Source organism: Halanaerobium congolense, assembly GCF_004366375.1.
In the GTDB taxonomy this organism is placed as follows: domain Bacteria; phylum Bacillota; class Halanaerobiia; order Halanaerobiales; family Halanaerobiaceae; genus Halanaerobium; species Halanaerobium congolense.
The window spans coordinates 57,672-115,342 of sequence record NZ_SOEF01000003.1 but is presented as its reverse complement, the minus strand read 5'-3'; the positions used below and the strand labels follow the sequence as shown (position 1 = coordinate 115,342).

Genomic DNA, 57,671 nt, shown 5'->3' with positions numbered 1-57,671 from the left:
ACTGGAATGAAATGTCAGAGCTGATCCGAGAAAATTCGGAACAGAAAATCTTCATTCGTTATCAGCGTAATAATCAAATAAAAGAAATTACAGTAACCCCTATGTACAGTAAAGAAAGCGAACGGGGAGTCATTGGTGTTTATCCCAAATTAATTCGAGAAGATGTTTCTCTATTCAGTGCTTTGACCTTAGGTTTAGAACAAAGTTATCGGGTTTTTAAAATGACTATTTTAGGTTTTATTCAGATGTTTAGGGAGAGTTCTGCCGAAGATGTTGGGGGACCAATTATGATTGCTTCAATCATAGGTCAGGCTGCCAGAGTTGGGATCTTAAATGTTTTAAACTGGATGGCGATTATTAGCATTAACTTAGGTATTATTAATTTGCTGCCATTTCCTGCTTTAGATGGGGGAAGAATTTTATTTATTGTGGTAGAATTAATTAGAGGTCAGCCTGTTGATCCCCGCAAAGAAAGTTATGTCCATATGCTGGGCTTTGCAATTTTAATGCTCTTAATGGTTTTTATAATTTACAATGATGTAATGCGAACTTTTTTTAACTAAAAATATTAATTTTAATCGATTATTTTAGGCAATAATTGATAGAGGTGAATTATGTATAATAGAAGGCAAACTAAGCTTGTTCATTTTGCTGAGCAGCCGGTTGGAGGAAACACCTCAATTTCTGTTCAGTCAATGTGTAATACTAAAACAGAAAATATAGAAGCAACTGTTGAGCAGATTAAGGAGCTTGAAGCTGTAGGTTGTGAGATTATTAGGGTTGCAGTGCCGGATAAAAAAGCCGCTCAGGCTCTTTCACAAATTAAAAAGAGAATAAATATTCCTCTGGTTGCAGATGTTCACTTTGATTATCAGCTTGCTCTAATGGCAGTTGAAAATGGAGTGGATGCTCTCAGAATTAACCCTGGGAATATTGGCAGTAATCAGCGGATAAAAGAGGTAGCATTAGCCTGCAAAAATAATAAGATTCCAATCCGAGTTGGCAGCAATTCGGGTTCAATTGAAAAGGAATTATTAGCTAAACATGGTGGGCCAACTGCAGCAGCAATGGTCGAAAGTGCTCTCCGTAATGTAAGAGTTTTAGAAGAAAATAATTTTTATGATATTGTTATTTCCTTAAAATCAAGCCATATTTCAACAACTCTCAAGGCCTATCGGTTAATGGCTGAAAAAGTAGATTATCCTTTTCATATTGGGATCACCGAATCTGGAACTCCCTGGAGGGGTACAATTAAATCTGCTGCCGGAATTGCTTCGCTTTTAACTCAAGGATTTGGAGATACTCTTAGAGTTTCTTTGACCGGTGATCCGGTTGAAGAAGTTAGAGTTGGTTGGCAGATTCTGAAATCTCTGGAACTCAGAAAAAAGGGAGTAGAAATTATATCCTGCCCCACCTGTGGAAGAACAAATATCGATTTAATAGCTTTAGCTGAAAAAATAGAAAAAGAACTGATGAAAATTGATAAGGACATTACAGTTGCAGTAATGGGATGTGCTGTTAATGGCCCTGGAGAAGCTAAGGAAGCTGATATTGGAGTTGCTGGTGGGATGGAAGAAGGATTAATATTTAAATCTGGTGAAATCATTAAAAAAGTAAAAGAGGATCAGCTGCTGGAAGAATTATTGAAGGAAATTAAAAAACTTTAAGTTTAACTGAGAAATATTTTAAGCAGCAGCAACTAAAAATATTAATAAGATATCTGAACAGAAATAGGAGTGGTGTGAAATGCGCATGTCAAAATTATATTTACCAACATTAAAAGAAGATCCAGCAGAAGCTGAGGTAACAAGTCATAAATTGATGCTGAGAGCGGGATTGATGAGAAAACATTCTTCCGGAATTTATTCTTATCTTCCTTTAGGTTATAGAATTATTAAAAAGATCGAAAAAATCACCAGAAAGCATATGGATAATAGTGGAGCTCAGGAAGTTTTACTACCAGTTATGCAGACATCTGAAATCTGGAAGGATTCTAAACGTTGGGATAAATTTGGTCCTTTAATGATTAAATTTTTAGACCGTAAAAATCGAGAATATTGTTTGGGACCAACTCACGAGGAAGTTGTAACTGATTTAGTTCGAGATGAAGTTCGTTCTTATAAAGATTTACCTTTAAATTTGTATCAGATTCAGACTAAGGTTAGAGATGAAATCAGACCCCGTTTTGGTGTAATGCGCGGCCGTGAATTTATTATGAAAGATGCTTACAGTCTGGATGTTGACTATCAGGGATTAGATAAGAGTTATCAAGCAATGTACGATGCTTATGAGCGTATTTTTGCTGAATGTGGTCTAGAAGCGGTTGCAGTTGAAGCAGATACAGGTGCCATGGGCGGAAAAGATTCGCACGAATTTATGGTTTTAGCTGATTCCGGAGAAGACGAAATTGCATTCTGCAGTCACTGTGATTATGCTGCTAATGTGGAGAGAGCAACTTCAGATAAAGTTGAAATTGACTTTGAGGTAGATTCAAATTTTGAAAAAATACATACACCTGAGATTAAAACTATTGACCAATTAGTAGAATATTTAGAGGTTCCAGCTGCTAAGATGATTAAAGCAGTAGCACTGGTTGCTGATGGAGAGGCTGTTTTAGCTTTAGTTTCTGGTGAAGATGAGTTAAATGAAATTAAATTAATAAACTATCTGCAGGCAAATGAGCTGAGAGCGGCGGAAGAGGAAGAATTTGAAGAATTATTTAATAGTGTTCCCGGTTTTATTGGTCCTGTTAATTTAGATGAGGTCAGGGTTGTGGCTGATAAAAGGCTTCAAAATATGTCAGGAGCCGTAGTTGGGGCTAATGAAATAGACTATCATTTTAAAGATGTTAAAGCAGGTAGAGACTTTGAAGTTGAAGCTTTTACAGATTTACGCTCGGTTAAAGAGGGTGAAAACTGTTCTAAATGTGAAAGTGGAAAACTGAATATCAAAGATGGTATAGAAGTCGGCCATATTTTTAAATTAGGAACTAAATACAGTGAAAATATGGGAGCAAATTATTTAGATGAAAATGGAAAAGCACAGCCAATTGTAATGGGAAGTTACGGAATTGGAATTACCCGTTTAGTGGCTGCTGCAATTGAACAAAATAATGATCAATATGGAATTAAATGGCCTAAAGCTATTGCTCCTTATCAGGTTATTATCCTTCCTTTAGGTAATGATAGACTAGTCCAGGAAAAATCTGAAGAAATTTATCAAAGCTTAAAAGATCAGGGCTGGGAAGTCCTTATTGATGATCGTCAGGAAAGAGCAGGAGTTAAATTTAATGATTCCGAACTGATCGGAATCCCACTCCGTTTAACTATTGGTTCTCGTTCACTTGAAAATGGTGTTGTTGAAGCAATGATTAGATCAACAAATGAAAAACTGGAAATAAAATTAGATAATTTAGAAGCAAAAGTTAAAGAATTATTTGCAGAGATTTCTTAGGGTTTAAAGGGTTTAAAAAACTCTCTGGAAGGAGTAATTAATGATAAAGGCACTAAGTTCAATTAAATCAAACAACTTATATAAATATTTAATCTGTGATCAGCAGAAAAAAATCGTTTATTGTATCACAGATTCTAATAATAAAGCGGAAATAAGAAATGATTTGAATAAAAGACTATCGTTAACAGAACAGAAATTTCAATTAGAAATAATTTCTGACTTGAGCTTAAAAGAGGAATTGTTTTTAATTTGGCCTCAAATAATTAAAAACTTCGAATCATACTTTTCCTTCAGCACCAACTGGTTGAAAAGAGCTCAGCTTTTTTTGAAAGGGCAGGAACTGAACATAAAGTTGGAAACAAAAATGGCTCAAAAAAAATTAGGTCAGCCAAAGGTAATTAATTTTTTAGAAAATAATATTGGTAAATATTTAAAAGAGATAAAAAAAGTTTCAGTTCATAATGGTGATTTTTTACCAGAAATTAAAGAGAATTCTGATCCTAATAAATTCAAACAGCGTTCGGAAAGAACAGCTCCACTTTCTCAAAATTATTCAAATGGGAAATCTAATTCTTCTCAAAATAAAAGCAGAGTTAAAAAGAACAAAGACCGCTATGGAAGGGTGATCAGAGGTCAGAAAACCCACAGTTTAAGAGAACTGGATACTGAAATTCCTTCAGTAATTGTAGAAGCTGATTTATTTGATATTGATGTTCGTCAAACCAGAAAAGGAAGCTATTTATATATCTTAAAGATTACCGATTATGACAGCTCCATTTCTGCAAAATGCTTCACTGATGAAAAAGATAATTTTTTAGATAGCTTAAGCAAAGGGCAGCATCTTAAAATTAGAGGTAAGGTAGCTTTTGATCCCTACAGCAAGGAATGGGGAATTATTTTTAATGATTTAATGCCTTTAAAAAAAGAAAGAAGAATGGATCAAGCTGAAGAAAAAAGAGTTGAACTTCATTTGCATACTCAAATGAGTGCGATGGACTCTGTAATTAATGTAAAAGATGTTGTTAAAAGAGCCGGTGATTGGGGGCATAAGGCAATAGCAATTACTGATCATGGTGTTGTTCAGGCCTTCCCCGATGCTTATGCTGCCGGTCAAAAGCATAATGTACAGATTATTTATGGAGTTGAAGCCTATCTAGTAGATGATGGAGAACCAATCATCAACAATCCTTATTCTGCTGCAGTTAACGAAACAGAGTTTGTAGTTTTTGATTTAGAGACCACCGGTCTTAATCCCTCACAACATGAAATAATAGAAATTGGTGCAGTGAAAATTAAAGCTGGCGAAAAAATTGATGAGTTCAAATCTTTTATTAACCCGGGAGTAAAAATCCCCGCTAAAATAACTGAAATTACAGGAATCAATGATCGAATGGTCAAAGATGCACCTGGATTAGCAGAGGTTATTAATGATTTTATTGAATTTGCTGGTGATGGAGTTTTAGTAGCTCATAATGCAGACTTTGATTATGGTTTTATTAGAACTGCTTTAGAAAAATTAGAAATTAAAAAAGATGATTACACAGTTTTAGATACTTTGGGGCTGGCTAGAGCAGTAGTTAAGGATACTAAAAATTATAAATTAAATACATTGGCTAAATACTTTAATGTTGATTTAGAAAATCATCACCGAGCTTTAGATGATGCTGGAGCAACAGCTGAGGTGCTCAACAATTTATTGGCACTTATTCAAACTGATGGGACAGATAACCTAAACCAGATCAACAATTATATCTCTAAGATTGACTGGAAAGATTTAAGACCATTCCATGCTGTTATTTTAGCTAAAAACAAAAAAGGTCTTAAAAATTTATATAAGTTAATTTCAATTTCTCATTTAAATAATTTTTACAAAAAACCAAGAATTTTAAAAAGCATCTTATTACAGCACCGAGAAGGCCTGCTAATTGGTTCTGCCTGTGAAGCAGGTCAGATTTATAAAGCATTTGTCAATAATAGACCAAGAAATGAAATAAAAAAAATAGCTAAATTATATGACTATCTTGAGCTTCAGCCGCTGGGTAATAATCAATTTTTGATTCCGGATAAAGTTAATTCCAGAGAGGATCTAAAAGATATTAATAAAAAGATATACCAGCTGGGTCAGGAACTAAATAAACCAGTTGTTGCTACTTCAGATGCTCATTTTTTAGACCCGAAAGACAGCATTTTTAGAGAAATTCTCCAGACCGGTCAGGGCTTCAATGATGCAGATCAGCAGCCTCCAATTTATTATAGAACTACAGAAGAGATGCTGACAGAATTTGCTTATTTTGGTGAGGAGACAGCAGAAAAAATTGTAATTGATAATCCAAATCAAATTTTAGAACAAATTGAAAATATTAAACCGATTCCGGATGGGCTTTTTACACCTGAAATCGAAGGGGCAGAAGAAGAAATCAGAGAGATGTCTTATCAGCGTGCACATGAGTTTTATGGTGAAAACCTGCCAAAACAGGTAGTTGATCGCCTGGAAAAAGAACTTTCTTCAATTATTGAAAATGGTTTTGCTGTTATTTATTTAATTGCACATAAACTTGTAAAAAAATCATTGGAAGATGGATATCTAGTAGGTTCGAGGGGATCAGTAGGATCTTCTTTTGTGGCAACAATGACTGAAATAACTGAAGTTAACCCCTTACCACCACATTACCGCTGTCCTGAATGTTCAAAATATGAATTTATAACTGATGGTTCAATTGGGACTGGAGTTGATTTGCCGGATAAAGTTTGTCCAGATTGTGGCTGTGAATTTATTAAAGATGGATTTGATATTCCTTTCGAAGTTTTTATGGGTTTTAAAGGTGATAAAGTTCCTGATATTGATCTTAACTTTTCCGGAGAATACCAAGGGAAAATCCATAAATATACTGAAGAATTTTTCGGTAGAGACTATGTTTATAAAGCAGGTACGATTTCTACAATTGCTGATCGAACAGCCTTTGGCTTTGTAAAAAATTATCTCGATGATAAAGGGATGGATGTTAAAAGGGCAGAAATTGATCGTTTGGTGGCTGGCTGTACTGGTGTGCGTAGAACGACCGGGCAGCATCCAGGTGGTTTAATGATTGTTCCAAAAGTTAATGAAATATTTGATTTTAGTCCGATTCAGCATCCGGCAAATGATCAGGATACAGATATTAGAACTACTCATTTTGATTACCACTCAATTAGTGGTAGGATTTTAAAGCTTGATTTACTCGGTCACGATGATCCTACATCACTCAAACTGCTGCAGGACATGACCGGAATTAAGCCTAAAGATATTCCGCTTGATGATCAGGATACAATGAGTATATTTTCTGGAACTGAGATATTAGGAGTTGATCCTGACTTACTTGGTACTGATATTGGAACCCTGGGAATACCTGAATTTGGTACTTCTTTTGTTCAGCAGATGCTTAGGGATACCAGACCGACAACATTTGCCGAACTGGTTCGAATAAGTGGTCTTTCCCACGGTACAGATGTTTGGTTAAACAATGCTCAGAATTTAATTAAAAAAGGAAAAGCCGAGCTGGCAGAGGTGATTTCAGTGCGTGATGATATTATGAATTATCTCCTCCAGCGTGGAGTTGAGCCTTCTACTGCCTTTTGGATTATGGAACATGTACGAAAAGGTAAAGGTTTGACTGAAGAAGAAGAAAAGATAATGCAGGAAAACAATGTACCTGAGTGGTATATTGATTCCTGTAAAAAGATAAAATATATGTTTCCTAAAGCTCATGCTGCTGCTTATGTAACAATGGCTTACAGAATTGCTTATTTCAAAGTTCATCATCCTGCAGCATTTTATACTTCTTATTTTTCAATTAAAGCTGATGACTTTGATGCTCAGCTGGCCTGTAATGGTAAAGAAACTGTAATTAATAAAATTGAAGAACTGGAAGCATTAGGTAATGATATGACTGCTAAAGAAAGTGGAACTCTAACAGTGTTGAGAATTGTACTGGAGGCAATGATGAGGGGGATTGAATTTTTGCCAGTCGATATTTATGAATCGGCAGCTGATAGATTTATCAAAAAAGAGGATAATAAACTTTTGGCACCATTAATCAGCCTTCAGGGATTAGGAGGTAGTGCTGCTGAAAGTGTAGTCCTTGAAAGACAAAAATCAGATTTTACTTCAATTGAAGAATTATCAAACCGAACCTCCCTTACTTCCACAGTAATTGAAATTTTAAGAGAACACGGCTCTTTAAATGGAATGCCCGAACGAAATCAGCTGTCATTGTTTTAAAACGATAGGTACCAGGTACAAAAACACGTTTTTGTACCTGGTACCGTTCGGTTGATACCGTTCGGTTCTATCAAAAAACTTGCAAGTCTAAAAAAGCTGTGATAGAATTATAAAGGAAAGAGTTCTGATAAATACTAATGTCGATTTTTAGGAGTGGGGATGTCTTCCCACTCTTTTATTATAGTTTAAGCAAAATTTTAAAAATAAAATTAAATATTTAAGAAAGTGGGGTGTTTTATTTGGGAAAAGTTGCTGATACAGTAACCGATTTTGTGCTTCCAATTGCCCATAACGAAAATTTAACATTGATTGACGTTGAGTTTCTTAAAGAAGGAAGTGATTGGGTTCTTCGTATTTTTTTAGAAAATAAAAATGGTGATTTAACTATTGAAGAATGCGAAAAAGTAAGTAGATCTTTAAGCATTATTCTAGATGAGGAAGATCCAATTGATAAGAGCTATATATTAGAAGTTTCTTCTCCAGGGATTGAAAGGCCGCTTAAAACAGAAGAGGATTTCGAACGTTTTCAGGGAGAATTAATCGCAGTCAAAACTTTTAAGAAAATAGATGGTGAAAAAGAATTCATCGGTTCTCTAAAAGAGTTTAAAAATGAAAAAATAACTTTGATTCTTAAAAGTAATGAAGAAATAACTATTGATTATAATTTAGTAGCAAGAGCTAATTTAACTTTTGAAATTTAATATTAAGGGGGGGAAAGTATGAATTTAGAATTCATTCAGGCCCTGGATGATATAGAAAAAGATAAAGGTATATCTAAAGATGTATTATTAGAGGCCATTGAAACCGCTTTAGTTTCGGCTTATAAAAAAGATTTTGGTTCTAAAGATAATGTAAGAATTGAAATTTCAGCTGAAGCTGGAGAGGTTAAAGTCTATTCTCGCAAGGAAGTTGTAGAAGATGTTGAAAATAAAAATAGTGAAATATCTTTAACTGAAGCTGAAAGAATAGACAGCAAATATAAAATTGGTGATATTGTAGAGATTGAGGTAACACCTGCTAAATTTGGACGGATTGCAGCCCAGACTGCTAAACAGGTTGTGATGCAGAGAATTAGAGAGGCAGAAAGAGATGTTATTTTTGACCAGTATAAAGAAAAAGAAGATGAGCTGATTACAGGAACAATTCAACGTTTTCATAATGATAATATCTTAATTGATATGGGAAAAACTGAAGCACTGCTGCCGCCTTCTGAACAGATTGCTGGTGAGAAGTATGAAATTGGTGAAAGAATTAAACTTTATGTAGTTGAGGTTAGTACAACTAATAAAGGTCCCCGAATTTTAGTCTCTAGAACTCATCCTGGATTATTAAAAAGACTTTTTGAAATTGAAGTTCCAGAAATTTTTCAGGGGTTAGTTGAAATTAAAGCAGTTGCTAGAGAAGCCGGTCAGAGATCTAAAATGGCAGTTAGCAGTTCTGAAAGCAAGGTTGATCCGGTAGGAGCCTGTGTTGGTCCTAAAGGTATGAGAGTTCAGGCTGTTGTTGAACAATTAAACAATGAAAAAATTGATATTGTCAAGTGGGATGATGATCCAGAAATCTTTGTGGCAAATGCTTTAAATCCTGCTGAAGTCATTGGCGTGGATATTAATAAATCTGATAAGATTGCTGAAGTTGTTGTACCAGACTTTCAATTATCTTTAGCTATTGGTAAAGAAGGTCAAAATGCCAGACTTGCAGCCAAGCTAACCGGCTGGAAAGTAGATATCAAAAAAGAATCTGAAGTTGAAGTTAAACCAGATAATATTGAAGAAATTAAAGCAGATGCCTCTGAACTTACAGCCAGTTTGGAAGATTTCGAAGAAAAAGAAAGTAAAGTTGAGACTGATATTGAAAAAGAAGCTTCTGCAGCAGAATTAGATCCAGATGCTGATGCTGAAGAGGCTAATGAGGATTTAATTGATGAAATCTCTGATGAAGTAGAAAAGTTAGAAAAAAGCAAAGATGAATTGTAAAATTTGAAGGAATTTATTGTGATAACTAAAAAAATCTTAAGGAGGATTGAGATTGCAGAGCAGAAGTCCTATTCGTAAATGCGTAGGTTGTGGTGCCAGAAGAGACAAGATTGAACTTTTAAGAGTGGTGAATAATAAAGGAGAAATTTTAGTTGATCCAGGAGGTAGAATCCCTGGTAGAGGTGCTTATCTCTGTCCTAATATGGATTGCTTAGATAAAGCAGTAGAAAAAAATTCATTAAAAAAAGCATTAAAGATCGAAATTTCTGATGAAATTTATGAACAAATTTCGGAGGAGATTAAACATGATTAACTAACAGCAGAATATTTTGGAGGTGCAAGTATGGCAAAAATTAGAGTATATAATCTAGCTCATGAGCTGGATATGGATAGTAAAGAAGTAATTGAAATATTAAATGATCTTGATATTGAAGTATCAAGTCATATGAGTACAATAACTGACGAAACAGCAGAACTTGTAAAAGGTATGTATACAGGTGATAATACTGCAGTAGAAAATGAAGAAGCTCATAAAGAAGCTGTTAAAGCTGAGGCGGACAACAGTAAAGAAGAGGAAGAAAACAAAGCAGAGGATGCTGTGTTGATAGAAACACCAATTACAGTTAAAGAATTTGCCGAAGAGATTGGTGAAGCTCCTAATAATTTAATTGTAGAATTAATGAATATGGGAGTTATGGCTAATGTCAATCAGAGTCTTGATGAGGACACTCTTGAATTATTAGCTGAAGAAATTGGAGTTAAGATTAAGTTTAAATCAGAAGAGGAAGAAACTGTTCAATTGAGGGTTGGACCTGAGATTGAAGATAAAGAAGAAGATCTTAAAGCTCGTCCACCAATTGTAACAGTAATGGGTCATGTTGATCACGGTAAAACTACTCTGCTGGATGTAATTAGAAAAAGTAAAGTTGCCGGAAGTGAAGCTGGGGGGATTACTCAGCATATAGGTGCATATCAGGCAGAAGTTAATGGAAAATTAATAACTTTTATTGATACACCAGGTCACGAAGCTTTTACAGCAATGAGAGCACGTGGTGCCCAATTAACTGATATAGCAATTTTAGTTGTAGCTGCAGATGATGGAATTATGCCTCAAACTGAAGAGGCAATTAACCATGCTAAAGCTGCAGGTATTCCTATTATTGTTGCTATTAATAAAATCGATAAAGCTAATGCCCAGCCGGAAAGAGTAAAACAGGAATTAACCGAATATGGTTTAGTTCCAGAAGACTGGGGTGGAAATACTATTTGTGTTAATGTTTCTGCACTGCAGGAGCAAAATATTGATGAACTTTTAGAAATGATTATCTTGGTTTCCGAAATGGAAGAATTAAAGGCAAATCCTGACCGTTTGGCAGAAGGTATTGTAATTGAGGCTGAGCTCGATAAAGGTAGAGGTCCAGTTGCAACTATCTTAGTTAAGAACGGAACTTTAAAAATAGGCGACCCAGTCTTAGCTGGACTTACTTCTGGTCGAGTTAGAGCTATGTTTAACGAATACGGTGATTCACTAGATGAAGCTGGACCAGCAGCAGCTGTTGAGGTGCTTGGTTTTAATAATGTTCCAGCTGCTGGAGATTTTGTGCAGGTTTTAGAAGATGAAAGACAGGCGAGAGATGTAGCTTCTGATCGTCAGGCAGAAAGAAGACAGTCTGAACTGCAGTCAGATGCAAAGGTTTCTTTAGATGACCTTTATAAGCAGATTCAGGAAGGTGAAGTTAAGGAACTCAATATTATTATTAAAGCTGATGTTCAAGGTTCTATTGAGGCTTTAAAAGCTTCACTATTAAGGTTAGGTACAGATGAGGTCACAGTTAATGTTATTCACACTGGTGTTGGTGGAGTAAATGAAACTGATGTTAATCTGGCAAGTGCTTCAAATGCAATTATTATTGGTTTTAATGTACGTCCTGATAATAATGCAATTAAAGCTGCGGAAAAAGAAAAAGTAGATATTAGAACTTATAGGGTTATTTATAAAGCTATTGAAGACATCAAAGATGCGATGGCAGGTCTCTTGGATCCTGAATTAAGAGAGCAGGTAACAGGGAGAGCTGAAGTTAGAGATACATTTAAGGTTCCTGAGGTAGGAATTATTGCTGGTGCCTATATTACTGACGGTCATGTCAATCGTAATTATGATGCCCGTTTAATTAGAGATGGAGTTGTGATTCATGAAGGAACAATCTCTTCTCTAAAAAGATTCGAAAATGATGTAAGAGAAGTAAAATCTGGTTATGAATGTGGAATTGGAATTGAAAATTATAATGATATCAAAGTTGGAGATATCATCGAATTCTATACTTATAAGGAGATTAAAAGGTCCTTATAGAGGTGAGGTAAAATGTCAAACAAACGTGCAATAAGAGTTGGAGAATTATTGAAAGAAGAAATAAGCCAAATCGTATTAAGAGAAATGAAAGATCCTAGAATTGGTTTTGTTTCTGTAACTGATGTGGAAGTCAGTGGAGACTTAAGACACGCTAAGGTGTTTATCAGTGTTTATGGAACTGATAAAGAAAAAGAAGAAACTATGGAAGGTTTACAGCAGGCTCAGGGATTTGTTCGCAAGCTTGTTGGAGAAAGAGTAAAAATTCATCATACACCGGAGATTATTTTCCGTTATGATGATTCTATAGAAAATGGAGTTCATATTTCCGAAATAATAAAAGATCTAAAAGAATCAGGAGAGATAAAGGAGTCTGACTCTGATGCAGAAAAAAATTAAAGAAATCATTAAATTAATAAATAAAAATGACAATTTTTTAATTGTTGGCCATGTTGGTTCAGATGGTGACAGCATTGGATCAGTAACTGCTTTTACTCGTCTGTTAAGAATTAAAAACAAAAAGGTCAGAGCCTATCTTAATCGAGATACTCTGGCTCCTTTTTCTTTTTTAGAGACCGAGGGTGAGGAGTTTTATACGGATTCTAAAAAGTTGAAGAAAGATCTTGCAGCAGAAAATTATATTTTAATAACTCTTGATTCAGGGAATTTAGAACGGGTTGATTTAGAGGCGGAAATAACAGCAGGGGCAGAGTTTATAATTAATATTGATCATCATGCCGATAATAGTCATTTTGGTAAAATTAATTTAGTTGGATCTGATCGAGCAGCTGTTGGTGAAATAATTTATAATTTTGCTGTAGAAATGATTGGCATAGACATTCCCATGCAGGTAGCTGAACCTCTGGCAACAGCTATTATTACAGATACTGGTGCTCTGCGTTATGAAAATACTACTTCTCGAGTGCTCAGAATTTTGGCTGATTTGATGGATGTTGGAGTGGATATCTACAAAATTAACAAGAAGATTTTTGGCAGCATTAGTTATAAAGCATTAATCTTAAAGGGGCTGGCCCTGGCTACTCTTGAAAGAAGTGCAAATGGTAAAATAGCCTGGCTATATGTCAGCCGTCAGATGATGCACGAAGCAGAGACTGATTATACTGAAGGTTTAGTTAGTATGGCCAGAGATATTGAAGATGTTGAGATTGGAATTCTTTTTACAGAAGAGGAAGAAGCCGAAATTAAGGTCAGTCTGCGCTCTAATTTTTACGCAGAAGTTAATGAGCTGGCTGCAGAATTTAATGGTGGTGGACACCCTAGAGCAGCGGGTGCTACTGTTGAAAAGACTCTGGAGGAAACAATTAATTTAGTTGTGGAGGCTGCAAAAAAATATGTTTAATGGAACAGCAAATATTTTAAAACCACCTGGAATTTCTTCTTTTGCTCTAATCAAGAAATTAAGAGGGATTTTAGGTGAAAAAAAAGCAGGTCATACAGGTACTCTAGATCCAGCAGCAGCAGGAGTTTTGGGAGTTTGCTTTGGTAAAGCAACTAAGATTATTCCCTTTTTAGATGACAGCCGCAAAGAATATATTTGTGAAATGAAATTAGGTTTTAAAACAGACACTTTGGATTTAGAAGGCGAAACCATAAAAGAAGATCTAAACTGGAACAGTTTAACAGCAGCAGAGGTTGAAAGTGTTATTCATAAATTTCAGGGTAAACAGCAGCAGATCCCCCCAATGTATTCTGCTCTGCATTATCAAGGATCACGTCTCTATCAGTTAGCCCGACGGGGAATTGAAGTTGAGCGTCAGAACAGAAATATAGAAATTTTTGAGATTGAAGTTTTAGATATTAACCTCCCTTTAATTCGTTTTCGAGCTGAAGTTTCCAGAGGTACTTATATTCGATCTCTGGTTAGAGATATTGGAAAAAATCTAAATACAAATGCAGTTATGACTTTTCTACTGCGGACTAAATCAGGCCCTTTTAAACTTGAAGAAGCTATTAGTTTTGAAGAGGTTGAAAAACATGGTGGAACCATTCTACAGGAAAGTCATGAAATTTTAGATCTACCACATTACACTATTAAAACTGAAGAATATCAGAGGGCAGCAAATGGTAATTATTTAATCAAAGATAATCTTGTAGAATCTGAAATTGATTTAGAAGTTAATGATTATTTTCTTCTCTTTTCAGAATCGGGAGAATTTTTAGCTATTAGTCAACATCAAATTGTAGATGATTATCCAATCTATCAACCACATAAGGTTTTTATTTAATGCTGGAGGAAATGATATGCAGATTATAACAAGCAAAGAATATAATAAATATAGAAAAAGCAATACCTGTCTTGCAATAGGGGCTTTTGATGGCCTACATAAAGGTCATCAATTAATTATTAATGAGGCAATAAAAGAAGCTAGCGAAAATAATTATCCAGCTGCAGTTTTATCTTTTCATCCTCACCCCTTAGAAATCATTCCTGGAAACCCCCCCCCACCTTCAATTGTTTCCCGCAGACAAAAAATTTCCATTCTGCAGGAAATGGGAGTAGATTATTATTTTGAACAGGAATTTAATCAAGAATTTGCAGCTTTAAGAGCTGAAGAATTTATTAACGAAATTTTAATAGGAAAGATCAGAATAAATACAGTTGTAGTGGGTGATGATTTTCGTTTTGCCCATAAAAATGAAGGTAATGTCGAAATATTAAAAGAAATGGGAAGCCTCCACGGCTATCAAACTAAAATCATTTCCCAACTTCATGCTAGTGATGATCGGATTTCTAGTACCCGAATCAGAAATCTTTTAAAACACGGCAAAATAAAAAAAGCTAAAAAATTGCTGGGCAGGCCATACCAAATGTGTGGAAAAGTCGTACATGGGAAGAAAATTGGAAGAAAGCTAGGTTTTCCAACCGCAAATTTGAAGTTGGAAACTAATTATGCTCTGCCACCAGAAGGGGTTTATGCAGCTCAAGTAAAATTTGATGGCAGAGAATATATAGCTGCGGCAAATTTAGGTTATAACCCAACTTTTAATAATCAAGATATTTCTTTTGAAGTCTATATTCTAGATTTTGAGGATGATCTTTATGATAAAAGAGTATGTGTAGATATTATCGAATTTATTCGAGATGAAAAAGATTTCAATACTAAAGAAGAATTAATTGCCCAGATGGAGCAAGATGTTCTTTACACACGTAAGCTTTTGTGTTAAAATTATAAGGAAAGTTTTAAATTACCATTTGCTAGGATTACGAAACTCCGACGTTATCTTGGCTTATGGCGAATTAGTTTTACAGGAGGTGAATTTAATATGTTAAGTAAAGAGAAAAAGCAAGAAATTATAAAAGAATATCAGTTAGAAGAAGGCGATACTGGCTCAACTGAAGTACAGGTAGCACTTTTAACAGCAAGAATTGCTGAATTAACTGAACATTTAAAAGATCATAAGAATGATCATCATTCAAGAAGAGGTCTTTTAAAAATGGTTGGTACTAGAAGAAAGTTATTAAGATATTTACAAAATAATGATGTTCTGCGTTATCGTGAACTTATTTCTAAATTAGGACTTCGCGGTTAATAATGCACACTAAAAGAGCGGGGCAATCCCCGCTCTTTATTTGAATGAGGAGGAAAAAACATGAATGAATGGACAATTGATTATGCCGGAGATGAATTTAATTTTTCGACCGGCAAAGTGGCTAAACAGGCCAATGGTTCTGTAGTAGTCCGCTGTGGAGATACTCAGGTTTTAGTTACAGCAACTATGGATGAACCAAGACCAGGAATGAACTATTTCCCACTGATGGTTAATTATGAGGAAAGAGTTTATGCGATCGGACAAATTCCTGGTGGTGTTTTAAGAAGAGAAGGTAGGCCCAGAGATGAAGCAACACTTGCTGCTAGAGTAATTGACAGATCAATAAGACCACTGTTTCCAGATGGCTACAGACAGGATGTACAAATTGTAGCTACAATTTTATCTGTTGATGATGATCACGACCCTGAAGTAGCTGCCTTAAATGGTGCTTCTGCAGCCTTAACTCTATCTGACATTCCTTTTGCCGGTCCAATCGGTGGTGTCAAGGTAGGAATAGTAGAGGAAGAAATCATTATTAATCCAAATGAAGAAGAAAGAGAAAATAGTGATCTTGATCTTGTAGTAGCTGGAAGTAAAGATGCAATCATGATGGTAGAAGCCAGTGCTAATGAGGTAAGTGAAGCTAAAATCCTAGAGGCAATGAAAATTGCCCATGCTGAGATTAAAAAAATTATTGCTCTTCAGGAAGAAATGAGAGCAGAAGCTGGAATAGAAAAAGTTCCTTTTGAATCTCCAACTGTAGATCAGGAAATTCAGAAACAGGTAGACGAAATTTTGGAAGGTGCAATGAAAGAGGCAATTCAAATTCAGAATAAGCAGTCTCGTAATGAAAGATTGGACGAACTTAAGGCTGAGTTGAAAGAAAAAATAAATCCAGAAGAAGACGAAGATATTCAGGGACAGCTTGGACTGGCATTTGAAAAAATGCTCAAAAAATCTGTTAAGAGTTTAATTATTGAAGATGGTACTCGTCCTGATGGCAGAAATTATGATGAGGTTAGACCTATCTGGGCAGAGGTTGATTTTGTGCCTAGAGCTCATGGGTCAGGAATTTTTACCAGAGGTGAAACTCAGGCTCTAAGTGTTTTAACTTTAGGATCAGCCAGAGATGAGCAGATCTTATTTGGTCTGGGAGAAAAAGAAACTAAGCGTTATATGCACCACTATAATTTCCCATCTTTCTGTGTTGGTGAAACTTCTCCAATGCGTTCACCGGGTAGAAGAGAAATTGGACATGGTACCCTGGGTGAAAAAGCCTTATTACCTGTTATTCCATCTGAAGAAGATTTTCCCTATACAATTAGAATTGTATCTGAGGTCTTAGAATCAAATGGATCTTCTTCTCAGGCAAGTATCTGTGGTAGTACCTTAGCCCTAATGGCTGCTGGAGTACCAATTAAAGCACCTGTGGCTGGTATTGCAATGGGCTTAATGAAAAAAGATGATGAGATAGTTGTTTTATCTGATATTCAGGGTTTTGAAGATTTCCATGGTGATATGGACTTTAAAGTTGCTGGTACCAAAGATGGTATTACAGCCCTACAGATGGATATGAAGCTTAAAGGTCTATCATATGATGTTTTAGAAGAGGCTTTAAATAAAGCTAAAAAAGGTAGAATGCATATTATGGATAAAATGCTGGATGTTATTCCTGAACCTCGTCCAGAATTATCGGCAAATGCACCTGCAATCATTACCATGAATATTGATCCCGAAAAAATCAGATTTGTTATTGGACCTGGTGGTAAGATGATCAATAAGATTATTGATGAAACTGGAGCCGATATTGATATCGAAGATGACGGTCTGGTTAAGATCTTGACTGATGATCAAGAAGGTGGACAGAGAGCAAAAGAAATGATTGAGCGCTTGACTGAAGAGGTAGAAGTTGGCAAAATCTATCAGGGTAAGGTAAAGAGAATCATGAACTTTGGTGCCTTTGTAGAAATTCTACCAAATAAAGAAGGTCTTGTTCATATTTCTAAATTAGCTGATCATCATGTTAAAGAAGTTGGTGACGTTGTTTCTGTAGGAGATGAAATTCCTGTAAAAGTAATTGAAATAGATAACCAGGACAGAATTAATTTATCCTTGAAAGATGCAAAAAAAGAATTAGAAGATAAAGAATAATTTAAGATTTGATCGGTTTGAATAATCCTCAAACTGATCGAGAATATAGTTAACTGGAGATGGATTCTAAAATGATTTTGGGTAAACATGTTTCTATAGCTGGCGGCCTTGATAAGTCCTTTAAAAGAGCAGCTGATATTGGCTGTAATTCAATGCAGATCTTTGTCAAAAATCCACGCGGCTGGAAAATGCGTGAGGTTAAAGCAGAAGAAGCAGAAAAATTCAGGGCAGCAAGAAAAAAATATGAGATTGATCCAGTTGTAGTACATGCTGCTTACCTGATTAATCTGGCGTCTCCTAAAGATGAATTGTGGGGGAAATCAATTTCAGCTCTTAAGTCTGAATACCAGCGCTGTGACAGGCTCGGAGCTGAATACCTGATTTTTCATCCAGGCAGCCATACTGGTTCTGGTTTAGAAAGTGGTATTCGAAGAATAGCAGAGGCTTTAAATGAAATTTTAGCTGAAGTTGACAGTGAGACTATGATTCTTTTAGAAAACACTGCTGGTGCTGGTACAAGTATTGGGGAAGAATTTTCACAGCTTAAATCTATTTTGGAAGCTGTAGACCTTCCTGAACGACTTGGTATCTGTATTGACAGCTGTCATGCTTTTGCTGCTAAATACAATCTAGCAGAAGCAGAAGGTTTAGAAAAATTAATAACTGATTTTGATGAAATTATTGGTCTAGAACATTTAAAAGTTATTCACCTTAATGATTCGAAATATGACTGTTGTACAAATAAAGATGAACATGCTCATCTAGGAGAAGGGAAAATTGGGAGTCAGGCTTTTAAAAGGGTGATTAATCATCCTCAGTTAAAGGATAAAATTTTTATTTTAGAAACACCTCAATTTGAAAAACAAAAAGATGATGATGTTATATTATTAAAAAAGTTAAGGGAGGACTAAAGTTGTCTGCTAGTGCTGAAATGTTATTAGAAGTTGGAAATATAATAGAAAATGAAATTGAAGCAGCTTCTGGTAATGAAATATTTATGAGAGCTCAATTAAATAATAAAAATATCATTGAAGATATTGAAGTACTGGCAAGAGGTAATAGTTATTCTGCACCAGCTGTAATCAATAATTTAATGGCTGGCGAAATGATTATTCACAACCATCCTTCTGGTGACTTAACACCATCGGCTGCTGATATTAGACTGGCTGCTAAAATGGCAGAAAGAGGAATTGGTTTTGCCATAGTAAATAATCAGGCTGATCAAATTTATGTAGTAGTTGAGGCCGGCAGCAAAAAAGAAAATAAAAAATTGGATAAAGAAGAAATTTTAAGTTATTTTAAAAAAGAGGGTAAACTAGCTCAAGAAATTGATAATTTTTCAGAAAGAAAAGAACAGCTTTTAACAGCCGAAAAAATTATTAACTCCTTTAATCAACATCAATTTGATTTTATTGAGGCGGGTACAGGTACTGGTAAATCATTTGCTTATTTAATACCAGCTCTTTTTTATAATAATTTAAATCAGGCAAGAATTGTAGTGTCAACAAATACGATAAATTTACAGGAACAGCTGATAAATAAAGATCTAGTGACTTTAAAGCGGGTTTTAGATTTTGATTTTAATGCTGTCTTAGTTAAAGGCAGAAATAATTATCTCTGTCTGCGTAAATTCAAAAATTTTAAAAAGAATTTTGAGAACGATGATTTAAAAATAAAAGCAGAGCTTTTCCATGAATTAAATGATTGGAAAAAACAGACTGAAGCTGGAGAAAAATCCGAAATAAATTTTCAGTTAAAAAAATTAATTTGGAATCAAATTGCAGCTGAAAGTGATCTCTGTTTAAAAACTTCCTGTCCCTTTTATTCAAATTGTTATTTCATGCAGGCCAGGAAAGCAATCTATAAAGCTGATATTTTGATAGTTAATCATCATCTTCTTTTATCTGATGCTAGAGTTAAAGATGATGCTGGTTCTGCTGATCGCGGTATTTTACCTAACTTTAATCATTTAATTATCGATGAAGCTCATAATATTGGAGAAATTGCAACAGATCATTTAGGTCACCCCTTATATCAGCCTCTGCTTGATAACTGGTTGAAAAGATTAAGTGGTGATAAAAACTCTCTTTTATCGGAAATTAGAGAGGATATAGCCTTGGCTGTTGATAGTGATCAGAAAAGATTGAGAGATATTTTAGATAAAAAAATAATTCCAACAACTCAAAAAATAAGAGACTTAATTCCTCAGTATTTTAATGAATTAAAAGATTTAATTGCAGATTATCGAGATAAAAAGATTACGGTTAATCAAAAACTGCAGTCAGAGATGAAGTGGCAGGAGTTTTATCAAACCGCCCAAGATTTAGCTGCTTATTTAAAAAATAATTTTTCTTTTCTGCAGATTATATATGAAAATTTATATCTCGGCTTAGAAGCTGAGACTGATGAAAGTGAAATGAAAATCAAATCAAGCATTAACCGCTGTCATGATTTGATTAAAAGAATAGAATTTAATTTAGAAGCAGCAGATGATGATTATGTTTTTTGGCTGGAATCAAGTTATTATCGAGGCTCTGAACAGATAGTTCAAAAATCTGCTCCGATAGATGCCGGTAAATTTTTGCCAGATATGCTCTGGTCAAAATTAACAAATATAATCTTTACTTCTGCTACCATAACTGCTGCTAACTCGTTTGATTATTTTTATCGAGAAACAGGTATAAAAACTGCTGAAGAATTAAAGGTTGAGTCACCTTTTGACTATTCTAAACAGGCAGAATTGTTGATTCCACTTGATTTTCCTGATCCGGGTAATAAAAACTTTTTAAAAGAACTTGTAATCAATTTGAAAAAGATAATTTCTAAAAGCCGAGGCTCAACAATGGTTTTATTTACCTCTTATCGAATGCTGAGTTATTGCTATAATAATCTGAAGGATGAATTAGAAGAATTAGGAATCAGAATTTTATCTCAGTCTAGATTGTCACGTAATTATATTATGCAGGAATTTAGAGCTGAGTATAATACAGTTATTTTTGGGACCTCAAGTTTTTGGGAGGGGGTAGATTTACCTGGAGATATTTTAAAGTATTTAGTAATGGTTAAACTACCTTTTCCGGTGCCTGGCGAGCCATTATATCAGGCAAAAGAGGATTTGTTAAAAGCAGAGGGTCTAAACCCCTTCTATAATCTTGCCTTACCACAGGCGGTAATTAAATTCCGCCAGGGTTTTGGTCGTTTAATTCGATCAAAAAAAGATAAGGGCCTTATAATTTTATTTGACCGCAGGGTTAAAAGCAGATCTTATGGTCATAAATTTTTAGATTCTCTGCCGGAAGGCTGCCCTGTTGTAGAACTTAATTGTAATAAGTTGGTTGAAAAAATCGATGAAAATGGAGCTTGAATATGATAAACAAAAAATTATTCTTACCGACAATTCTTATATTTTCAGTGCTGCTTCTGTTTTCTACAGCTATTTATGCCGCTCCCAGTCTGAGCTTGATCTATGTGATTCAGCAGGGAGATACACTTTCTGAAATAGCAGCTGATTATGGTATCGGTTTAGAGCGGCTGAAGGCAGAAAATAAAATAATAAATGAAGCCAGTATAAAAATGGGAGATGAATTAGTAATTCCACAGCCAAAAACTGCAGTAAAAGATTCCAATCAGCAGGATAGAAAAATTTTTAGTAATTTTAAATCTGAAAAAGAAACGGTTTCTTTTTCAATAAATACCCATTATGCTGCCAGAATTAATCCGGATCATCAGGCACCTAACATTGATAAAATACCAAAGAATAAAATTATTGATTATTATGTAGGTCCAGGGGACACACTTTATGATTTAGCCCGCGATTTCAGCACTACAATTGGTACTATTTTAGCATTAAATGATAAGAAAAATAGTTTTTTAAGAAGCGGTGAAAAAATTCGTTTACCGGTCCATAATTTAACTTCACATCAAATTTTAAATAAAAGAGTCAGCAAACAGGAGCTTAATCTTTTAGCAAGAGCAATCTACGGTGAATCCAGAGGTGAGCCTTATTTAGGTCAGGTAGCTGTAGCTGCAGTTATTATAAATCGTGTTCTTAGTCGTAAGTTCCCCAACACATTTGCTCAGGTTATTTATCAGGGAGGACAGTTTTCTGCTGTCAGTGATGGGCAGATTAATTTAACCCCAAATCAGACAGCATATAGAGCGGCAAGGGACGCCTTAAATGGCAGTGATCCAACAAATGGAGCTCTTTATTTTTATAATCCTAAAACTGCAACTAGAGTTAGTTTCTTTAGAGGAAGAAGAGTTATTACAAAGATCGGTGATCATGTCTTTATAGAATAGAGGTGAAGTGCTTGGATAATAGAACAAATTAAACTTCCCAGCTTTTAATTTAAAGCTGGCTTCTTTTTTTATTCTAATATTTATCTGTATTTTTAGTTCTATAATTTTTGTTCCTTAAGATATTCAGGTTTCTTTTTTCCTTGCCGGAATCTGGCTGAAAAAAATGTGAATTTGTCAAAATTGAAGATCTATTTTATAATAATAACTATCAGATTAATTCTCTAACTGGTCTGCAAATTAAAATAAAGGATGATGGTAATGGAAATTAAGGTAGAAAGACTGAATAAAAAGATAGAATTACCTCAATATCAACATTATGGTGAAGACGCCGGGCTGGATCTTCATGCAGCAGAAGAACTAACTATTAAAAGCGGTGAATATAAATTAATAAAAACTGGTTTAAAAATAGCTGTTCCCAAAGGTTATGCGGCCTTTGTTTATCCCCGCAGCGGACTGGCTTTGAAAAAAGGGGTAACTGTCTTAAATGCAGATGGAGTCATAGACTCTGGTTACAGAGGTGAGGTTGGGGTAATTTTAATCAACCACGGTCCAGAAGACTTTAAGATTAATTTTAATGATCGTATTGCTCAATTAATAATTCAAAAAATTAATATTATTGAGTGGAATGAAGTGGAAAGTTTAAGCAAAAGTCAGCGTGGAGAAGGCGGCTTTGGTCACACAGGAGTAAAAAAACTAAGAAAGGAAAATCTAAATGACTGAAATTAAAGTTCCTGCAACATCAGCAAATCTTGGTCCGGGTTATGATACTTTAGGTTTGGCTTTGACTTTATTTAATAATTTTAAAATAAAAAAAAGAGCTGACCAAAAGCTTAAAATTAAGGTTATTGATCAAAATAAAGAGCAAGAAATTAAAATAGCTGCCTCAGATAATCTAATTGCACAGGCTTACCAGAGATATTTCAAGTTTTTAAAAAAAGATATTATTGGGGCTGAAATTGTCGAAGAGATGAACAGCCCGCTGGCTCGAGGTTTAGGAAGTAGTGCTTCGGCTATCATTGGGGGACTTGCAGCTGCTGCAGTAGTTTCTGGACAATTAATAACGGAAAAAGATTTTATTCAGCTTGCAGTTGAGCTGGAAAAACATCCAGATAATGTTGTGCCTGCTTTAGTTGGAGGTTTAACAGTAAATTTTAATTGCAGTGATAACTATGATTATTATAAAATAGATGTGGATCAAAATTTAAACTGCATTTTATTAGTGCCTGATTATGAGCTAAAAACAGAAAAATTGCGTCAGGTTTTACCTGATCAGATAAACTATCCTGCTGTTATTTCAAATTTAAGTCGAATTAGTCTTTTAACTGCAGCTTTTATCAACCGCGATTATCAATTATTAAAAATTGCGATGGATGATCAGCTCCATCAGCCATACCGCAAGCAGTTAATAAAAGGTTTTGATAAGATTATAGAGACAGCCTATATTAATGGTGCTGTCGGTGCAGCTTTAAGTGGAGCCGGGCCAACAATTTTAGCGTTGGCAGTTGAAAATGAAAAAATAATTGCAGCAGAAATGAAAAAAAATTACGATTCACTTGCAATTGATTCAAGTTTTTATATAATTAAAGCCTATAATAAAAGTTTATATCAGAGTCTAAAAGAGGAGATATTAAAAAATGGCTAAAGCAGCTTTAATGGCTAAGCAGGAATCTTTTAATTCATTTATGCGATTTTTTGCTAAAAATAAAAATAAAATAGAAAAATTAGCAGGAGAAAAAATAGAATTAGAATTTATCTATAATTATTCTTCAGAAAAAGATATTAATTTTGAAAAGCTGGACTTAAACACCATGAATTCAATAAAAGTAGTAAATAAGTTTAAGGATCTGCTTTCGAATTCTAAAATCGATATAATTATAGACTTAAGTCAGAATGAAGATGTAAAAGATTATATTATTCAAAGTTTAAAAAATAAAAAAAATGTTATAACTTCAAATAAAAAAATGCTGGCTGAAAACTTTAGTAAATTTAAAAGACTTGAAGAAAAGCATCAGGCTAAAATATATTATTCTGCCGCTTTTTCTCCACTGCCTTTAAAGACTTTAACTGATAATTTTTTTGCCTTAGATGAAATTACAGAAATGAATGCTATTTTAAATGCAACAACCAATTTCATTTTAACTGAAATGGAAAAAAACACTATTTCTATGAAAGAAACACTGGAGCAGGCTAAAGAATCAAGTTACATTGAAGAAAATCCAGAATTAGATTTGGGAGGCTTAGATAGTTTATATGAAATTGTTTTATTAGCAAATTTATTTTATAATGTAAATGTAGATCCTGAACTGGTTAAAGTAAAAGGCATTAAAGGGATTACCAGTTATGATTTAATTTATGCTGCAGAACTTGGTTATAAAATAAAACTATTAACATCAATAAAAAAAGAAAATGAAAATCTTTACATAGGAGTTAGACCAAATTTAATTAGAAAAAATAACTTTTTAGCTTCAGTTAATGAAAACAGTAATGCTGTTGAATTTGTTTCAAGTTATAATTCCAAAACTAATTTCAAAGCAAAAAATACTGATTTAGCACTTGAAAATCTGCTGATTTTAGATTTGATTAATGCAGTTAAAAATAATAATAAGAATAAAATTAATTTTGATTTAGAAACAGAGATTGAAAATATCTTTGATTTGTATCATAATCAAAAAAGAGTATTTTATATTAGACTGCAGCTGGAAAAGGATGAAAAAATTATTGAAGAAATAAAAAATATCTTTTCAGAAAAAAATCTGGCAGATTTGATTTTACAGGATAATTTAACTGAAACACCACTGCTGCCGGTAATAATCATAACTAAGAAAATCACAGAAAAAGATTTGGAAATAATACTGCAAGAAGTCGAGAAACTTAAAGGAGTATTAACTGTTAATAATATTATACCAGTTAAAGCAGAATAATAACTTTATAACAACAGGAAGGTGAAACAATTGTCATTAATTGTACAAAAATATGGAGGAAGTTCAGTAGCAAATGCAGACCTGATTAAGAATGTTGCCAAAAGAGTAATTGAGGGATATGAGGAAGGCAATCAAATGATTGTAGTAGTCTCTGCAATGGGAGATACCACAGACCATCTAATTGAATTAATGGAGGATATTACTGATGATCCAGATCCAAGAGAAGTAGATATGCTTTTAACAACCGGGGAACAGGTTTCAATAGCACTTTTAACTATGGCAATTCATGCTTTGGGGTATCCAGCAATTTCATTAACCGGAAGTCAAATGAAAATCAAAACAAATGAAAAACATAATCAGGCGATGATTACTGACATTGATACTACCCGTTTAAAAAAAGAATTAGCGGAGAATAAAATAGTTATAGTTGCTGGTTTCCAGGGGGTTAATGAAAATCAGGATTTCACAACCTTAGGTAGAGGTGGCTCTGACACAACTACAGTTGCTGTTGCAGCTGCCATAAATGCAGATCGCTGTGAAATTTATTCTGATGTTGATGGTGTTTATACGGCAGACCCAAGGGTTGTAAGAAGTGCAAGCAAATTAGATCATATTTCATATGAAGAAATGTTAGAGCTGGCTAATTTAGGAGCTAATGTTTTACATCCACGAGCAGTAGAGCTGGCAAAAACCTATGATTTAAAATTATATATAGCATCTAGTTTTAATAAGACTACTGGTACAATTGTTAGGGGAGATGAAAAAATGGAAGGTAAAAAAAATGTAGTTGGAGTAGCAAGTGATTTAGGAGAAATCAAAATTACTGTAGAAAGGGTACCTGATGAACCAGGGATAGCTGGTAAAATGTTTAGATCTCTGGCTGATAATGCAGTTAATGTTGATATGATTATTCAGAACCTGCAGCGGGATGAGCTTAATGATATTACCTTTACCATAAATCAGGATCAGGAAAGATTAGCACTTAAAGTACTGGAAAATATTAAATCTGAAATTAGATTTAATAATTATAGTATTGATCGCGATGTAGCTAAAATTTCAATTGTTGGTGCTGGAATGCAGTCTACACCTGGTATAGCAGCTAGAATGTTTACCTCTTTAGGTGAAAATAATATTAATATTGGGATGATTACTACCTCTGAAATTAAAATTTCCTGTTTAATCAAAAAAAATGATGCTAATAAAGCTCTTAATGTTCTGCATCAAGAATTTAAATTAGATAAAATTAATGAGTAAATATTGCAAACTCTTTATTTTTAACATATAATTGATTTAGGTAATTTTAGCAGTTAAAGCAGCTGCTGTAATTTTTAAAATTATAATTAGAGGAGGCTAAAGTATGAATGTAAAGAAAAAAGGAGAAGTTTATCGCTGTGAAATTTGTGGTAATGTAGTTGAGGTAAAAGAAGTTGGTGGGGGAGAATTGGTTTGCTGTGGTGAGCCAATGAAGTTAGAAGAATAAACTTTAAAAAATCTATTACAACCCGGGGTTTACGCTCCGGGCTTTTAAATGCTTAAAGCAAAATAAATAAATAATTTGTATGTATTTCTTAAAGGATTTTTCTCTGCTTGCGAGAAGTTATTATAATAGAAAAAGTTCTAAATTTGATTTTCGAATTTGATTTATCTAAAATTAAATTAAATAAAGCTCTGGGAGGAAATTTATAAAATGAATTATTTTGAAAAGAAAAAAATAAAGGATATTTTAGAAGATAAAATTGATAACTATAAAGACGTTATTGTTATGGGATGGGTAAGAACAAAAAGAGTCTCAAAAAATATTGCCTTTATAGAGATTAATGATGGCAGTACTCTTAAAAACCTGCAGCTGGTTATTTTAAGTCCGGATGAGCATCCACTAGCAGAAATTAATAGGGGAGCCAGTATTAAAGTAAAAGGTTATCTGGATAAGGTTGAAGGTAGGGAACAGGATGTAGAAATGAAAGCTGAAGAAATAGAAATTATCGGAGAAGCACCGGAAGATTTTATTCTACAGAAAAAAAGACACAGCTTTGAATTTTTAAGAGAAATTGCTCACCTAAGAGCTAGAACAAATACCTTTGGTGTAGTTAACCGCTTCCGCAGTAAAATGTCGTATGCTGTTCATGAATATTTTTATAACAAAGATTTCAAATATATTCACACACCAATTATTACCTCAGGTGATGCCGAAGGTGCAGGAGAAGTATTTAAAGTTACCACACTTGATTTTGACAATCTTCCCCTAACAGATGCAGGCCAAATTGACTACAATCAGGATTTTTTTGCTGAAGAAACAGGTCTTACTGTTAGTGGTCAGTTGGAAGCCGAACTGCTGGCAACAGCTCTTGGAGATGTTTATACCTTTGGCCCAACTTTTAGAGCCGAAAACTCTAACACATCTCGCCACGCTTCAGAATTTTGGATGATTGAACCTGAAATGGCTTTTTGCAATTTAGAAGAGATGATGACCCTTATGGAAGATTTTATTAAAAATTTATTTAAATTTGCTGTTGAAGAAGCAGAAGAAGAAATGGACTTCTTTAATAAGTGGATTGATGAGGGACGTAGAGATATGATCAAAAACATTATTGAGTCAGATTTTGGCCGCGTGACTTATACAGAAGCTATAGAAATTCTGGAAAATAGTGACCACGATTTTGAATTCCCTGTAAAATGGGGTATTGATCTTCAGTCTGAACATGAGAGATATTTAACAGAAAAACATTTCCAAAAACCAATAATGGTTTATAATTATCCAAAGGAGATTAAGGCTTTTTATATGCGCCAAAATGATGACAGGAAAACTGTAGCGGCGGTAGATTGTCTGGTTCCTGGAGTTGGAGAAATCATTGGTGGTAGTCAGCGTGAGGAAAGATATGAAGAGCTAAAAAATAGGATGGAAGAGTTAAATATGGATTTAGAAAAATATGAGTGGTTTTTAGATATTAGAAAATATGGTTCTGTACCTCATTCTGGTTTTGGTCTAGGATTTGAAAGATTATTAATGTATTTATCAGGAATGCAGAATATTAGAGATGTTATCTCTTTCCCTCGTACTCCTGGTAGTGCTAAATTTTAATAAAAATATATTTAAGAGGAGAAAATAGATGCTGAATAGAGAGACCTTAGTTTCAATCATGGTATTAACAATAATCTTAATCTGCAGTTTGACCTCAAACACTTTAGCTGTAGAAGAAATAAACAGTGATTTAATTGTATTTTCTGGTGAACCTGAAGGAGTTACCGCTGCGGTCGCTGCAGCTCGGGAAGGTAAAAATGTAATACTTTTAATGTCCAGGGAAAAACCAGGTGGCTTAATGACTTATGCTGCTTTAAACTTTTTAGATTTAAATTATGATAATAAATCCAGAAATATTAATCATGGTATTTTTTCAGAGTGGCACCAGAAACTAGGTTCCTCTATTTCTTTTTCTCCTAAAAAAGCAGAAACTGTTTTTGAGGAAATGCTTGCTGCAGAAGAAAATATAACAATTATTAATTTGGCTGAACTTAAATCAGTAAAAGTTAAAGCTGGTAAAATTTATTATTTAGAAGCTGAAAAAAATAATAAAAGCTATAGATTAACTGCTGATTTTTATCTTGATGCTTCACAGGATGGTGATTTAGCTGCAGCAGCTGGAGAAGATTATTTTATTGGTACAGCCGATATAAATTTAAAAAATAGCTGGATGGCTTCTACTCAAATTTTAAAATTTTCTAATGTTAATCCGCAAAAATTAAAAAAAGCAGTGAGAAATAATAAATATTATGGCAGTCATTTTAGAAATGATCACGCCTGGGGATTTTCTAATTTTGGAAAAAGTTATCAGTCTCAAAATGACAATCTTCGCTTAAGGGGGCTAAATATAGTTTTTATTGAAAATAACGGTGGTTATGATGCATATATTAATGCCCTACTGTTATTTAATGTAGATCCTTTATCTGAAAAATCTGCTGCAGAAGCTAAAAAAAGTGCAGCTGTAGAAGCTGAATTAATATTAAAATATCTACAGGCTAATTTAGAGGGCTTTGAAAAGGCAGAGTTAAATGATCTGCCACAAGAGCTATACCGCAGAGAAAGCAGACACTTTCTGACAGAGTATCAATTAAAAACCCAGGATTTATTTAGGCAAAAAATATTTAAAGATACAATAACTTTAGCTTCCTATCCTTTAGATTATCAAGCGGCAGCTCAAGATTATCCAGGCTTTGTTTTATTTAATCCTGAGTATTACGGCATACCCTTAAGAACTTTAATTGCCAGAAAAAATGATAATTTACTGATTGTTGGCCGCAGCAGTGGTTATAGTTCTTTAGCAGCTGCAAGTGCAAGAGTTTTGCCACCAGCAATGAATACTGCTGAAGCAGCAGGTATTGCTGTTTCAGAAGCAGTAAATAAAAATAAAAGTCTGCTTGAAATCGTCGAAGATGAAGAAAGTCTTAAAAAAATTCGTTCAGCTTTGAAGATTAATCTTAATAATTATCCTGCAGAAGCACCAATCATTGATGATCCTCAGCTTTTAGGAAGTCTGGAAAGATTACTTTCCTGGGGAATCACAATCGGAGGTTATAATAATAATTTTAAGTTAGATACAGTACCTAATGAAAAAGAATTTACAGCAATAATTTTAAAAATTATGCAGAAAAAAGAAGCTGATAATCTTTACGAATGGGTTCCAGGTAGTTTGGAGACTCTCAGTTCAAATAAAAAACTAACTACTACAAATGCTTTAAAATTGCTGCTGGCAGCGGAAAGCCAGCGGGTCTTAGAAATGAATGAAGATCAATATTTTAACAAAGCTCTGGAAATGGATTTGGTTCCCGATAAATTGATAGTAGTTCTGACAAAAAAGAGAGTAATGAACCGGAAAGAGATGATTATTTTAGCAGCTCATTATTTGGACCGTTTTGAAACTCCATCTGACTTAAAAGCTATTAGGGGTGAATATTTTGACTAATCAAAACAGCTATTATACATATTATCCCTCACCGATAGGTATTTTAAAGATTGAGTTTAATAAAGAAGCTTTATTGAAAATTGAATTTGATGATCATCTGCGGGAAGTGAAAAATAACTGTCAAAAAAACTTTTATGAAGATAAAAAAATATTAAAAATATATAATCTGATTTTTGATCAGCTGAATCAGTATTTTTTAGGAAAAAGAAATTCTTTTGGAATCCCTCTACAGTTAGAAGGTAGTTCATTTGAATTGAAAGTCTGGAATCAGCTAAAAAATATTCCTTATGGCAAAACATATTCTTATGCTGAATTAGCTGCTGATATTGGAAAATCTGGTGCCGCTCGAGCTGTAGGACAGGCTAATTCTCGTAATCCAATCTCAATAATTATTCCCTGTCATCGAGTAATCTCAGCTGATGGCAGCATTAATGGCTATTCAGGTGGCATCTGGAGAAAAAGATGGCTTTTAAATCATGAAAATAATAAAAGTAAAAACATAGAAAGGAAGATATCTTTTGTCTAAAGAATTAAAAACTAGAGAAGAAATTAAAGAGAAATATAAATGGAATTTAAATGATATTTATCCTGATGATCAGAGTTTTGAATCAGAATTAGAAAAAGTTTTAAAAGAAGTTAAAAATATTAGCAAATTAAAAGATGATTTTACCGCAGGTGCTGATAATTTATTAGCTGCTTTAAATAAGATTATTACGATTGAAGAACAGACTTCTAAATTGTATGCTTATGCCCATATGAAGTATGACCAGAACACTCAAAATGAAAAATATCAAAATTATAAAAACAAGGCTGTGATGTGTTATAACAAGCTTTCAAATTCCACTTCATTTATGGTGCCGGCAATTATACAGCTGGGTGAGAAAAAATTAAATAAATTTAAAGAAGTCGAGGTAGAACTTGAGTTTTATAATCATTTTTTTGATGATATATTACGCCAAAAAGATCATTACTTATCTGCTGAAGAAGAAAAAATTCTGGCTTTGGCAGGTGAAGTTACCCAGAGTTCTGAAAATATTTTTAGTATGTTAAATAATGCTGATCTTGAATTTCCATTAATTAAAGATGAAAAAGAAGAAGAAATTCGTCTAACTCACGGTAGGTATATTGACTTATTAAAAAATGAGGACCGTCGGGTTAGACAGGATGCCTTTGAGGGGATGCACGGTGAATATCAAAAATTAGAAAATACTTTTGCAGCTGTACTTGACAGTTCTGTTAAAGGTGATGTTTTTTATGCCAGAGCTAGAAAATATGATAGTGCTCTGGAATCAGCTCTTGATAGTGATAATATTTCTACAGATGTTTATAATAATCTAATTGATACCGTTTCCAATAACTTAGAACCTCTGCATCAATATATGAAACTTAAAAAAGAACTGCTTAATTTAGATGAGCTTCATATTTATGACACTTATAAACCTTTAATTGAAGAGGTTGATTTAAAATTTAAATATGAAGAAACAAAGGAAATAATCAAAAACGCAGTAAAACCTCTAGGTAATGATTATATTCAAGTAGTAGAAAAAGGATTCCACTCCGGCTGGATAGATGTTTATGAAAATAAAGGTAAGCGTTCTGGAGCTTATTCCAGCGGCTGTTACGGGGTGCATCCATATATTTTAATGAATTATACTCAGGATATCAGCAATTTATTTACCTTAATTCATGAAATGGGACATGCAATGCACAGCTATTATTCTAATAAGAATCAGCCTTATTTGTATTCTAATTATAAGATTTTTGTGGCAGAGGTTGCTTCAACTTTAAATGAAAATCTGCTGCTTGATTATATGCTGGAAAATGCAAAAAGCAGAGAAGAAAAACTATATTTATTAAATTATTTTTTAGAAGGATTTAGGGGCACGGTTTACAGACAGACAATGTTTGCTGAATTTGAAAAAATGATTCATGAAAGTGTGGAGGCTGGCGAAAGTTTAACTTCCCAGGCTATGCAGAAAATGTACAGAAAGTTAAATCAAAAATATTTTGGTGAGGCTTTAGTAATTGATGAAAAATTAGATTATGAATGGGCCAGAATTCCCCATTTTTATTATAATTTTTATGTTTATAAATATGCTACTGGTTATTCTGCAGCAGCAGCTCTGGCAGATAAAATACAAAATGATGGTCCTGAGGCAGCTGCAAAATATTTAGAATTTCTAAAGGCTGGAGGCAGTGATTATCCGCTTAATATTTTAAGGAAGGCCGGAGTAGATATGAAAAAAGCTAAGCCTATAGAAAATGCAGCCGCTAAGTTTAAAAATTACTTAAAACAGCTGCAGGAATTAATTTAAGTATATAATAAAGGCTTAAATATTAGAAATCTAGTTTTAGAGTAATAAATATAGAAATTAATTATTCTTTAAAAAAATTAATTATATCCTGGACACATCTTTCTTTTTCAACATCATTTGTTATCACATGGGATGATTTTTGATAGATCTTTTGATCTACTAAAAATTGTCCCATTTTTTCATTTAAAAAAGCTTTTATTTTTTTGTTTTCAACTTGATCATCGTTGGTAGATAAGATAAGCTGTGTTTCAGTATCTATTTCAGCAGCAGCCTTTCTTCCCTTTTTGATCAATTTATATAATTCGGCCAGAGTTGAAGTATAATAATTAAAGCTGTAATTTTGATGAAAATCAATTTCAGCAGCGGTTGAGTTTTCAGAATCCAATTCAAAGCCAGTATCTAATTTTTTGATAAAATATCTGATATAAGGTGTAAAAATAATATTTTTATTTTTGGTAAAAAAAGCAGGAGCAACTAATGATAATTTTTTTACTTTAAATTGAGCAGCCACTAAAGCTGCAAGTAATCCACCCATTGAAAGGCCTGCCACATAAATTTCCTGGAATTTAGTGTTTAATTCTAAATAACTGTCTACAGCTTTCCGCAGCCATTGATCAGCATTACTATTTAAAAAGTCACTAATATTAGTAGCATGTCCAGGTAGTCGGGGAATGTATACGGGAATTTCTAAATTTTCATTGATTTTTTCAGCAGCATAAAGCCAATTAGTACTTTTACCACCATAACCATGCAAAAGCAAAACAGCCTTCTTAATATTTTCATCTTCAAAGCCAATTTTTATTTCTCTACCCAGAGGATTAATTTTAGTTGAACTTTCTATTTGATTTAATTTCATTATTTGATCACCCTTATCTTTTATCTATTTTACTATAAGAATTACTTTAATTCAAAGGAGATTCAAATTGTCATGAAATTGTAATATATTATATTTTAAATTTATAACTAAAAGTGATAGAATAATATCTAGATAATTAATAAAAGGGGTTAAATTTCACTTGACAAAAACAAATATATAAAAACATTAGGAGGTGAAAGTTTAATAGTTTAAACTATTAAACTAAATATGAAAGATAAAATTATAGAAACAGCAGAAAACTTAAGAGATAATATGATTTTAAGTACCCAGGAATTAGTTAGAATCCCTAGTGTAGAAGCTGAAGCAGCAGGGGAATATCCCTATGGTGTAGAGGTATATAAAGCTTTAGCTAAGGCTGTAGAAATTTCTGAAAATATGGGCTTTAAAACTAAAAATATTGATAACCAGGCTGCTCATGTTGAAATGGGAGAGGGAGAAGAAATTTTAGCTCTGCTCTGTCATGTGGATGTGGTACCAGAGGGAAGCGGCTGGACTTATCCTCCTTATGCAGCTGAAGTTCATGATAATAAAATTTTTGGCAGGGGGACAATTGACGATAAAGGTCCTGCTGTGGCAGCTTTATATGCAATGAAAATAGTAAAAGATTTAAATATTAAATTAAATAAAAGAGTTAGATTAATTTTAGGTACCAATGAAGAGTCAGGTATGGCATCTTTAAATTATTATTTTAAAAAAGAAAAAATGCCGGAGTTAGCCTTTAGCCCTGATGCAACATTTCCAGCAATTCACGCTGAAAAGGGAATTCTAGATTTAAAATTCTCAGCTAATTTAAAAGAAGAAAATAAGGAAGGCTTAAAACTAGAAAAAATTGAAGGTGGAAATGCTGCCAATATGGTTCCCGATTATGCAGAAGCAGTTTTAAGTGGAATTAATAAAGAAGAATTAGAAAAACTCTTAGAAAAAATTGATTATGAGGAAGCTGACTTAAGCTTAGAAGCTGTCGAGGATGAATTTAAAATATCCTATAACGGTATTTCAGCCCATGGTAGTCTGCCTGAAGACGGAAAAAATGCAATCTCTTATTTAATTAAGATTTTATCTGAGCTGCCATTTGCTAAAACTAAGGTGCGGGAATTTTTGAATTTTTACAGCAGTAAAATTGGAATTGAATATGATGGAGCTTCAATAGGCTGTAAAGATCAGGATGATGTACCAACAGCTTTAACTTTTAATACAGGTGTGATGAAAGGAGACCAAAATAAGGTTGAATTTATTGTTAATATTCGCTACCCTGTAAAATCTAAGGCGGAAAAAGTAGTTTCTGATATCAGGAATAATCTTGATAGTGATTTAATCAATGTTGAAATATTAAATGATGTTGAACCTTTATATGCTGCAAAAAATGACCCGTTTATTCAGAAGCTGATGACTGCTTATCAGGAATTTACAGGTGATAAAAGTGGACCAATTGCCATTGGTGGAGGAACTTATGCCCGTCTGGTTGATAAGGGTGTTGCTTTTGGACCCCTGTTTCCGGGACAGCCAGAACTTGCCCATCAAAAAGATGAGTTTATTGAAATAGATGATCTTGTTAGAAGTGCTGCTATTTATGCTAAAGCAATAATTGATATTGCAGGGGTGAAGGATAATGAATAATAAAGCTGAAGAACTGTTAGACTTTCTTAATAGTTCTCTAACTGCTTTTCATGCGGGAACTGAATAAAAAAAGAGCTGCAGCAGGCAGACTTTAAAGATTAAGCCTGACCCAATTAGAACAAAATGTCCTTTGGACAATCTGTAATAGAGTATTGTAATACTGTGCTAATTTATTCTAGGAGGAATTAGAGTGGAAAAATTTGACTTTTCAAAATTAGAAAACAGAACTAATACAATGTCTGCAAAATGGGATAAAAGAAAAGAAATATTTAATAATGAAAATGTTTTACCACTGTGGGTTGCCGATTCGGATTGGCAGACAGCCCCTGCAGTTAAAGAAAGTTTATTAAAAAGAGCTGAAGAGGGAATATTTGGCTATAGTTTTGCCGATCAAAGTGTAGAAGAAGCTGTACTAAATTGGCTTCAAAAAAGATTTAATTTAGAAATAAAGAAGGACTGGCTTATTTTTGATACAGGTGTTGTTCCTGCTATCAACTTTACTTTAAAGACAATCTGTAAAGAGGATGATGCCGTAATAATTCAGCCCCCTGTTTATCGTCCGTTTTTTTTAGCGGTAAAAAATAATAACTGTCAGCTTATAAAAAATGAATTAATAAATAAAGATGGTTATTATCAAATGGATTTAAATGATTTAGAAAATCAGATAGAAACAGCTAAAGCACAAGGAAAAAATGTCAGAGCAATGATTTTTTGCAGTCCCCATAATCCTGTGGGCAGAGTTTGGGAAAAATCTGAATTGCTTAAGCTGCTGCGTTTGTTAAAAAAAGAAGATATTTATCTTTTAAGTGACGAAATACATTCGGATTTAGTTTATCCTGGTATCAAACATCAGCCTGTTTTAAAACTTCTTTTAGCAGGAGAGGAATTTAAAGAATACCGACAAAAGGTAATTTCATATATGGCAGCCAGTAAAACCTTTAATATTGCAGGCTTACATACATCATACACCATTATTGAATCAAAAGAGCTGCGTGCAGCTTATAATGCAGCAAAAGACGGTTTTGGCACCGGGAACAGCCCCTTTGGTCTTATAGGACTAAAAACCGCTTATAATAAGGGAGAGGAATGGCTGCAGGCACAGCTGAAATATTTAAAGGGAAATTATGATTTTCTTAAGGAATTTTTAGCGGCTGAAATACCGCAAATGAAATTAATTAAGGCAGAAGGGACTTACTTAGCCTGGTTAGACTGCAGCCAGCTGGGATTTGAAACTGATGCAGAGCTCATCGAATTTATGAATCAAAAAGCTGAAGTTGGCCTCAATCCTGGACGCTGGTTTGGAGATGCAGGTTCAATGTATATGCGCTTAAATTTAGCCTGTCCAAGGCAGCGCTTAGAAAAAGGATTAACTAGAATAAAAAATGCAGTTGAAAATTTATAGAAAATAAGCTGACTTATTATATTTAAAGAAAAGAAAGGAAGTTCTATTTTGACTAAAGTAGTTGTTATTGGTGGTGGTCCTGCAGGAATGATGGCAGCTCTGCAGGCTGCTGAGAATGGAAATAAGGTTATTTTAATCGAGAGGAATAAAAATTTAGGCAAAAAATTATTAATAACAGGTAAAGGCCGCTGTAATTTAACCAATTATTCGCCTTTAAATCAGCATATAAAGAATATAATTGATAATCCGGAATTTATGTATAGTTCTTTAGCTGAATTTGATGCCTACCGGCTTTATTATTTTTTTGAGGGTTTGGGACTCTCCTTAAAAATCGAAAGAGGAGACCGGGTTTTCCCAAAATCTAACCGTTCTCAGGATGTTTTAAAAGTACTGCAGAAGGAATTATTTAAACATGATGTTGAAATAATACAGGATCAGGCAGTTGAAATTTACAAAGATGAGCAGAAAATTACTGGGCTTGGATTAAAATATCAGGGCCAGCTTCAAGCCGACAAGATAATTTTAGCAGCCGGCGGCAGCTCCTACCCACAAACCGGATCTGATGGCAGCGGCTTTAAACTTGTGCAAAGCTTAGGCCACCAAGTAATTGAACCGGAACCGGGATTATGTGGTCTTAAGACTAAAGAAAGTTGGATCTATCAAGCTCAGGGTTTAAAATTAAAATATGTAGACTTAAAATTAATCAAAGCTGGAGAAGAGATTTATAGGGATTTCGGAGATTTAGAAATTAGAAATGATTATCTGGATGGCCCCTTGATTATTTCTGCCTCAATGTTTATTGATTCTGATCCCAAAAATTATCAGCTTGAAATCGATTTAAAACCTGCCCTTGATCATCAGAGTCTGGACAGAAGAATTTTAAGGGATTTCGAAAAATACAGCAACAAATATTTTGGCAACAGTCTCGATGATTTATTACCCCAAAAAGTGATTCCTATTTTTCTGCAGCTTTCTTCAATTGATTATAATAAGACAGTAAACCAGATTACTGCAGCAGAAAGGAAAGAATTGGTACACTTATTTAAGAATTTGAAACTAAATTTAAAAGCTAAAAAAGGATTTGAGAGGGCAATTGTTACCAGAGGTGGAATTAATACTGAAGAAATTGATCCTAAAACTATGGAATCAAAGCTGATTAATAACTTATATTTTGCCGGAGAAATAATTGATGTGGCAGCAATGACAGGTGGTTATAATTTACAGATTGCTTTTGCAACGGGTTTTAAAGCAGGAAATAATTTAAATTAAGAGTTGAAAAAATTTAAAATAAATAAAGAAAAACCGCAGCCAGCTGACTGCGGTTCTGTTCAGAATTTGATTATATTATTAATTACTCAGCGTCTTCTTCTTGACCCTGAAGCTTTTGTGTAATTACTTGATTTACAGAGTTCATTAACTGATTGAAATGGTTTTGAGCTTCATAAAATTCAGCAATCTTATCATTCTGCTTCATTTTTTGCTCCATTACCTGTAATTCCTGCTTTTGTTCATCAGACATTTGCTGACCATTCTGCTGCATCATTTGTGCCTGCTGATACTTAGCATTTAATTCATCAAGCATTGTTTTTGCATCTTCATCTTCAACCATTTTTTCTTCTTTCTCTCTTAAATCCTGAAATTCTTGTGAATCAACAATTGCTTCTGCAAGATCTTCCGCATATTCCATAACTGTTGCCATTTAATTTCACCTCAATTAAATTATTTAGATTTATTTTGTTTTCTAATAACCATATTTATGTTAACATCAAGTAGAACTGATGTCAAATAAGAATGATAATCAAATAGGGGGAATTTATCATGTCAAATAACTTAAAAATTGAAGTATATTCTAAAGATTGGTGTCCATATTGTAAAAAGGCGAAGGCATTTTTAAAAAGTAAGGGCTTAAAATTTGAAGAGATTGATATTGAAGAAGAAAATAATTATGAGGTAATGCAGGAGAGAACTGGTAATAAAACTGTACCTCAGATCATAATTAATGATCAAAGTCTTGGGGGCTATGATGATCTAATTGCCTTAGAAAATGAGGGGCAGTTTAATAAATTAATTGGCAAAGAAGTAAAAGATTTATCTACTAAAGAGTGGGAACTTGTAATTTTAGGAGCCGGACCAGCCGCTTTAAATGCTGCTCTTTATGGGGCTCGAAAAGGAATTGACCTTCTGCTTTTAACCAAAGATATTGGAGGTCAGGTTATTAATACCAACGAAATTGATAATTATTTAGGCAAAGCTGACACCACAGGGGCAGATTTAATTTATGATTTCTGGGATCATATAGCAAAATATAAGGTAGAAACTGTTATCGGAGAAGAAGCTGTAGGGATAGAAGACCGAGAAAATAAAAAAGTTATTAAAACAGATAATGGCAAGCAATATTTAACAGCATCAGTAATTATAGCAACTGGTGCTCAAAAACGTCATCTTGGCATGAAACAGGAATATGTTCTAACCGGTAAAGGAGTTCATTACTGTGCCAGTTGTGACGCCTTTCTTTACAAGGGCCAGCCGGTTGCAGTTGTTGGTGGAGGTAATTCAGGCCTGGAAGCTGCACTAGATTTAGCCAACATTGATTGTAAAGTAAATTTAATCGAATTTCAAGACAGACTGATGGGAGATAAATACCTGCAGGATAGAGTTAATAATAATGAAAATATAACTGTTTATACATCAACTACAGTCGATGAGATTAATGGTAAAGATAAATTAGAATCAGTTATAATTAAAAATATAAAAGATGATTCTACTCAAAAACTTAATGTCAATGGTTTATTTATAGAAATTGGTCTAATTGCAAATAGTGATTTTGTCAGTGATCTGGTTGAAACAAATAAACAAAAGGAAATTATAATTAATGAAAAAAATGAAACTGGTGTAGAAAGAATCTGGGCAGCAGGTGACGTGACAGATATAATAGATAAACAAATTATAATCTCAGCAGCTGAAGGAGCAAAGGCAGCCTTAAGAGTTAATCAATATTTAGGCTGATAATTTGCTAGATATTAGATAACTATGTATAATGAATGTAAACAAGCGGAGGTGTTGATAAATGGCTGTAGAAAAAGTACAGAAGCATATTTTCATTTCTGGAAGAGTACAGGGAGTAGGATTTAGAGCTTTTATTAGAAGAGAGGCAGCTGTTTTGAATATAAAAGGCTGGGCTAAGAATTTAGTGGATGGTAGAGTAGAGGTTGTTATTCAGGGAAATAAAGACAAAGTGTCCCAGATGATTGCAAAGCTTAGAGAAGGACCTTCTTTTGCCAAAGTAAAAAATTTAAAAATTAATGACGAAGAACCCACTGATTTCAGTGATTTTAAGATAAAGTTTTAAGGGGTAATCTTATGGCAGCTGCTTTAATTGTTGTAGATTTACAGAATGATTTTTCTGAAGAGGGAGTTTTAGCAGTCCCAAATGTATCGGAAATTATTGAAACTGTTAATCAACTATTAAAGGTCAGAAGATTATGCTGATTTAAAAGCAGCTGGAGTCAATTTCAAATAATAGAAAATAGAAGTTGGAAAATAAAAGGAGAGAATTTTTTTGGAAAAAATAGAGTTAATGGCAACTAGTACCTTTGGTATGGAAGCTTTAGTAAAAAAAGAAATAAACGATTTAGGATATGAAATTACCGAGGTTAAAAACGGCAGGATTACTTTTTTAGGTGATCTGCAGGCGGTGGCCAGAGCAAATTTGTGGCTCAGAACTGCAGAAAGAGTTTTGGTGAAAATAGGGGATTTTAAGGCAGATGACTTTGACCAACTTTATGATGGAGTTAAGGCTTTAAACTGGCCCCAGTGGCTGCCCGAAAATGCAGAGTTTCCTGTTAGTGCTAAATCGATAGATTCTAAATTAAGCAGTGTTCCTACCTGTCAATCGGTAACTAAAAAAGCTGTTGTTGATAGGCTGAAAGAAGAATATGGAACCGATTGGTTTGATGAAAATGGTCCGCTTTATCCGATAGAACTAGCTTTATATAAGAATCGAGCAATTTTAACAATTGATAGTTCAGGTACTGGCCTGCATAAAAGAGGTTATAGAGATTTATCAGTTACAGCACCTATTCAGGAAACTACTGCAGCCGGCATGGTTTATTTAAGCCGCTGGGATCAGAATAGAATATTAATCGATCCTTTTTGTGGTTCTGGTACAATTTTGATTGAGGCAGCTATGATGGCCAAAAATCAGGCACCTGGACTAAAAAGAAAGTTTAATTCAGAAAAGTGGCCAATATTTGATGACTTCGAATGGCCCAGAGCTCGAGTTGAGGCAAAAAAGTCAAAAAAGATTAATGTTGAGCCTCGTTTAATAATGGGTTATGATCATGATCCAGAAGCAATCAGCATTGCCCGTTACCATGCCAAACAGGCAGGGGTAGAAGATATAATTCATTTTCAGGAACAGGAGTTCAAAGATTTTTCAACTAATCGTAAGTATGGTTATATAATTACTAACCCTCCATATGGTCAGAGAATGGGAGAAAAAGAAGAAGTAGAAGAATTGTATAGAGCAATGGGGGAAAAGTTTTTAGAACTTGAGACCTGGTCTTACTATATTATTACTTCTCATTCTAAATTCGAAGAAATTTTTGGAAAAGAGGCAAGCAAAAGGCGAAAATTATATAACGGTGGTGTAGAGACTCAATATTATCAGTACTATGGTCCCTGGCCGCCAAAGAATTGAGTGAGCGAAAATGCTTAGATTTAGAAAGTATTTTCCTTATCTGGCCGGTTTGATCTTTAGTTCAATATTTGGCTTTTCATTTTTATTTACCAAGGAGGGGTTGGAGCTGATGACTCCTTTCCACCTGCTTGGTTTTCGTTTTGCAATCGCTTTTATTGCCTTGAGTATTTTAAGATTTATTGGTATAATAAATATCAATTTGAAATCAAAAAATTTAAAGAAGCTGTTTCTTTTAGCGTTATTTCAACCGGGAATTTATTTTATCTGTGAAACTACAGGTATGTTATATACAACATCATCTGAAGCGGGAATGATGATTGCTCTGATTCCGGTAGCTGTTACTATCTTAGCAGCTTTGATTTTAAATGAAAGACCTACCTTTATACAGAGCATTTTTGTTGCTCTATCTGTGGGAGGAGTCTTTTTTATTATTTTTAACAGAGGAGCCTCACCGATAGAGGGTAATTATTTAGGTTTATTACTCTTAGGAGGAGCAGTAATTGCAGCTGGATTTTATAATATTATTTCCAGACAGCTCTCTTTAGAATTTAAGCCGGTTGAGATTACATATGTAATGATGGGTTTTGGTGCTTTTTTATTCAATACAATTGCACTATCTCAAAATAATTTTGACTTAAGCAGTTATTTTAATTTATTAACAAATAGGGTCGTTCTGATTACTGTTCTTTACTTAGGATTATTTTCATCAGTAGTAGCTTTTTTTATGATGAATTATACTTTATCTAAAATTACAGCAGCTGAATCAGCAGTCTTTGCAAATTTAACTACTGTTGTTTCTATAGCCGCTGGAGTAGTTTTTAGAAATGAGCCCTTTTTTAAATTTCAAGTAGTTGGAGCAGTCTTAATAATAATTGGTGTCTGGGGAACAAATTACTTTGGACGCCCCGTAGTCGAGGAAGGAGAAAAAATTTATGAAAAAGTATAATGTAGCAGTAGTAGGTGCAACAGGTTTAGTGGGGAGAGAAATGCTTAAAACTTTAAGCCAGAGAAATTTCCCGATTGATGAGCTTAAGGTTATAGCATCTGAGCGTTCTGAAGGAAAAAAAATTCAATTTAACGATAAAGAGTTAACAGTAGAGTCTGTAAAAGAGGGAACTTTTGCAGGGGTTGATATTGCCTTATTCTCTGCAGGTAGTGGTGTGTCAAAAAAGGTAGCACCTCAGGTAAAAAAAGCAGGAGGGATAGTAATAGATAACAGCAATGCTTTTAGAATGGATCCCGAGGCTCCTCTAGTAGTACCAGAAGTAAATGGCGAAGATTTAAAGAAACATCAGCAGATAATTGCAAATCCAAACTGTTCAACCATTCAGATGGTAATGCTCCTAAAACCTCTGGCAGAAAAATATGGTTTAAAAAGATTGGTAATTAATACCTATCAGGCAGTGTCAGGTGCCGGAAAAAAAGCAGTTGATGAGTTAATGGAGCAGACAAAAGCTTATCTGAATAAAGAAGAAATCAAAAACGATAAATTTAAGCATCAGATTGCTTTTAATGCAATTCCACAGATTGATGTCTTTTTAGAGAATGATTATACAAAAGAAGAGATGAAGATGGTTAATGAGACTCATAAGATTTTACATGATCCAGAACTTCCTATAACAGCAACCTGTGTTCGGATACCAGTTGTCTTTGGGCATGGGGAATCATTAAATATTGAATTGAAAAATGATTATAGGATTGAAGAAATAAAGAAATTGTTTAATGAAACCAAGAATGTAGAAGTGGTGGATGATCCAGCTCAAGAAAAATATCCGCTGCAGATAGATACAGAAAATAATGATAATGTTTTAGTGGGAAGAATAAGAAGAGATAATTCAGTTGAAAATGGGGTTAACCTCTGGTTAACTGCAAATAATCTGAGAAAAGGTGCTGCTTTAAATGCAGTTCAGATTGCGGAATATTTAATAGAAAATAATTTGGTCTAAAAATTATAAAAGCTTGATTCTGCTTGTTTTTTATTTCAATACTATGTATAATAGTATTAACGTTTTGGACGGGTTTCTTATTTTTTTTAAAAATTACAGGCAGAATTAAGAATTTTTTTATGTTTAAATTTAATATTTGTATGATTATTATAAAGTTTAAATTTAGAATAACGACAATGAAATTTGAAAGTTGACGATTTAACTTTGGTTTTAAAATATTATGGAGGTGTTTTGTTTTTTAAATGAATGATAACAATAAAATAAAAAATGTTTCGATGACTACACTTGGTGGAGTAGGAGAAATAGGTAAGAATATGTGGGTCCTGGAAATTGGCGATGAGATGTTGATAATTGATTCGGGAGTTAAATTTCCGGAAAATGATCTATTAGGAATTGACCTTGTAATTCCTGACTATGAATATGTGATTAAGAACAAGGATAAAATTAACGGAATTGTTTTAACACATGGTCACTTAGATCATATTGGAGGCCTACCTTATTTATTAAAAGAGATTAATGTTCCTATTTATGGAACTAAATTAACTCTGGGGCTCTTAGAGGGGAACTTAAAAGAACATCGACTACTAAATGATACAAGATTAAAAGTGGTTCATCCCGGCAAACAGTACCAGGTAGGTAATTTCGGAGTTGAATTTCTAAGAGTAAATCACAGTATTGCTGACACCTGTGCACTTGCTATTGAAACTCCACTGGGAACTATTGTTTATGCTAGTGACTTTAAATTTGATCAGACTCCAATTGATGGAGAAGTTGCAGATTTTCACAGATTGGCAGAGATTGGAGATAGCAAAGAAGGTGTTTTAGCTTTATTCTCTGACAGTACAAATGTAGAAAGAGAAGGCTATACATTATCTGAAAAAGTTGTAGGAGAAACTGTGGATGAAATACTTAGAGGAGCAAGGGAAAGAGTAATTATTGCTACCTTTGCTTCAAATATTCACAGGGTTCAGCAGATTGTAGATGCTGCCTTTAAATACAACAGGAAAATTGCTTTTTCTGGTCGTAGTATGCTTAATAATGTTGACATAGCACGTCGACTGGGTTATCTGCGGATACCGGATGATATGATAGTTGACATCAGAGATATTGGAGACCTTTCTGACAGTAAAGTAACTTTACTGACAACAGGTAGTCAGGGAGAGCCCTATGCTGCTCTAACAAGGATGGCCCGAGGAGATCATTACCATATTAACATTAAAGAAGGCGATACAGTAATGATATCTGCTTCTGCTATTCCAGGTAATGAAAAATTAATTGGTGAAACCATTAATAAACTTTACCGCAGAGGAGCTAATGTAATTTATGAAGATGTTTCCGGTGTTCATGTTTCCGGTCATGCCAGTCAGGAAGAATTAAAGTTAATGCTAAATCTGGTTAAGCCAAAATACTTTGTGCCTGTACATGGAGAATATAGACATCTTTATAAACATGCGGACCTGGCAGAAAAAGTTGGTGTTCCACGTGCTAATATTTATATTGCTGATGTGGGAGATAAGATCAACTTTTCTGACGAAAAAGTCAGCAAGGATTATAATGTCCAGTCAGGTGATGTACTAATTGATGGTTTAGGTGTTGGTGATGTAGGTAATATTGTTTTAAGAGATAGAAAATTATTATCTGAGGATGGTATAATTATTGTTGTTGTTACAATTGACAAACACGGTAATATTCTGGTTGGCCCAGATATTATCACCCGCGGATTTGTTTATATTAGAGAATCTGAAGAATTAATTGAAGCAGCTACTCAGCGTGTTGAAGATGCACTTAAAGACTGTGAAGAAAATAATATAACTGAATGGTCAGTTCTTAAAAACACTATTCGCAACTCACTTAATAATTATATTTATCAAAAAATAAAAAGGAATCCAATGATTTTACCTGTAATTATGGAGGTATAGAAACTAAATTCAATTAACCAGCTGTGTAAAAGCAGCTGGTTTTAAATTTGAACATATGTTTCTAGATGTGCTATAATAATTAGAAGGAGGAATAAAAATTGAATAGTTTTCAGGCTGTATTTTTAGGATTGATTCAGGGATTAACTGAATTTATACCTGTCAGCAGTTCTGGGCACTTGGTAATTGTGCAGAGCTTTTTAAATATTAAAGAAGATCAGATATTATTTAATGTTATTTTACATATTGGTACTTTAATTCCTATTTTTATTATATTCTGGCAGGATATTAAAGATATGATTTTACTTAAAAAAGAAAAAAGAAAAGAAACTTTTTATATTTTACTTGCAATTATACCAACCGGAATTATCGGAGTCTTATTTGAAGATTTTTTTGAAAAACTTTTTGCAAATGCATATTTAACTGCTTTAATGCTGATAGTAACCGGTTTAATTTTATATATTACCGAAAAAATTGAAAGTGGAGTCAAAGAAGTTGAAGAATTAAAATTCTGGCAGCCTTTAATAGTTGGTTTGGCACAGGGGGCAGCTATTATACCTGGTATCTCAAGATCAGGTTCAACAATTGCAGCTTCTTTATTCCAGGGCTTAAATCGAGAAGCAGCAGCTAGATTTTCTTTTTTAATGTCTATTCCGGTAATTGGGGGAGCAGGTTTTTTACAATTTTTAAAAGTTGTTGAAACTGATGCTTTTAATCTGGAATTAAAGATAGTTCTATTTGGTTTTTTAGCAGCTGTTATTTCCGGTTATTTAGCGATTAAGATTTTACTAAAGGTTTTGGCTGAGAAAAAACTGAATTATTTTAGTTATTACTGCTGGTTTGTAGCTGCAGTGGTTATTTTTATAAATTTGATTTAAAACTATTAGATTTGACGTAACGGGATAATCTTAAGGAGGGGCAGAAATGAGTGATCAAAAAAATGATCCTAAAATTGAAAGGAGAAAAAATGAGATTTTAGGACTGTTTTTAATTACCTTTGCTGCAATCAGTTATTTTGCAATTTTTAGTAATTCTGCAGGTTTATTAGGGGATTATATGAGTAGAGGCTATTATTTTTTAGTTGGAAGCGGCAGTTATATTTTGCCTCTTTTATTTGTTTACTGGGGAATACAATTAATCAGATCAAAGACAATTAAATTTTCAGCTCAATTTTTAGGACTGATAATTTCTTTTATAGCTATTATATCTATTATTAATTTAAATGAAGGCGGAAATTTATTTTTAAACACACCTCAAAATGCAGCTGGTGGAGTAATTGGAGGAGCAATTACCTATTTTTTAGTAGAGCTATTTGCAGTTAATGGTGCCTATATCATTCTTTCTGTCCTATTATTAATCGGAATTTTACTTTTATTTGATTTATTTTTACATAATATTTTTAGAAAAACTAAGGCTGTTATCTCTAGTTTTAATCAATTGCTTAGAAATTTAAAGGAAAATATTATTTCATTTTTCAGCAGTTTAACTTTGGGGAGATTCAATATATTTGCTAAATTAAAAGAAAACAGAAAACAGAAAAAAGAAAAAAAGAAGAATGATTTAAATAAGCCAGAGCTTGAATCTAAAAATATTGTTGAAGAGAAAAATACTGGAGGCAGCACTGAAGTTCAAGTTGAAAATGCAAAGAATAATAAGAGCTCTAAAACAGCTAAAATGAAAGACAAAAAGAATAAAAATAAAAAATCAAGCAGAACAAAAAAAGAAATTGAAGAAGAGAAAAATAAAGAAATAACCGAAGACTTTGATATCAGTAAAGATCAATCTAAGGATATTAAAGGCCAGGGAGAAAAACACGGGGATTATACTTTACCCGGAATCTCACTTTTAAATGATTCGGGCAAAAAGAAGGTAAAATTAGCAAATAAAAGTGAGTTATTAGAGGAAACACTCAACAGTTTTGGGGTTGAAGCCAAGGTGATTAATGTTAATCATGGTCCAACAATTACCCGTTATGAAATACAACCAGCAACTGGGGTCAAAGTAAGTAAGATTGTTAATTTATCAGATGATATTGCCCTTGCTTTAGCAGCTCGTGATGTGAGAATAGAAGCCCCAATTCCCGGCAAAGCTGCTGTTGGCATCGAGGTTCCGCACGGCAATGACATAACAGTCTCCTTTAGAGATGTTATAGTCTCAGAAGAATTTCAAAAAGCTGAGGATAAGCTGACTCTGGCTTTAGGTAAGGGAATTGACGGTGATACAGCAGTTTTTAATCTGGCTAAAATGCCTCATTTGCTTGTTGCAGGTGCCACAGGATCTGGAAAAAGTGTTTGTATAAATACCTTAATTAGCAGTATTCTTTATCGGGCTACTCCTGAGGAAGTTAAACTGCTGCTGATAGATCCTAAAAAAGTAGAATTGAATATTTATCAGGGTTTACCACACCTAATTACACCTGTAGTGACCGATTCTAAAAAAGCAGCTAATGTTTTAAAACTGGTAGTAGAGGAAATGGAAAACCGCTATGACTTATTTTCCGATACCGGAAGTAGAGGGATAGAATCATATAATGAAAAGTTAGATGATCCTGAAGATAAAATGCCATATATAGTGGTAATCATCGATGAGCTATCTGATCTAATGATGGTCGCAGCAAATGAAGTTGAAGATAATATTTGTAGACTGGCACAGATGTCTAGAGCTGCAGGAATTCACTTGATTATCGCAACTCAAAGACCTTCAGTCGATGTAATTACTGGTTTAATTAAAGCAAATATCCCTAGTCGAATTTCTTTTGCGGTGTCCTCGGCCACAGATTCAAGAACAATTTTAGATATGGGTGGAGCTGAAAAGTTATTAGGAAAAGGAGATATGCTTTTTGCACCTGTGGGAATGCAGAAACCGCAGAGAATCCAGGGAGCTTTTTTAACAGACAAAGAAATTTCTGATATTACTGCTTTTGTCAAAGACCAAGCAACTGCTGAATATAAAATTGAAAAAGATGACATAAAAGAAGTAGAGTTATCAATAATAGATGATGAGCAGGATGAATTATATGAAGAAGCTGTTAAACTGGTAGTTAAATACCGAGCCTCGATTTCAATGCTGCAGCGGAGGCTGCATATTGGGCACTCTCGCGCTGCAAGATTAATTGACAGTATGGAAGAAGATGGGATAGTAGGTCCTTATGCTGGCAGTAAACCACGCCAGGTTTTGGTAGAAGAAGATGATTTAGAAGCAATTCTAAATGGTGAGTATGATAATGAAGCTGAGGCTGAAGAAAAAAATAATACTCAAAATAGTTAAAATCTTGACAAAAAAATTGAATTGTGATACTATTTAGTTAGTTGTCAGACAGGTAAGACGTCTGTCTAAGAAAGGAGGGTAATCGGACTTGGAGATATTAAAACAAGATAAAAGACCATTATATCTGAAAATTAAAGAACACATTGAAAATTTAATTGACCAAGATATTTATGAAGCAGGTGACAAACTGCCCTCCGAGACAGCTTTTGCTAAAAAACTGGATGTCAGTAGAGCTAGTTTGCGTGAGGCACTTCGTGTTTTAGAAAAAGAAGGTAAAATCATTAAAAGTCAGGGAGTTGGAACTTTTGTTGCAAAACCTATTCCTCGCTTTAAGAGAGGAATTGAAGAATTATTTAGTGTTACAGATACTATTAAAAATGAAGGTTTTACCCCGGGAACGAAAGATTTAGAAATTAAAAATGTAAAAGTTGATAAACAGCTTGCTTTTAAAATGAATATTGATCAAAATGAAGATATTTTAAAATTGCAGCGGGTTAGAACTGCTGATGACAAGCCGGTAGTTTTTTGTATTGATTATTTAAATACAAATCTATTTCCAATAAAAATTAATGAGGACTTCAGTAATTCACTTTTTGATCTGCTGGAAAATAAGTATAAGTTAAAAATAAAGTATGCTGTAACAGAAATTATTCCGGTTACCGCAAAGAAAAAATTGGTGGAAAAGTTAGAAGTGAAAAAAAATGCAGCTATTTTGCTCTTAGAACAGATGCACTATGATGAACAGGAGCGTTTATTTTTATATTCAAAAAATTATTTTAGAAGTGATCAATTTCAATTCAAAGTGCTTCGCAGCAGAAAAAAGTAAGATTTTTTTAATTTAAATAATATTCGCACAATTTAGCTTGATTAAGTGGTTTTATGTTGCAAATATAATATAAAAATGTTATATTATATTTGTAATTCACAAATTTTGGTATCATTCAAAAAAAATATATGAGGGGGTCATTATTTTGAAAAAAGTTTTAAGTTTAGCGATTATTTTTACCTTTGTAATGATGGTAATTTTTGCAGCAGTTCCAGCTGCAGCACAAGACACTAGAGTAGGTATCGTTCTTTCTACTGGTGGACTTGGAGATCTTTCTTTTAATGATGCAGCATACCGCGGTTTACAGCGTGCTGAAGAAGAATTAGGAATCGAATTTCAGTATATCGAGCCAGCTGATCCATCTGAAGATGAGACAGCTTTAAGAAGATTTGCTAACAGAGGTTTTGATCTAGTAATTGGTGTAGGATTTCAAATGTCAGATACTTTAGAGCTAGTAGCTCAAGACTATCCTAACGTTAAATTTGCCCATGTTGATCAGGACTTTGGAGAAGATATTTTAGATAATGTTGTTTCCCTAAACTTTGCTGAGTGGGAGGGTTCTTTCTTAGCAGGTGCCCTTGCAGCTTTAGTTAGTGATACTGGAGTTGTAGGTTATGTAGGAGGAGTTGATTCTTCATTAATTCAGCGTTTTGAAGGTGGATTCTATCAGGGTGCTAAGTATATAAATCCTGATATTGAAGTTAACAGAAGATATGCTGACTCCTTTGGTGATCCAGCAAGAGGTAGAGAAATTGCCCTTGGTATGATTGATGATGGCGCAGATGTTATTTATCATGCTGCTGGTGGTACAGGTAGTGGGGTATTCCAGGCTGCTGGAGAAGAAGATGTTTATGCAATTGGTGTTGACTCCAACCAGAACTATGTTGAGCCGGGCCACGTAATTGCTAGTATGTTAAAAAAAGTTGACAAGGCAGTATTTGATATAGTTAAAGCTGTTGATGAAGGAACTTATGAAGGTGGACAAAACCTTTATTTTACTCTTGAAGACGGTGGAATCGATTTAACCAGTTTAACTGAAGTAGGACAGCCAGTATTAGATGCTCACGAATCTGGTTTAATTACTGATGAAGAATTAGAAACTATTAGAACTATGAAAGAAAAAGTTACTGCTCCTCACGCTGATAAAATAGCCGAAATTAAAGAAGGAATTATCAATGGCGAAATAAAAGTAGAGAACTGGGGAGTTACAGGCAGACCTGAAAATCTAGAGTAAATTATTTAAATTATAGTATTTAAATTATAGTATTTAAATTTAAGGAGGCTCTGCTAGTTATGCAGAGCCTCTATTAAATTGTAAATCATTCCAGGGAGGAATAAAAATGGCCAGGGAAGATAATTATATTTTAGATATGCAGAATATAACTAAAATATTTCCAGGTGTTAAAGCAAATGATAATGTAAATTTATCTATTAAAAAAGGAGAAATCCATGCTCTTGTTGGTGAAAATGGTGCCGGCAAAACTACTTTAATGAATGTTTTGTATGGTCTATATGATCCTGAAGGTGGTCAGGTTTTTTATGAAGGTAATAAAGTTAATGTAGATGGGCCTCAGGATGCAATAGATTTAGGAATAGGAATGGTGCACCAGCACTTCATGTTGGTTGATCCACTAACAGTTACTGAAAATATTATTTTGGGTAATGAACCCAGAAAAGGACTAAAAATTGACCAAAAAAAGGCCAGAAAAGAAGTAGAAAATATTTCTAATAAGTATGGGCTTTATGTAGATCCAGATGCAAAAATCCAGGATATCTCTGTTGGAATGCAGCAGCGAGTTGAAATCATTAAAACATTATATAGAGGGGCAGATTTATTAATTTTTGATGAACCAACAGCTGTTTTAACCCCACAGGAAATTGATGAATTATTTGATATTTTTAGATCTTTAAAAGAACAGGGAAAAACGATAATTTTCATTACTCATAAACTAAAAGAAGTTAAGGAAATTTCTGATAGAATTACTGTTTTACGTGGTGGTAAAAGTATTGATACAGTAGACACTGCCAATGTTAGTGAGGAAGATGTTGCTGAATTAATGGTTGGACGTCCTGTTTTGTTAGAAGTTGAAAAAACTAAGGCTAAGCCTGGTAAAATTTTTTTAACAATTGAAAATTTGAAGGTTAAAAATAATAGAAATATTCAAGCTGTTAATGGAGTTTCACTCACTGTTAAAAAAGGTGAAATTCTAGGAATTGCCGGAGTTGAAGGTAACGGACAATCTGAATTAATTGAGGCAATTACAGGTTTGAGAAAAATTGAATCAGGTCAGGTTAAAATAAAAGATAAAGAAATTACTAAATTTAATGCACGTGAAATTAAAAGAGAAGGTGTAGCTCATATTCCTGAAGATAGACAAAAACGTGGTTTAATAATGGACTTTGATTTACAAGAGAATATGATTTTAGGTTATCATGATTTAGAACCATTTTCTAAAAACGGAATTATGAATTATAATAATATTAGAAATTATACCCAAGAATTATTAGAAAAGTTTGATGTTCGCGGTGGTGAAGTCACGACTGATGCGAAAAGTTTATCTGGTGGTAACCAGCAAAAAGTTATTGTTGCTCGCGAATTTTCGCATGATCCCGAATTGTTAATTGCTTCTCAACCAACTAGAGGTGTTGATGTTGGTTCTATTGAGTTTATTCATAAACAGATAATTGACCGCAGAGATAATGGAGCTGCTGTTTTATTAGTTTCAGCAGAATTAAGTGAGATTTTATCTTTAAGTGATAGAATTGCAGTTATTTTTGAAGGTGAAATTGTAGATATCTTAGATGTAGAAGATGCTGATGAAAGAAAACTTGGTAATTTAATGACCGGTTCAAAAGCTGATGCAGGAGGTGAATCCATTGAATAGCAAAATGGAAAATTTTAAATCTTTACTAACTGATGTAGGAATTTCAGTTTTATCTATTACAGTTGCACTATTATTTGGAGTGTTTTTTATATTACTGACTGAAGAATCTCCTGCAACTGCATATGAAGCCCTTTATTTTGGAGCTTTTGGTAATTTTAGAAATATTTTAAATACACTCTGGAGATCAACTCCTTTAATTTTAACAGGACTTGCCTTTGCCCTACCTTATCGAGCGGGATTGATTAACATTGGAGCAGAGGGACAATTTTTAATGGGAGGATTTGCAGCTGGTGTAGCGGGATATTATTTCACATCTTTACCAGCTATTATTCATCTACCTTTGGCAATTTTAGCCGGTGTTGTTGCAGGTGCTTTATGGGCAGGTTTAGCCGGTTGGCTAAAGGCTAAAATGGAAGTAAATGAGGTTATTTCAACAATTATGTTGAACCATATTGCTGTTGCTTTAACTATAAATTATGGTATTAATAAATTAAGAACTTCAACAAGAATGGCAACACCTCAAATTATGGAGTCAGCTAAATTAACTAGATTTAAGGAAATGGCAGATAGTGCTTTCTGGTCTAAACTTCCTTTTGTAGAGGTATTTGCAGACCCAGGAATCAGACTGCATATGAACTTTGTTTTAGCATTAATAGCTGCAGTTATACTCTGGTATTTACTTTTCAAAACCAGTCTAGGCTATGAATTCAGAGCTGTTGGCTTAAATCCAGATGGAGCTGAATATGGTGGTATTAATGCTAATAAAACAATTATTTGGACAATGTTAATTGGTGGTGCTGTTGCTGGATTAGGTGGTGCTGGTGAGACTTTAGGTACTCATTTAAGCTTTATGGCTGGTATGGATGCTGGCTTTGGTTTTACAGGTATTGCCGTTGGTTTAATTGGACAATCACATCCAATTGGTGCAATATTTGGTGGACTTTTATTTGGAGCTTTAAATCAGGGTGGTTTAGAAATGCAGTTTGCTGGTGTACCATCGGAGATTGTTAATATTATTCAGGCATTGGTAATTTTCTTTGTTGCTAGTTTGCAGATTATAAAAATATTTATGAAAAATAGAAGAGAAAAAGAGGGGGTTGAATAATGGATACTTTATTAGAATTAATCTCACTTCCTCTAATCTTATCAAGTTTTAGATTTGCAACCCCATTAATTTTGGCTGCACTTGGAGGAATTTTTTCTGAGAAATCTGGAGTTATTAATATTGCTTTAGAAGGTATTATGTTATTTGGTGCTTTTGCTGCTGTTTTGGGAAGTGCTCAAACAGGAAATCCTTGGATGGGAGTTCTCTATGCTATGGTCGGAGGAGTCTTATTTGCCGCAATTTTAGCCATAGTTAGTATTGTATTTCGAGCAGATCAGATTGTAATTGGTACGGGTATTAATATTTTTGCATCTGGTATAACTATTTTCTTACTGCAAATTTTCTTTAACGTAAAAGGTACATCTCCTTTAGTTCCGCGTTTACCCTTTATGAGAATTTTTGGTGTAAGGTTTAGTGTTTTAACATATGTATCATTAATTTTAGTACCAGTTGTTTATTATTTCTTTTATAAGACTCATTGGGGGCTTAGAATTCGTTCTATTGGTGAACATCCAGCTGCTGCTGATACACTTGGAATTAACGTTAATCGCTGGAGATTCCTTAGTGTTTTAATGAGTGGTGTTTTAGCCGGTCTGGCTGGTGCACATCTATCAATTGGTGATGGAAGTGCGTTTGTTAGAGAAATGTCTGCAGGACGTGGTTTTATTGCTCTAGCAGCTATGATTTTTGGTAAATGGCACCCTGTTAAGGCGTTTGGGGCCGCAATGCTCTTTGGTTATGCTGAAGCAGTAGCGGTTAGAGTAGATTTTGCCTTTATTCCTTCAGAATTAATAAGTGCAATACCATATGTAGTAACTATTGTTGTACTGGCCGGATTTATCAGTAAATCTGTTGGTCCAGCTGCTTCTGGTGAAGCATATGTAAAAGGTGATAGATAATAGTAAAAGTGAGAATTAAAATTAAATATGTTTATCAAAGAATAAAAGAGCAGCTGATGCTGCTCTTTTATTTATGAAATTTAATTCAAAAAATTATTCATAAAAGTTAATTTAAATAATATTTTTCAACAAAATATTTAACAAGATAGGGTCTGCTTCAATAGAAATTAAAAATAATCTGACAAAATAATTAAATTAATGATTAAAGTATGTTATAATAAACTAGAGTTTTTATTTAATGATAAATAAAAGACATCTAATATAAATTATATTTGTATTGTAAAAGGAGGATATTTCATTGGAAGATATAGAATTGGGAACATTACTGAAAAAAGCGAGACAGGAAAAGGGATTGACCCTTGATGATATTCAAGAAAGAACAAAAATAAGGAAAAAATATTTAGAGGCTATTGAAGCAAATAATTTTGATATTTTACCGGGTAAAGTTTACCTAAAAGTTTTTGTCAAAGGGTATGCTAGAGAGGTTGATATAAATTATAAGGAACTGTTGAATTATTATCCTGTTTTAAATATTAAAGAAGAAAAGACAAATAATTTACATAAAGATTATCTGGATGGAAATAAAGTTTCTCATAAAATAAAAAGAAATAACAGCCGCAAAAAAAGCATTTTCAAGATTATTTTTATAGCAATTGCTGCCCTCTTTTTAATCGCAGCTGCTGTTTATACCTTTCAATATTTTAGCGACTCAGGAATAAGATTATTGAATCAAAATAACAGTGAAGAACAGCAAATTGTTAATCAGGGTGCAGAAATTGTAGAAAATAAAGAGAGTAATATGGAAGCTAACAACAAACAAAGTGCAGCTGATAATCAAGCTGAGATGGAAGTAGATCAGACAATATTAGATGAATCAACAGCATCCAATGAGCAGTCTGATAATCAAAATGACATTTTAAATTCTATTAATGCTGATATTTTATCAAATCAAAATCCAGAAATTATAAACCAGAATAATTTTAATAATACAGCGGAAATCGATGATCTAGAAACTGATGAAATTAACCAGGAAGCAGTCAATAATGATTCAGATGCTGAAGCCAATAATGAGGCTCAAAACACTGCTGAGAATATTCCAGATACTGAAGAAAGCCAACAGCTTACAGAGGCAGATAGAAACATTGTTTTTAAAGCTAACAATACTGTTTGGGTTAATGTTAGACTTGATGGTGAATCTGCTTTTAGCGGTATTTTAGAAGCTGGAGACAGCAGAGAATTTGAGCTTGATAATCAACTTTATATAAAAATTGGTAATGCTAGCGCTATTACAGCCTTAGTTAATGGGGAAGAAAGAGGTCCCTGGGGTGGAACTGGTGGTATTGTCGAACTGGAATTTACAGCTGTAGATGAAGGAATTCAAATAAATAATCTAAGGGAATAGTTAAATTAAATTGTAGTTTGAATAATTTTTTATTAAAAATTCTATATTAAAGCAAAAAAACACCCGTTAAAAACGGGTGTTTTAGTATCATAAAAAAATGGTGGAGGGAAAAGGATTTGAACCTTTGTAGGCATCGCCGGCAGATTTACAGTCTGCTCCCTTTAACCACTCGGGCATCCCTCCTGATGAAATTGGTACCCTCAAGGGGATTCGAACCCCTGCCGCCAGGATGAAAACCTGGTGTCCTAGACCCCTAGACGATGAGGGCAAATTGCTTTTTTATAAGCACAATTAATAGTATATAGTAACTTTAGTTTATCGTCAATTAAATATATTTCTAGTTATAGATTATTTGAGCAGATTAAGTTAATAATGCTTTGGATTTTAGGCTGTATCTTAATTTTATTCATTTATAAATTAATTTAAAAAGGGTGAGATAAATGCAAAATGATTTTTTAAATGCTGTTGACTTTTCCCATTATTTATTAGCAAAAACAGTTAAAAAAGGAGATGTTGTTCTTGATGCAACTGCAGGAAATGGGCATGACAGCAAATTTTTGGCAGAATTAGTTGGAACAAAGGGTAAACTCTATGCCATTGATATTCAACATCAGGCTGTAAATAATACAATAAAGTTATTAAAAAAAGATTCATTATTTAAACAGGCTGAATTAATTAATTCTGATCATGCAGAATTAGATAAATATATAGAAGAAAGTTTGAAAGCTGTTATTTTTAATCTTGGTTATCTGCCGGGTGGAGATAAGGAGATAATAACTAAAAGTGAGAGTACAATTAAAGCTTTAAATAAAGCTTTAAAAATTTTAGAAGTTAAGGGAATAATTATACTTGTTGTATATACAGGTCATGAGGGTGGAAAAGAAGAAAGAGATGTCTTACTGAAGTACAGCACTGATCTTGATTATAAAAAATATAATGTTTTAAATTACAAGTTTTTAAATCAACCAGGACCACCACCGGAAATCATCGCCATCAAAAAACGAAAATAAAATTAATAAATGTATAAAAGCAAAAAGCAGGTAATTGACAAAGATCATTAAGATCAGTTCAATTAGCCTGCTTTCTTTAAATTTATTAATATATTTTTTTAGATGATTCTTAAATAAACTTCTTAGCTAATTTAGGAACCATACCTGAATTAGTTTTATTCATCATCCACTTTTCAGCAACTCGTTTATTCATCAGTGAAATTGTTGGGAAAGAGTGCTGTGTCACCATAATATCAAACATTGAAATATTATGCTGGATTGCTAGAACCCATTCATGAATTAACTCACTTGCCTGCTCACCAACAATTGTAGCACCATAGATTTTACCTTTGCTGTTGGTTATTACCTTAACAAAACCTTCAGGCTTACCATCAGCAATGGTTCTTCCATAATCCTCATATTTTTCTTTAACTATCTGATAGTCTATTCCTTTTTCTTTAGCTTCTTTTTCAGTAATACCTGCCTGAGCAATTTCTGGTTTGGTAAATACAGACCAGGGAACAAGGAAGTCATCATATTTAAACTGCTTGATAGGAGTTGGATTGATAGCATTCATTAAAGCTAACATTCCCTGATGCATTGCAGCATGAGAGAGAAGAGCCTTACCATTACAATCTCCTACAGCATAAACTCCCTTTATATTTGTTTCTAATTTCTTATTGATTTTAATTCCGGTCTTATCGTATTTAATACCAGCCTGATCGAGGTTTAATGGTTCTAAAACAGCTTTTCTTCCGGTAGCTACTAATATTTTATCTGATTCAAAAACACCAGCATCAGTATGAATAATAATTTTTCCATCTTTTTCTTCAACTTTATTGATTGCTGTGCTGTTATATACACCAATACCTTCTTTTTTGAATTTATCTTCCAGAACTCGACCTGCTTCTTCATCACCGATAGGTACTAAATGATCGTCAATTTGGAACATATTAACTTCTGAACCTAATCTGGAAAAAGCCTGGGCCATCTCAGATCCAATTGCTCCACCACCAATAATAGTTAGTTTTTCCGGTATATTAGTCTGAGCAAAAATATTTAAATTTGTTAGACGGGGAACATCTTTTAAGCCAGGAATTGGTGGAATTAAAGGTTCAGTACCAGTAGCGATAAATATCTTATCAGCTGTATACTGCTTACCATCAACTTCAACAACCTTTTTATCAACAAACTTTGCTTCCCCTTGATCAACAATGAGTTTTGCTCTTTCAAAAGCCTTCATTGTTTTATTACCACTAATTTCATTTACTTTTTCTCTTACAATTTCTAAAGGATTATCAATTTCTGTTTTACCTGAGAATTTAATTCCAAACTCTTTAAAATTCTCAGTTACTTCATTAACTTCTCCCGCTTTTAATAAAGCCTTACTTGGAACACAGCCGTAATTCAAACATTCTCCCCCAACTTTATGTTTTTCAATTGCGAGAATATCTAAACCCATATTTGCTGCCATAGCAGTTACTGCCATTCCTGCAGGACCCATTCCAATAACAATCAAATCATATTTTTCCATTATTAAACCACCTCTTATAACAATATATTTAGCTTTTACGATATAAATGATAATACATAATTAATAAAATATCAAGT

Annotated in this window: 48 protein-coding genes and 2 tRNA genes (1 of these 50 only partly in view); 45 read left to right on the top strand and 5 right to left on the bottom strand. The window is 33.6% G+C overall.

The window, feature by feature from the left end; genetic code table 11:
• From rseP to pepF, 26 genes are all read left to right on the top strand, one after another.
• On the top strand, positions 1-563 hold the 3' portion of the coding sequence (gene rseP, locus C7954_RS02205) for an RIP metalloprotease RseP (RefSeq protein ID WP_089722726.1). 514 nt of this gene lie to the left of the window's left edge; only the last 563 of its 1,077 coding nucleotides appear in the window; its start codon lies beyond the left edge, outside the window; its stop codon occupies positions 561-563.
• A 51-nt stretch (positions 564-614) separates the two neighbouring features.
• The gene (gene ispG, locus C7954_RS02200; RefSeq protein WP_089655086.1) at positions 615-1,667 is read left to right on the top strand and encodes a flavodoxin-dependent (E)-4-hydroxy-3-methylbut-2-enyl-diphosphate synthase; all 1,053 of its coding nucleotides are present in this window, start codon (positions 615-617) and stop codon (positions 1,665-1,667) included.
• A gap of 79 nt (positions 1,668-1,746) precedes the next feature.
• Positions 1,747-3,453, top strand: a complete 1,707-nt coding sequence (locus tag C7954_RS02195) for a proline--tRNA ligase (protein WP_089722727.1) — start codon at positions 1,747-1,749, stop codon at positions 3,451-3,453.
• Between the two features lie 40 nt (positions 3,454-3,493).
• Positions 3,494-7,711 carry a PolC-type DNA polymerase III gene (locus C7954_RS02190; RefSeq protein ID WP_134058589.1) on the top strand — a complete coding sequence of 1,406 codons (4,218 nt, stop codon included), beginning with the start codon at positions 3,494-3,496 and terminating at the stop codon, positions 7,709-7,711.
• Between the two features lie 230 nt (positions 7,712-7,941).
• On the top strand, positions 7,942-8,412 hold the full coding sequence (locus C7954_RS02185) for a ribosome maturation factor RimP (protein ID WP_089716622.1): 471 nt from the start codon (positions 7,942-7,944) through the stop codon (positions 8,410-8,412).
• Between the two features lie 18 nt (positions 8,413-8,430).
• Positions 8,431-9,687 carry a transcription termination factor NusA gene (gene nusA / locus C7954_RS02180; RefSeq protein ID WP_073155590.1) on the top strand — a complete coding sequence of 419 codons (1,257 nt, stop codon included), beginning with the start codon at positions 8,431-8,433 and terminating at the stop codon, positions 9,685-9,687.
• Between the two features lie 52 nt (positions 9,688-9,739).
• The gene (rnpM, locus tag C7954_RS02175) at positions 9,740-10,000 is read left to right on the top strand and encodes an RNase P modulator RnpM (protein WP_073155588.1); all 261 of its coding nucleotides are present in this window, start codon (positions 9,740-9,742) and stop codon (positions 9,998-10,000) included.
• Between the two features lie 30 nt (positions 10,001-10,030).
• Positions 10,031-12,037, top strand: a complete 2,007-nt coding sequence (infB, locus tag C7954_RS02170) for a translation initiation factor IF-2 (RefSeq protein ID WP_073155585.1) — start codon at positions 10,031-10,033, stop codon at positions 12,035-12,037.
• A gap of 12 nt (positions 12,038-12,049) precedes the next feature.
• A complete protein-coding gene (gene rbfA / locus C7954_RS02165) occupies positions 12,050-12,433 on the top strand; it encodes a 30S ribosome-binding factor RbfA (protein WP_073155583.1) in 384 nt (127 codons plus the stop codon).
• Positions 12,417-13,394, top strand: a complete 978-nt coding sequence (locus C7954_RS02160; protein WP_073155580.1) for a DHH family phosphoesterase — start codon at positions 12,417-12,419, stop codon at positions 13,392-13,394. The genes rbfA and C7954_RS02160 overlap by 17 nt, the downstream gene beginning before the upstream one ends.
• On the top strand, positions 13,387-14,280 hold the full coding sequence (truB, locus tag C7954_RS02155; protein WP_073155577.1) for a tRNA pseudouridine(55) synthase TruB: 894 nt from the start codon (positions 13,387-13,389) through the stop codon (positions 14,278-14,280). The genes C7954_RS02160 and truB overlap by 8 nt, the downstream gene beginning before the upstream one ends.
• A 16-nt stretch (positions 14,281-14,296) precedes the next feature.
• Complete coding sequence (locus C7954_RS02150) at positions 14,297-15,220, top strand: bifunctional riboflavin kinase/FAD synthetase (RefSeq protein ID WP_073155574.1); 924 nt, start codon at positions 14,297-14,299, stop codon at positions 15,218-15,220.
• A gap of 99 nt (positions 15,221-15,319) precedes the next feature.
• Positions 15,320-15,586: a 30S ribosomal protein S15 gene (gene rpsO / locus C7954_RS02145; RefSeq protein WP_073155570.1), complete on the top strand. Its 267-nt coding sequence runs from the start codon at positions 15,320-15,322 to the stop codon at positions 15,584-15,586.
• A 60-nt stretch (positions 15,587-15,646) separates the two neighbouring features.
• A complete protein-coding gene (locus C7954_RS02140; RefSeq protein WP_073155568.1) occupies positions 15,647-17,737 on the top strand; it encodes a polyribonucleotide nucleotidyltransferase in 2,091 nt (696 codons plus the stop codon).
• A 59-nt stretch (positions 17,738-17,796) separates the two neighbouring features.
• Positions 17,797-18,648 carry a deoxyribonuclease IV gene (locus tag C7954_RS02135; RefSeq protein WP_306806887.1) on the top strand — a complete coding sequence of 284 codons (852 nt, stop codon included), beginning with the start codon at positions 17,797-17,799 and terminating at the stop codon, positions 18,646-18,648.
• Positions 18,649-18,650: 2 nt separating this feature from the next.
• On the top strand, positions 18,651-21,101 hold the full coding sequence (locus tag C7954_RS02130) for a helicase C-terminal domain-containing protein (RefSeq protein ID WP_073155561.1): 2,451 nt from the start codon (positions 18,651-18,653) through the stop codon (positions 21,099-21,101).
• A 2-nt stretch (positions 21,102-21,103) separates the two neighbouring features.
• Positions 21,104-22,036 (top strand): cell wall hydrolase, encoded by a 933-nt coding sequence (locus C7954_RS02125; RefSeq protein WP_073155559.1) that lies wholly within the window; start codon positions 21,104-21,106, stop codon positions 22,034-22,036.
• 258 nt (positions 22,037-22,294) lie between these two features.
• Complete coding sequence (dut, locus tag C7954_RS02115; protein WP_089655093.1) at positions 22,295-22,756, top strand: dUTP diphosphatase; 462 nt, start codon at positions 22,295-22,297, stop codon at positions 22,754-22,756.
• On the top strand, positions 22,749-23,678 hold the full coding sequence (gene thrB / locus C7954_RS02110; protein ID WP_089655094.1) for a homoserine kinase: 930 nt from the start codon (positions 22,749-22,751) through the stop codon (positions 23,676-23,678). The genes dut and thrB overlap by 8 nt, the downstream gene beginning before the upstream one ends.
• Positions 23,671-24,957 carry a homoserine dehydrogenase gene (locus C7954_RS02105; RefSeq protein WP_073155551.1) on the top strand — a complete coding sequence of 429 codons (1,287 nt, stop codon included), beginning with the start codon at positions 23,671-23,673 and terminating at the stop codon, positions 24,955-24,957. The genes thrB and C7954_RS02105 overlap by 8 nt, the downstream gene beginning before the upstream one ends.
• A 30-nt stretch (positions 24,958-24,987) precedes the next feature.
• The gene (locus tag C7954_RS02100) at positions 24,988-26,211 is read left to right on the top strand and encodes an aspartate kinase (RefSeq protein WP_073155548.1); all 1,224 of its coding nucleotides are present in this window, start codon (positions 24,988-24,990) and stop codon (positions 26,209-26,211) included.
• Positions 26,212-26,314: 103 nt separating this feature from the next.
• Positions 26,315-26,437: a desulfoferrodoxin FeS4 iron-binding domain-containing protein gene (locus tag C7954_RS02095; protein ID WP_073155546.1), complete on the top strand. Its 123-nt coding sequence runs from the start codon at positions 26,315-26,317 to the stop codon at positions 26,435-26,437.
• A gap of 207 nt (positions 26,438-26,644) precedes the next feature.
• On the top strand, positions 26,645-28,036 hold the full coding sequence (gene asnS / locus C7954_RS02090) for an asparagine--tRNA ligase (protein WP_073155543.1): 1,392 nt from the start codon (positions 26,645-26,647) through the stop codon (positions 28,034-28,036).
• A gap of 28 nt (positions 28,037-28,064) precedes the next feature.
• Entirely contained in the window at positions 28,065-29,915 is a 1,851-nt protein-coding gene (locus C7954_RS02085) for an FAD-dependent oxidoreductase (protein WP_073155540.1), read from the top strand.
• Entirely contained in the window at positions 29,908-30,441 is a 534-nt protein-coding gene (locus C7954_RS02080; RefSeq protein WP_089716616.1) for a methylated-DNA--[protein]-cysteine S-methyltransferase, read from the top strand. The genes C7954_RS02085 and C7954_RS02080 overlap by 8 nt, the downstream gene beginning before the upstream one ends.
• Entirely contained in the window at positions 30,434-32,230 is a 1,797-nt protein-coding gene (pepF, locus tag C7954_RS02075; RefSeq protein WP_089655097.1) for an oligoendopeptidase F, read from the top strand. The genes C7954_RS02080 and pepF overlap by 8 nt, the downstream gene beginning before the upstream one ends.
• A gap of 61 nt (positions 32,231-32,291) precedes the next feature.
• Here pepF and C7954_RS02070 read toward each other — a convergent pair whose 3' ends face one another.
• Entirely contained in the window at positions 32,292-33,086 is a 795-nt protein-coding gene (locus C7954_RS02070; protein WP_073155532.1) for an alpha/beta hydrolase, read from the bottom strand.
• A gap of 228 nt (positions 33,087-33,314) precedes the next feature.
• Between C7954_RS02070 and pepV the strand changes: the two genes are divergently transcribed.
• From pepV to C7954_RS02055, 3 genes are all read left to right on the top strand, one after another.
• The gene (gene pepV / locus C7954_RS02065) at positions 33,315-34,724 is read left to right on the top strand and encodes a dipeptidase PepV (RefSeq protein ID WP_089722729.1); all 1,410 of its coding nucleotides are present in this window, start codon (positions 33,315-33,317) and stop codon (positions 34,722-34,724) included.
• A gap of 190 nt (positions 34,725-34,914) precedes the next feature.
• Positions 34,915-36,126, top strand: a complete 1,212-nt coding sequence (locus C7954_RS02060) for a MalY/PatB family protein (RefSeq protein WP_073155527.1) — start codon at positions 34,915-34,917, stop codon at positions 36,124-36,126.
• Between the two features lie 48 nt (positions 36,127-36,174).
• Positions 36,175-37,395, top strand: coding sequence for a BaiN/RdsA family NAD(P)/FAD-dependent oxidoreductase (locus C7954_RS02055; RefSeq protein WP_134058586.1), 1,221 nt, complete (start codon positions 36,175-36,177; stop codon positions 37,393-37,395).
• 82 nt (positions 37,396-37,477) lie between these two features.
• Here the strand turns inward: C7954_RS02055 and C7954_RS02050 are convergent, their stop codons facing one another.
• Complete coding sequence (locus C7954_RS02050; RefSeq protein ID WP_073155521.1) at positions 37,478-37,825, bottom strand: YlbF/YmcA family competence regulator; 348 nt, start codon at positions 37,823-37,825, stop codon at positions 37,478-37,480.
• Positions 37,826-37,944: 119 nt separating this feature from the next.
• Between C7954_RS02050 and grxC the strand changes: the two genes are divergently transcribed.
• The 15 genes from grxC (at position 37,945) to C7954_RS01975 (ending at position 55,071) form a co-directional block, all read left to right on the top strand.
• A complete protein-coding gene (grxC, locus tag C7954_RS02045; protein WP_089716611.1) occupies positions 37,945-39,132 on the top strand; it encodes a glutaredoxin 3 in 1,188 nt (395 codons plus the stop codon).
• Positions 39,133-39,193: 61 nt separating this feature from the next.
• A complete protein-coding gene (locus C7954_RS02040; protein ID WP_073155515.1) occupies positions 39,194-39,475 on the top strand; it encodes an acylphosphatase in 282 nt (93 codons plus the stop codon).
• A gap of 11 nt (positions 39,476-39,486) precedes the next feature.
• Entirely contained in the window at positions 39,487-39,615 is a 129-nt protein-coding gene (locus C7954_RS02035) for an isochorismatase family protein (protein WP_081374464.1), read from the top strand.
• A 70-nt stretch (positions 39,616-39,685) separates the two neighbouring features.
• Complete coding sequence (locus C7954_RS02030) at positions 39,686-40,825, top strand: THUMP domain-containing class I SAM-dependent RNA methyltransferase (protein WP_134058583.1); 1,140 nt, start codon at positions 39,686-39,688, stop codon at positions 40,823-40,825.
• 10 nt (positions 40,826-40,835) lie between these two features.
• A complete protein-coding gene (locus tag C7954_RS02025; RefSeq protein ID WP_134058580.1) occupies positions 40,836-41,771 on the top strand; it encodes a DMT family transporter in 936 nt (311 codons plus the stop codon).
• Positions 41,758-42,771, top strand: coding sequence for an aspartate-semialdehyde dehydrogenase (locus C7954_RS02020; RefSeq protein WP_089719128.1), 1,014 nt, complete (start codon positions 41,758-41,760; stop codon positions 42,769-42,771). Before C7954_RS02025 ends, C7954_RS02020 begins: the two co-directional genes overlap by 14 nt.
• Positions 42,772-43,013: 242 nt before the next feature.
• Positions 43,014-44,690 carry a ribonuclease J gene (locus C7954_RS02015; protein WP_089716609.1) on the top strand — a complete coding sequence of 559 codons (1,677 nt, stop codon included), beginning with the start codon at positions 43,014-43,016 and terminating at the stop codon, positions 44,688-44,690.
• Positions 44,691-44,788: 98 nt separating this feature from the next.
• Entirely contained in the window at positions 44,789-45,565 is a 777-nt protein-coding gene (locus C7954_RS02010; protein ID WP_089716608.1) for an undecaprenyl-diphosphate phosphatase, read from the top strand.
• Between the two features lie 46 nt (positions 45,566-45,611).
• Entirely contained in the window at positions 45,612-47,954 is a 2,343-nt protein-coding gene (locus C7954_RS02005) for an FtsK/SpoIIIE family DNA translocase (protein ID WP_089716607.1), read from the top strand.
• Positions 47,955-48,042: 88 nt separating this feature from the next.
• Complete coding sequence (locus tag C7954_RS02000; protein WP_081374463.1) at positions 48,043-48,780, top strand: GntR family transcriptional regulator; 738 nt, start codon at positions 48,043-48,045, stop codon at positions 48,778-48,780.
• Positions 48,781-48,925: 145 nt separating this feature from the next.
• A complete protein-coding gene (locus C7954_RS01995; protein ID WP_073155496.1) occupies positions 48,926-50,014 on the top strand; it encodes a BMP family lipoprotein in 1,089 nt (362 codons plus the stop codon).
• Between the two features lie 106 nt (positions 50,015-50,120).
• On the top strand, positions 50,121-51,665 hold the full coding sequence (locus C7954_RS01990) for an ABC transporter ATP-binding protein (protein WP_134058577.1): 1,545 nt from the start codon (positions 50,121-50,123) through the stop codon (positions 51,663-51,665).
• A complete protein-coding gene (locus C7954_RS01985; protein WP_073155491.1) occupies positions 51,658-52,770 on the top strand; it encodes an ABC transporter permease in 1,113 nt (370 codons plus the stop codon). The genes C7954_RS01990 and C7954_RS01985 overlap by 8 nt, the downstream gene beginning before the upstream one ends.
• Positions 52,770-53,669 (top strand): ABC transporter permease, encoded by a 900-nt coding sequence (locus C7954_RS01980; RefSeq protein ID WP_073155490.1) that lies wholly within the window; start codon positions 52,770-52,772, stop codon positions 53,667-53,669. The genes C7954_RS01985 and C7954_RS01980 overlap by 1 nt, the downstream gene beginning before the upstream one ends.
• Before the next feature lie 298 nt (positions 53,670-53,967).
• Positions 53,968-55,071: a helix-turn-helix domain-containing protein gene (locus tag C7954_RS01975; protein ID WP_089719126.1), complete on the top strand. Its 1,104-nt coding sequence runs from the start codon at positions 53,968-53,970 to the stop codon at positions 55,069-55,071.
• Positions 55,072-55,169: 98 nt separating this feature from the next.
• Here the strand turns inward: C7954_RS01975 and C7954_RS01970 are convergent.
• Positions 55,170-55,254 (bottom strand) — tRNA-Tyr (locus C7954_RS01970).
• Between the two features lie 9 nt (positions 55,255-55,263).
• Positions 55,264-55,339, bottom strand: a tRNA-Glu gene (locus tag C7954_RS01965).
• A gap of 172 nt (positions 55,340-55,511) precedes the next feature.
• On the opposite strand from C7954_RS01965, the gene mnmM reads away from it, so the two are divergent.
• Positions 55,512-56,081, top strand: a complete 570-nt coding sequence (mnmM, locus tag C7954_RS01960) for a tRNA 5-(aminomethyl)-2-thiouridylate-methyltransferase MnmM (RefSeq protein WP_089719124.1) — start codon at positions 55,512-55,514, stop codon at positions 56,079-56,081.
• Positions 56,082-56,190: 109 nt separating this feature from the next.
• Here the strand turns inward: mnmM and C7954_RS01955 are convergent, their stop codons facing one another.
• Positions 56,191-57,594 carry a dihydrolipoyl dehydrogenase family protein gene (locus C7954_RS01955; RefSeq protein ID WP_073155483.1) on the bottom strand — a complete coding sequence of 468 codons (1,404 nt, stop codon included), beginning with the start codon at positions 57,592-57,594 and terminating at the stop codon, positions 56,191-56,193.
• Between the last annotated feature and the right edge of the window lie 77 nt (positions 57,595-57,671).

Coding starts and splice junctions, on each gene's coding strand:
- C7954_RS02020 (WP_089719128.1), top strand. CDS start 41,758: ATGAAAAAGTATAATGTAGCAGTAGTAGGTGCAACAGGTTTAGTGGGG.
- thrB (WP_089655094.1), top strand. CDS start 22,749: ATGACTGAAATTAAAGTTCCTGCAACATCAGCAAATCTTGGTCCGGGT.
- C7954_RS02135 (WP_306806887.1), top strand. CDS start 17,797: ATGGATTCTAAAATGATTTTGGGTAAACATGTTTCTATAGCTGGCGGC.
- C7954_RS02085 (WP_073155540.1), top strand. CDS start 28,065: ATGCTGAATAGAGAGACCTTAGTTTCAATCATGGTATTAACAATAATC.
- C7954_RS02070 (WP_073155532.1), bottom strand. CDS start 33,086: ATGAAATTAAATCAAATAGAAAGTTCAACTAAAATTAATCCTCTGGGT.
- infB (WP_073155585.1), top strand. CDS start 10,031: ATGGCAAAAATTAGAGTATATAATCTAGCTCATGAGCTGGATATGGAT.
- C7954_RS01980 (WP_073155490.1), top strand. CDS start 52,770: ATGGATACTTTATTAGAATTAATCTCACTTCCTCTAATCTTATCAAGT.
- mnmM (WP_089719124.1), top strand. CDS start 55,512: ATGCAAAATGATTTTTTAAATGCTGTTGACTTTTCCCATTATTTATTA.
- nusA (WP_073155590.1), top strand. CDS start 8,431: ATGAATTTAGAATTCATTCAGGCCCTGGATGATATAGAAAAAGATAAA.
- rpsO (WP_073155570.1), top strand. CDS start 15,320: ATGTTAAGTAAAGAGAAAAAGCAAGAAATTATAAAAGAATATCAGTTA.
- pepV (WP_089722729.1), top strand. CDS start 33,315: ATGAAAGATAAAATTATAGAAACAGCAGAAAACTTAAGAGATAATATG.
- C7954_RS02190 (WP_134058589.1), top strand. CDS start 3,494: ATGATAAAGGCACTAAGTTCAATTAAATCAAACAACTTATATAAATAT.
- C7954_RS01990 (WP_134058577.1), top strand. CDS start 50,121: ATGGCCAGGGAAGATAATTATATTTTAGATATGCAGAATATAACTAAA.
- truB (WP_073155577.1), top strand. CDS start 13,387: ATGTTTAATGGAACAGCAAATATTTTAAAACCACCTGGAATTTCTTCT.
- asnS (WP_073155543.1), top strand. CDS start 26,645: ATGAATTATTTTGAAAAGAAAAAAATAAAGGATATTTTAGAAGATAAA.
- C7954_RS02035 (WP_081374464.1), top strand. CDS start 39,487: ATGGCAGCTGCTTTAATTGTTGTAGATTTACAGAATGATTTTTCTGAA.
- C7954_RS02125 (WP_073155559.1), top strand. CDS start 21,104: ATGATAAACAAAAAATTATTCTTACCGACAATTCTTATATTTTCAGTG.
- C7954_RS02015 (WP_089716609.1), top strand. CDS start 43,014: ATGAATGATAACAATAAAATAAAAAATGTTTCGATGACTACACTTGGT.
- C7954_RS02150 (WP_073155574.1), top strand. CDS start 14,297: ATGCAGATTATAACAAGCAAAGAATATAATAAATATAGAAAAAGCAAT.
- C7954_RS02105 (WP_073155551.1), top strand. CDS start 23,671: ATGGCTAAAGCAGCTTTAATGGCTAAGCAGGAATCTTTTAATTCATTT.
- dut (WP_089655093.1), top strand. CDS start 22,295: ATGGAAATTAAGGTAGAAAGACTGAATAAAAAGATAGAATTACCTCAA.
- C7954_RS02050 (WP_073155521.1), bottom strand. CDS start 37,825: ATGGCAACAGTTATGGAATATGCGGAAGATCTTGCAGAAGCAATTGTT.
- ispG (WP_089655086.1), top strand. CDS start 615: ATGTATAATAGAAGGCAAACTAAGCTTGTTCATTTTGCTGAGCAGCCG.
- C7954_RS02040 (WP_073155515.1), top strand. CDS start 39,194: ATGGCTGTAGAAAAAGTACAGAAGCATATTTTCATTTCTGGAAGAGTA.
- C7954_RS01955 (WP_073155483.1), bottom strand. CDS start 57,594: ATGGAAAAATATGATTTGATTGTTATTGGAATGGGTCCTGCAGGAATG.
- C7954_RS02160 (WP_073155580.1), top strand. CDS start 12,417: ATGCAGAAAAAAATTAAAGAAATCATTAAATTAATAAATAAAAATGAC.
- C7954_RS02140 (WP_073155568.1), top strand. CDS start 15,647: ATGAATGAATGGACAATTGATTATGCCGGAGATGAATTTAATTTTTCG.
- C7954_RS02095 (WP_073155546.1), top strand. CDS start 26,315: ATGAATGTAAAGAAAAAAGGAGAAGTTTATCGCTGTGAAATTTGTGGT.
- rbfA (WP_073155583.1), top strand. CDS start 12,050: ATGTCAAACAAACGTGCAATAAGAGTTGGAGAATTATTGAAAGAAGAA.
- C7954_RS02025 (WP_134058580.1), top strand. CDS start 40,836: ATGCTTAGATTTAGAAAGTATTTTCCTTATCTGGCCGGTTTGATCTTT.
- grxC (WP_089716611.1), top strand. CDS start 37,945: ATGTCAAATAACTTAAAAATTGAAGTATATTCTAAAGATTGGTGTCCA.
- C7954_RS02195 (WP_089722727.1), top strand. CDS start 1,747: ATGCGCATGTCAAAATTATATTTACCAACATTAAAAGAAGATCCAGCA.
- C7954_RS02005 (WP_089716607.1), top strand. CDS start 45,612: ATGAGTGATCAAAAAAATGATCCTAAAATTGAAAGGAGAAAAAATGAG.